At 32.2% G+C, this 41176-nt stretch carries 33 protein-coding genes and 1 tRNA gene; 13 read left to right on the forward strand and 21 right to left on the reverse strand.

The features are described 5' to 3' along the window. Positions 1-605: 605 nt before the first annotated feature. From GBO31_RS18810 to GBO31_RS18840, 7 genes are all read right to left on the reverse strand, one after another. On the reverse strand, positions 606-2624 hold the full coding sequence (locus GBO31_RS18810) for a gliding motility-associated C-terminal domain-containing protein (protein ID WP_219010013.1): 2019 nt from the start codon (positions 2622-2624) through the stop codon (positions 606-608). 141 nt (positions 2625-2765) lie between these two features. Beyond that, entirely contained in the window at positions 2766-3296 is a 531-nt protein-coding gene (locus GBO31_RS18815) for an OmpH family outer membrane protein (RefSeq protein WP_219010014.1), read from the reverse strand. A gap of 229 nt (positions 3297-3525) precedes the next feature. Further along, positions 3526-4371 carry a class I SAM-dependent methyltransferase gene (locus GBO31_RS18820; protein ID WP_219010015.1) on the reverse strand — a complete coding sequence of 282 codons (846 nt, stop codon included), beginning with the start codon at positions 4369-4371 and terminating at the stop codon, positions 3526-3528. Between the two features lie 72 nt (positions 4372-4443). Beyond that, positions 4444-4926: a hypothetical protein gene (locus tag GBO31_RS18825; protein ID WP_219010016.1), complete on the reverse strand. Its 483-nt coding sequence runs from the start codon at positions 4924-4926 to the stop codon at positions 4444-4446. After that, on the reverse strand, positions 4923-6794 hold the full coding sequence (gene mnmG / locus GBO31_RS18830; RefSeq protein WP_219010017.1) for a tRNA uridine-5-carboxymethylaminomethyl(34) synthesis enzyme MnmG: 1872 nt from the start codon (positions 6792-6794) through the stop codon (positions 4923-4925). Before mnmG ends, GBO31_RS18825 begins: the two co-directional genes overlap by 4 nt. Positions 6795-6872: 78 nt before the next feature. Next, on the reverse strand, positions 6873-7295 hold the full coding sequence (gene ybeY, locus GBO31_RS18835) for an rRNA maturation RNase YbeY (protein ID WP_219010018.1): 423 nt from the start codon (positions 7293-7295) through the stop codon (positions 6873-6875). Then, positions 7288-10671, reverse strand: a complete 3384-nt coding sequence (locus GBO31_RS18840) for a DUF4175 family protein (RefSeq protein ID WP_219010019.1) — start codon at positions 10669-10671, stop codon at positions 7288-7290. Before GBO31_RS18840 ends, ybeY begins: the two co-directional genes overlap by 8 nt. Positions 10672-10772: 101 nt before the next feature. Between GBO31_RS18840 and GBO31_RS18845 the strand changes: the two genes are divergently transcribed. The 5 genes from GBO31_RS18845 to GBO31_RS18865 all read left to right on the forward strand — a co-directional run bounded on the left by GBO31_RS18845 (position 10773) and on the right by GBO31_RS18865 (position 15536). Then, entirely contained in the window at positions 10773-11816 is a 1044-nt protein-coding gene (locus GBO31_RS18845; protein ID WP_219010020.1) for an alkane 1-monooxygenase, read from the forward strand. A gap of 96 nt (positions 11817-11912) precedes the next feature. Continuing rightward, positions 11913-13424 (forward strand): glutamate--tRNA ligase, encoded by a 1512-nt coding sequence (gltX, locus tag GBO31_RS18850; protein ID WP_219010021.1) that lies wholly within the window; start codon positions 11913-11915, stop codon positions 13422-13424. 129 nt (positions 13425-13553) lie between these two features. Further along, complete coding sequence (locus GBO31_RS18855) at positions 13554-13733, forward strand: DUF4177 domain-containing protein (RefSeq protein WP_219010022.1); 180 nt, start codon at positions 13554-13556, stop codon at positions 13731-13733. A gap of 64 nt (positions 13734-13797) precedes the next feature. Beyond that, positions 13798-14745 (forward strand): SPFH domain-containing protein, encoded by a 948-nt coding sequence (locus tag GBO31_RS18860; RefSeq protein WP_219010023.1) that lies wholly within the window; start codon positions 13798-13800, stop codon positions 14743-14745. Positions 14746-15026: 281 nt separating this feature from the next. Then, positions 15027-15536, forward strand: coding sequence for a hypothetical protein (locus GBO31_RS18865; protein WP_219010024.1), 510 nt, complete (start codon positions 15027-15029; stop codon positions 15534-15536). 9 nt (positions 15537-15545) lie between these two features. On the opposite strand, the gene GBO31_RS18870 is transcribed toward GBO31_RS18865, so the two are convergent. Together GBO31_RS18870 and GBO31_RS18875 are read right to left on the reverse strand one after the other, a co-directional pair. Continuing rightward, the gene (locus GBO31_RS18870; RefSeq protein ID WP_219010025.1) at positions 15546-17054 is read right to left on the reverse strand and encodes a phosphoethanolamine transferase; all 1509 of its coding nucleotides are present in this window, start codon (positions 17052-17054) and stop codon (positions 15546-15548) included. A gap of 9 nt (positions 17055-17063) precedes the next feature. Beyond that, positions 17064-19115, reverse strand: a complete 2052-nt coding sequence (locus GBO31_RS18875; RefSeq protein WP_219010026.1) for a glutamine--tRNA ligase/YqeY domain fusion protein — start codon at positions 19113-19115, stop codon at positions 17064-17066. A gap of 152 nt (positions 19116-19267) precedes the next feature. Between GBO31_RS18875 and folB the strand changes: the two genes are divergently transcribed. Beyond that, the gene (folB, locus tag GBO31_RS18880) at positions 19268-19624 is read left to right on the forward strand and encodes a dihydroneopterin aldolase (RefSeq protein WP_219010027.1); all 357 of its coding nucleotides are present in this window, start codon (positions 19268-19270) and stop codon (positions 19622-19624) included. A gap of 54 nt (positions 19625-19678) precedes the next feature. Beyond that, positions 19679-19749: transfer RNA gene (locus GBO31_RS18885), tRNA-Cys, on the forward strand. A 35-nt stretch (positions 19750-19784) separates the two neighbouring features. Here GBO31_RS18885 and GBO31_RS18890 read toward each other — a convergent pair. From GBO31_RS18890 to rnr, 3 genes are all read right to left on the reverse strand, one after another. Beyond that, positions 19785-20480, reverse strand: coding sequence for a LysE family translocator (locus GBO31_RS18890; protein ID WP_219010028.1), 696 nt, complete (start codon positions 20478-20480; stop codon positions 19785-19787). A 40-nt stretch (positions 20481-20520) separates the two neighbouring features. Next, the gene (locus tag GBO31_RS18895) at positions 20521-21195 is read right to left on the reverse strand and encodes a head GIN domain-containing protein (protein ID WP_219010029.1); all 675 of its coding nucleotides are present in this window, start codon (positions 21193-21195) and stop codon (positions 20521-20523) included. 67 nt (positions 21196-21262) lie between these two features. Beyond that, on the reverse strand, positions 21263-23467 hold the full coding sequence (rnr, locus tag GBO31_RS18900; protein ID WP_219010030.1) for a ribonuclease R: 2205 nt from the start codon (positions 23465-23467) through the stop codon (positions 21263-21265). Positions 23468-23703: 236 nt separating this feature from the next. Between rnr and GBO31_RS18905 the strand changes: the two genes are divergently transcribed. From GBO31_RS18905 to GBO31_RS18920, 4 genes are all read left to right on the forward strand, one after another. Beyond that, entirely contained in the window at positions 23704-23886 is a 183-nt protein-coding gene (locus GBO31_RS18905; RefSeq protein WP_219010031.1) for a hypothetical protein, read from the forward strand. A gap of 56 nt (positions 23887-23942) precedes the next feature. After that, complete coding sequence (locus GBO31_RS18910) at positions 23943-24182, forward strand: DUF2007 domain-containing protein (protein WP_219010032.1); 240 nt, start codon at positions 23943-23945, stop codon at positions 24180-24182. Positions 24183-24758: 576 nt separating this feature from the next. Further along, entirely contained in the window at positions 24759-25190 is a 432-nt protein-coding gene (rpiB, locus tag GBO31_RS18915; protein ID WP_219010033.1) for a ribose 5-phosphate isomerase B, read from the forward strand. Between the two features lie 10 nt (positions 25191-25200). Beyond that, the gene (locus GBO31_RS18920; protein ID WP_219010034.1) at positions 25201-25650 is read left to right on the forward strand and encodes a GNAT family N-acetyltransferase; all 450 of its coding nucleotides are present in this window, start codon (positions 25201-25203) and stop codon (positions 25648-25650) included. An 87-nt stretch (positions 25651-25737) separates the two neighbouring features. Here GBO31_RS18920 and GBO31_RS18925 read toward each other — a convergent pair whose 3' ends face one another. The 8 genes from GBO31_RS18925 to GBO31_RS18960 all read right to left on the reverse strand — a co-directional run bounded on the left by GBO31_RS18925 (position 25738) and on the right by GBO31_RS18960 (position 37635). Next, positions 25738-26481 (reverse strand): hypothetical protein, encoded by a 744-nt coding sequence (locus GBO31_RS18925; RefSeq protein ID WP_219010035.1) that lies wholly within the window; start codon positions 26479-26481, stop codon positions 25738-25740. A 10-nt stretch (positions 26482-26491) separates the two neighbouring features. Next, complete coding sequence (locus GBO31_RS18930) at positions 26492-27925, reverse strand: hypothetical protein (protein WP_219010036.1); 1434 nt, start codon at positions 27923-27925, stop codon at positions 26492-26494. Between the two features lie 231 nt (positions 27926-28156). After that, complete coding sequence (locus tag GBO31_RS18935; protein WP_219010037.1) at positions 28157-29779, reverse strand: S41 family peptidase; 1623 nt, start codon at positions 29777-29779, stop codon at positions 28157-28159. A gap of 41 nt (positions 29780-29820) precedes the next feature. Beyond that, a complete protein-coding gene (rnpA, locus tag GBO31_RS18940; RefSeq protein ID WP_219010038.1) occupies positions 29821-30201 on the reverse strand; it encodes a ribonuclease P protein component in 381 nt (126 codons plus the stop codon). A gap of 97 nt (positions 30202-30298) precedes the next feature. Next, positions 30299-32998 (reverse strand): T9SS type A sorting domain-containing protein, encoded by a 2700-nt coding sequence (locus tag GBO31_RS18945; protein ID WP_219010039.1) that lies wholly within the window; start codon positions 32996-32998, stop codon positions 30299-30301. Positions 32999-33242: 244 nt separating this feature from the next. Continuing rightward, a complete protein-coding gene (locus GBO31_RS18950; RefSeq protein ID WP_219010040.1) occupies positions 33243-35081 on the reverse strand; it encodes a M1 family metallopeptidase in 1839 nt (612 codons plus the stop codon). 6 nt (positions 35082-35087) lie between these two features. Further along, positions 35088-36791 carry a S8 family peptidase gene (locus GBO31_RS18955; RefSeq protein WP_246615919.1) on the reverse strand — a complete coding sequence of 568 codons (1704 nt, stop codon included), beginning with the start codon at positions 36789-36791 and terminating at the stop codon, positions 35088-35090. After that, positions 36775-37635, reverse strand: a complete 861-nt coding sequence (locus GBO31_RS18960) for an MBL fold metallo-hydrolase (RefSeq protein WP_219010041.1) — start codon at positions 37633-37635, stop codon at positions 36775-36777. The genes GBO31_RS18955 and GBO31_RS18960 overlap by 17 nt, the downstream gene beginning before the upstream one ends. A gap of 366 nt (positions 37636-38001) precedes the next feature. On the opposite strand from GBO31_RS18960, the gene GBO31_RS18965 reads away from it, so the two are divergent. Then, positions 38002-39837, forward strand: a complete 1836-nt coding sequence (locus GBO31_RS18965) for a cation:proton antiporter (protein ID WP_219010042.1) — start codon at positions 38002-38004, stop codon at positions 39835-39837. A gap of 116 nt (positions 39838-39953) precedes the next feature. Further along, positions 39954-40226, forward strand: coding sequence for a hypothetical protein (locus tag GBO31_RS18970; RefSeq protein WP_219010043.1), 273 nt, complete (start codon positions 39954-39956; stop codon positions 40224-40226). Between the two features lie 79 nt (positions 40227-40305). On the opposite strand, the gene GBO31_RS18975 is transcribed toward GBO31_RS18970, so the two are convergent. Next, positions 40306-41176, reverse strand: an 871-nt coding sequence (locus GBO31_RS18975) for an endonuclease/exonuclease/phosphatase family protein (protein ID WP_219010044.1), incomplete at its 5' end; no start/stop codon positions are given.

The raw sequence follows: 41176 nt of genomic DNA on the forward strand, positions 1-41176 counted from the left end.
GAGTTACTATCGTTGATGTAGAATTCAGGCATGGTAATTTCCTGTGCTATAGCCTGAAGTGAAGTAAATAGGCTAAGCGCTAAGGCCAGTAACGATAGGTCAAGTCTTTTTTTCATAGTCATCACACCTTATTATTATGTGAATATATGCACTATTAATCGAGCGATTTGGGGCGCTTGTTAATAATATTGTTAATATAAATATTGTAAAGTCATAAAATTATGAATTAAAAATTTATATCAAACCAAATTTTCATTTTTTTTTGTAATAATATTCTTACTCAAAATTGAAGACAATAATTACATATGTGAATGCAGGGCTTTAGTAGTAAACCAAACCTTCTTAAATAGCTAATATCCAAATAGTTAAATATAACGATTTTCTTCCAAAAATGATCAAAAAAACTTCAAAAATCAAAAGATTACGATGAGAAATTCAAAATTTTGCCACTAATAAATTGAAAATTTGATCAAATTTTCGATATTTTTAAACGTAAAAAAACATCTAAAAACGGCAATTTTTACCGATTAAGTGTACTTTTTTTGATCCAAATTGGTCAAAATTTAACAGTTTTTGTCTATAAATTTTAGTTAAAGAATTTACAATTATCTCATTACAGTAATTGTTCCTTTTCTGACTACTGCGCTATTTCTGGTAATTATATAATAATATATGAGCTCACTCGCGCCCGAAGCTGAATTTGCAGGCCAATCTTCATTATATCCTCCTGACTTCTCAAAATCCAACTTACCATCTGAATTATATATGGTTACCTGTACATTTGAAGCTTCAAATTCATCCGGTAATATCCAATTATCATTAAATCCAGGACTACCATTTGGTGTAATTACATTTGGAATCACTGCAGAAACACCTGGCTCATCACCAACTGTAATCTCACGTTCTATCTCACACTCCTGATAGGTAATAATTACTCTATATCTTCCCTCTTCAGAAACAGTAATCATATTGGTTGTTTCTCCATCTATCAATACAAAATCACCTCCTTCTTCTACAAACCATTCATAGGTATACAACAAGCTTAAAGGAACACTTAACGTAACCTCTCCGCCGAATGGTAAAAACGGTGGGTCTGAAACTATTTCAACATCGTCTGTTAAGAATTCTATCATCACTGGATCAGAAACCGCTACCGCAAAATCATTCGTAGGCCTAAAGGTAGCTTCAATCGTATAAGATGCATTCTCATCTGCACCATTTACTGTAATGCTTAAATCCGTTTCTCCTAAACTAGTACCATCTCGGAACCACTCGAAATCGAAAAAACTATATTGTCCTTCTGTCAAAGGAATCTCTAATCCTCCAGCAGTAATACCTAATAGCTCTTGTAAAGCCAAAGTTGCTGTGTTATCATCACAATCTATCACCTGAGAAACTGTAGGCAAAAAACTCTCTGCCACAAAAACCTCTGTCATTGCAACTAATAGGCTCCTACATACATCATTTGTTAAAACTTCTGCTCTGTACGCACCTACATTAGTCACATCAATGGATAAACCAGTTGCTCCTGGTATAAGAGTGTCATTCTCGAACCACCGAATGGTACTACCTGCTGGTGCATTAGTAGTAATTTCTAAGGTTATGGTCTCAGTAGGTAATAATATCATTTGTGGTGGTGACTGAGTTAAAATATCAGAACCTATATTAATTACTTCTACTGCATTCGTTAATATAGAACAGTTACTGTCTGCAGTCACTTCAACCGTATATGCTCCTCCAAAATTACTTTGCGGAAGTTCGTATGTAGGACTATTAGAATCTGCTATAGGTTCGCCATCCAAGAACCATTCATAGGTATATGCAGGATCGTTGATACTACATGTTAAAAAATTACCCGTTTCTGGGCAAAAACTAATCGGTTCTCCATTATCTTCATTAATAAAAACATTGGCGTTATTAAAGTCAAAAACAACTATGTTAATTCTATTTCTTCCACCATAAATCTCATTACAAGAATCTGATTCAAATATCACCGTATATCTTCCTGGTTGTGTCACATTTTGAAGAACATTTTCTGTCTCTCCAGGAATTATTTCGTCATCTAAAAGCCACGTATATAAAGGAAAATCATCCGGAAAAGCAGTAAGCGTAGTGGGTGTTCCTTGACATAAAGCAACATTATTTGCTCCTGAGTTTGGACCTTCAATAGAGATAGCATTATCTCCCATTGTATCTATAAAGTAAATGGGTATAGAATCATTCACTCTTTCTAATAAAGAGTTTTCATCTCTGATTCTTAAACTATATGCTTCTCCTCTTAAATCTGAAGGAATTTCAAAAGGTTCAAATATCAAATCCTGACTAGCCGCAATCGGTTCCAGTAATACTAACTCTTGCAATAATAATGGAGGGTCTTGAAAAACACCAGACTCATCAGAAAGTTCTAATAAAAACTTCGTTCCCGTACCGTAGAAACCTGATGGACCAGTATATTCGGAAATTGCTATTCGTTCAGGACTATTGGCAAGCGCACATACAATTTCCGTAGTAGAAACGCTTCCTGTTGCCGAAAACTTCGGTTCTGACAATGATTGTGAGTAAACCTGATCACCAAAAGTCAAAAATACAAGTAAAAAAAGGGGGATTATGTAAATATTTCTCATACGCCTATTATTTGTTTTAGCTAAGTTTAAAGGTACTCAAAAGAGAATATTTCTCAAAATAACAGGGAAAATTCCCCAAATACCTGAACAAAAAAGCCCTATAAACTAATTATAGGGCTATCATCTAGATATATTTTAAACTTATTCTTTACTTTCTTCAGTAGTTTTAGCACCATTTAATTCTGTAATAATTTTCTCTGTAAGATCCAATTCTTCTTTTGCATAAAAGATATTTTTAACTTCAGTTTCACCATAAATGTATGTATAACCATTCTTTTTACCATAATCTTTTATAAAACTCTCCACTTTAGAAATAATTGAGTCTATTTCCGCCTGACTACCTTGCTGAATTTCCTGCATTCTAGTTTGCTGTTCTCTTTGCAAAGTTTGTTGCTTCACCATCAATTCTTGCTCCTTTTTCTCCCTATTGGCTTGAGTCATGGATTTCATTATATTTTGATAACCCTGTACTTCAATCTGAAACTGTTTTGCTTTTTCCTCTAATTCAGCTCTTACTTCATTATTTTTCTTTGTCCACTTCTCCTTTGCAGTTTTCATCTCATTAAAATCAGACACTACTTTTGTATTATTTACAAAACCAGTTTTTTCAATTTGCTGATTACAAGATATCATTCCCAGTAATGCTATTGCAATCCATAAAAAATTTCTCATTATTCTAAATTTTAGTTCTGCGCAAAAATATCAAAGTTCAATTGATCATATCATTATTAAATGATCAAATTAATGAATCATAAGAAAAAACAATGACTATCTTTTCTATTATTATAAAAACTAATAGAAAACCGTCAAAAAAGACGCTTTTTGACGCCTTTTTAGAAAAAACAAGGGTGTTACACCCAAAACCGTATAAAAACCGCTTAAAATTGCCTTAAAAAAGAATTTACTTGTTTTTTAATATATAAATGTGTGAAGAATACTGTTTTGATCTTATTCCCTTTAGATTTGAAATAAGGCCTACCCAAAACGCTCTTAAAAAATTCATTTTTCCATTTTTATACTTTTCTGATAAAAGAGAAACATAAAAAGAATCAAAAATTAATGGTTTTGTTTTCTGAAGTTGAATTTTTTCTTTTTCAAAAAGGGACTTTATAGCTTCTCTTGAAAAATGCCATAAATGCCTTGGCACATCATAAGCGGCCCAATAGGATTTGTAATACTCCGCATCATATGATTTAAAATTTGGCACTGCTATTATGAGATATCCGTTAGGTTTCAAAAGTCTCTTTAATTCTTTAATTTGAAGATGAACATCAGGAACGTGTTCCAACACATGCCACATTGTAATAACATCAAAATTATTATCTGGAAGTGTCGACGTATCAGATTCTAATACAATCCCTTTATTCTTTGCTAATACTTTAGCTTGATCATTGGGTTCTACACCAACAACCTTCCAATTCTTTCTTTTTGCTTCTATTAAAAAATCTCCTGTTCCAGCACCAAGGTCTAATAAAGCACCTGAACTTTGATGTAAACCAGAAATTAATCTTACCTTTTTTCGTAATGAATATTTTTTTACAATATGATATAGATTTTCAAAAACCGTTCTTTTGGCATCTGTATGAGAGATATAGTCCTCACTCTCATAATACTTTCCTAAAGTATCACTTGAAGGTTTTGGTAAGGTCATCAACATATCATGTTCTTCGTCTTTATACAATTCAAATTTTTCTCTAGAAACCGTATGGTCCTTACAGATCAAATAAAATTCCAATTTATTATTCATTGATGTTCTTGATAAAAGTGTAATGAGTTAACAGAAAAATTAAACAACCTATTAAAAATGTTCCACGTGGAACTAAGATTTCGTTGCATTATAAATCTCTACATTCAAAAGCTTACTTAAGTCTTCGGCTTTTTTTAAAGCTATATCATACTTGTTTGTTTTAAACAAGGTTTCTCTTCTATTCTCTTTAAAAAAACGAACAACGTATCCTTCATGCCTTTCTTTAGTTCCAAGAGCACTAACAGTACTCCATTCATTATTTTGACTAAAAGATCCAGCAAACACAGAAATATAGTCTGGAAATTCTAAATCCAACTTCTGCTTATAAAAAACCAGACCAAAAACCGAAAAGACTTTATGATTTTCAAAAGTCTTATCTATTCTATAACTAATTGAAAATCCTAAAAAAAGAAAAGATACTACAAACAGTAAAATTCTTGAAAAAAGTTCTTCCTTACTAAAAACTAACATTGCTGCAGAAAAAACAAAAACAATTATCACTAATATTTTTCCCTTTAAAGCTCTTTCCTGTTTACATAAAACATACTTCATCATCGACCCATATAAACCAACAACACAGAAATGTCACTTGGAGAAACACCACTAATTCGTGAAGCTTGAGAAATTGTTGCTGGCTTAATTTTTGACATCTTCTCGCAAGCTTCATATGACAATGATTTCAACTTTGTATAATCAAAGTCTTTTGGGATTTTAATATTTTCCAAACGGTTTAGCTTATCTGCATTATTTTTCTCTTTTTCTATATAACCAGAATACTTTACCTGTATTTCAGTTTGCTCCAATACTTCTTTATCAAGATTGTTTTGTTCTATATACTCAGAAACCTTTTCCACTCGTGTCATATCATCTAGCGTAATTTGAGGACGAGCAAAAATCTTAAACATCTTGCCACTTTGATTAATAGGTGAAGATTTCTTTTCCTCTAAAACTGGATTTATCTCTTTCGGAGAAACACTTGTTTCTTTAAAAAATCGAACGAAACTTTCAGATTTCTTCTGTTTTTCCTCCATTCTCACCAAACGTTCATCAGACGCTAAACCTATTTTATGTGCAATAGGTGTCAATCTAAAATCTGCATTATCCTGTCTTAGCAATGTTCTATATTCCGCTCTAGATGTAAACATTCTATACGGCTCCTCTGTTCCTTTTGTAATTAAATCATCAATTAAGACCCCTATATAAGCTTCACTTCTTGTTAAAGTAAAAGGATCTCTTTCCTTTACTTTTAGAGCTGCATTTACACCTGCCATTAAGCCTTGAGAAGCTGCCTCCTCATATCCTGTAGTACCATTAATTTGACCGGCAAAAAACAAACCACTGATCAACTTAGTTTCTAATGTGTGTGTTAATTGTGTTGGTGGAAAATAATCATACTCTATCGCATAACCGGGTCTAAAAAACTTGACACTTTCAAAACCTACAACAGATCGTAAAGCTTTAAACTGAACATCCTCTGGTAATGATGTAGAAAAACCATTCACATACACCTCTACCGTATTCCATCCTTCGGGTTCAATAAACATTTGATGCCTTTCCTTATCCGCAAACCTATTAATCTTATCTTCTATAGAGGGGCAATATCGTGGACCTATACTTTTAATTCTCCCATTAAACATTGGTGATCTATCAAAACCTTCTCTAAGCAAATCATGTACTTCTGGCGAAGTATATGTCATATAACAAGATCTCTGTTGTGTTAATGGCTTGGATAAATTAGAATAACTAAACTTTTCTGGTTTTTCATCACCAGGTTGCTCTACCATTTTAGAATAATCCAACGACCTTCCATCCACTCTTGGTGGAGTTCCTGTTTTCATTCTTCCAGAATCAAAACCTAAATCTATTAATTGCTCTGTAATTCCTGTTGCAGCTCTTTCTCCTGCTCTACCTCCTCCGAATTGTTTTTCGCCGATATGAATCAAACCATTCAAAAAAGTACCATTGGTTAACACTACAGTTTTTGCTCTAACTTCTATCCCTAAAGAAGTCCTTACTCCTTTAATTTCTTCTCCCTCTATTATTAGACCACTCACCATTTCTTGGTAAAAATCCAAGTTAGGTGTTTGCTCCAACAACAACCTCCATTCTTCAGCAAAACGCATACGGTCGCTTTGTACCCTTGGACTCCACATAGCAGGTCCTTTTGACTTATTAAGCATCTTGAATTGAATAGCAGTTCTATCACTTACAATACCACTATAACCTCCAAGTGCATCAATTTCTCTAACAATCTGTCCTTTTGCTATACCACCCATCGCAGGGTTACAACTCATTTGCGCAATGTTTTGCAAATTCATAGTCATCAGCAAAGTACTACAACCTAAATTTGCGGCTGACGCCGCAGCTTCACTTCCAGCATGCCCTCCTCCAACTACGATAACATCATACTCTTTATCAAACATAATATTTCCTATTTGTTCCACGTGGAACACAATAATTAACTAAAAAATTTGTTCCACGTGGAACAAATTATATAAAAACTAACTATATTCCACGTGGAACATAGTTAGTTTTTCATCTTCCTTTTGTCTCATAAGAACGCTCTCTTCTTCAGATTTGTCTTTATAACCACAGAAGTGTAAAACCCCATGAACCAAGACTCTTCTAAGCTCTTCAAGAAAATTTACCGAATAAAGTTCTGCATTCTCCTTAACTCTGTCCAAAGAAACAAAAATGTCACCATTCAATTGATTGCCCATCGTACTGTCGAAACTTATGATGTCCGTATACGTATCGTGGTTCAAAAAATCTTGGTTGATCTTTAACAAATATTCATCCGTACAAAAAATATAATTTATCTCACCCAAGCTCTTTCCTTCAGAAACAGCCACCTTATTTAGCCATGAACTCAATGATTTCTCATCCTCTAAAACATTTACAGATTCATAAAAAAAATTAATCATTTCCTTTCTTAAAATATTCTTGTACTTTCCTCTTATGATTTTGCCGCAAAGGTAATACTTGTCGATTTAATATCTCAGTAGTATTAAAATATTGTTTAGCCTTAATAAGTTCGTCACTTTCATTGTTTTTATATCGAGTGTTATTCGTCTTGCTTTCTCTACGCTCTTCCTCTCCTTGCTCAAAAGTAGCATCATCTAGTTTTAAAAGCTCATGCTTAAGATTCAACATTTTTCTTAAGGTATTATTATTAAATCCTTTTTCCAATAACTCACCTTCCACCTGTTCCATCTTTCTTAGCAAAGCACTTCCTTTTCCACCTTTAATACCTTCCTTTCTTAGCTTATCCTCAAGAGCATTTCTTAGTTGCTGTTGCTGCTTGTAAATTTCATATAATTCTCCATTCAAATTCTCATTCTCAATTTCCGATTCTCCATCACCCTCAGAGTTCTTTCCATTCCTTCCGTTCTTATCACCTTCTCCATTTTTATCTCCACTCTTACCTTTTCCATTTTCACCTTTTTCACCAGAAGACCCACCATTCGAATCGCCTTGTTCTTCACCCTGTTTCTTGCCTTTACCTTTTTTCTGACCTTCTTCCATTTTTTGGTTAAGCTCCTCCTGTTTCTTTATAATGTCTGGTAATTGAAACCCTTTAGAATCACCACTTTTTCCCTTGCCCGACATTGACATACTATTCTGCATTTGGTCTAACGCCAAACTTAAAAAATAAGCTAAATCATTAGAACCAGTTACAGAATATTGTTGATTTGCTGTTCCCTGTATAACCTGATTCTCGGACAATCTTTCTAATGACTTGTCAATATTATATTCTATATCGGTTAACTTATCCGTAATCTTATCAGAAATTTTTGGCGTGCGCAATGCCAACGCGTATAAACTATCATCAATATGTATAAAATTCTCTCTAAGTACACTTTGCTTTTTTAACTTTGTAGAATACGTTGGATTATCATTATCGATTCCCTTGAAACCCTTCATTAACTCCTCTTGCTCTATCGAAAAATCAACCAAATTATCCAATATCTGTCTCAACATATCCATGTCTTCCTGCTGTTGTTGCTCACCACCCATTTGCATCTGCATTTGCATACCCTTACTCATTTGTTTCATTTTCTCGGCTGCACTCTTTTGATTTTTCTTAGCATCAGATTTTTTCTGTTTATCTAGGTTATCACTTGCCTTTTGTTGTTCATCATTAATCTCTTTTTCATCAGCTTCATTCTGATCCAAGTTCATCGGTTTTTTCAAATCTTTATTATCCTTTCTCAACTCCTCCATCTCCTTTTGAAACTCATTAAACTTTTCGTTTATCTTATCTTGCTCCTCTTTAGTATTCTCCTCTTCCTTCTCAGACAACTCCTCTTGTTCCTTTGCCAAATCCTTAAGCTTATCCGCTAACTCTTCATGCTTTTGAATCACATAATATCTTTTTGTTAGCTCCAACAACTGTTCTAAATTCTTCTTTAGATTTTTATTTTCTTTTGCTAATTCCTCTAACTTCTCAGTTAATTCTTCCTTTCGGATTTTCTCAGATAACTTATTAATCTCTTCGAGCAGTTTCTCATTCTTCTTGAGTTTTTGTTCATTTCTTTCTAACATTTCTTTCAAGGCATCCTTGAAAGGTTCTTCTTCATTCTTTTCCTCTAACTGATTCAAGTTATCCTTCAACTTCTTTGAAAAACTTTGCATCATTTTTTCTTGTTCCTTTTGTCTTTTCAAGTAATCTTCCAACTTCTTTCTATCATTAAAATCCAATTGTTTTTTCTCTTTTTGCAATTTGCTCAACTCTTTCAAATCCCCTTCTTGTTCCTTAAACTTTTTAAGTGATTTGTTTAAACCAGAGATGGCCTCATTCTGTTCATTTAATCTTTTTTTATTTTCTTCTGCATTGGTTAATTTTCTAAAATTAAAAACCTGGCTTTTCGAACTTTTACTACCATTAACCCCATCGTTATCAAAAATCTCAAAGTAAAAATCATAATCAACACCATCTTCCAATTCTATATTACCTGGAAACGTAAACACAAACTCATCAAAAACTGAGGTCGAAACGTCTATTTTTACCTTATTCTTAAGCTCATCATTTTCACTATTATGATACACCAATTGTAAATTTCTTAACCCATAGTCGTCGCTTACTCTTCCAAAAAAATACAAAGTACTATTATCAATAGTATCTTTTTCAGAGCTTATATTAATCTCTGGATATTGATCCCTTACCACCTTTATATTAAAAGATAAATTATCGTAATCCTTTACGTTTTTATTTGAAGTTGTTATTTGATAATCTAAATCATCCGCCAACTTATTCTTATAAACGAAATCATCCTTTTCCTTTTTAAAATCTATTATAGAATCCTTCACTATCATATTCACTATATCCGTATTTCGGGTCTCTACCTTCCATGAAATTTTTGTTCCTTCTGGAACAACAGCATTTCCAGAACTGCTTAATGATTCATCTATTTTCTGAGTATAGCTAGGATAATCCAACTCCATTGTAAAATCCAACAAACTAGGAACAGGAACTACATCTAAAACATACCTTTTTGAACTTACCTCATTAGAAGAGAGCACAAACTCTATAGGTTCATTAGGCTGAATAAATGTATACTCGAACTCTCCTACTCCAGAGCTTTTCAAGAAATATGTTTCACTGTTGTACGTAATCCTTACATCTTCAGGTATGACTTCACCCGAAGTTCTTACCTTCAATAAAAAGTCCTTACTCTCTAAAGCATTTAGCGTATTATTAACTACAAAAAACTGAAAAGGTGCTGGCGGTTCATACGCCGTTTCATAATTAACTACCCTTTTATAACTCTCTGAAAACCAGCTACTACTATTKAACAAACTTACAAGTAAAAAAACCGCAATTGGAATTATTGCATACTTTAAATGTTTTACATTTTTTTTAAAATTTATAGCTGTTTTAAAAGGAATAAGACGTAATTCCGATGACTTCTGTTCTATACTAGCCAATAATAAAGAAGATGACGTTTTATCTTCACTTAACTGTAAAAGATTCAACAATTTGTCATTTACATTAGGAAAATGATTGCCAATTATTTTAGATGCATTTTCATAATTAATTCCATTTGCTAGCTTAAATAATTTAGCTAACGGTATAATAATAAATTTAACAAACAATCCTATTTCCACTGCTATAAACAACCAAAACAACAAAGTTCTCCAACCACTACTTAACCAAAACATATACTCAATCAGAAGAGTAATCAAGAAATATAATATACCTATAGACAAAAAAAGTATGATCCCTTTTATTAATTCATTGGTATAATATTTCCTTATAAAACTTTCTAATTTTTGCTTGATGATTTCAAAACTATCCATAAAACATCCTATTCTTTAACAGTAATCTATAAAACTACAACATTATTTCTTATAGATTTGTTATATTTATTATAATTCAAACCCCTAGTATCTAACTTCTTATGAAAGATTTAAAATATATATCCGCCTATAGCATACCATTGATTGCAATTCTCAGTATTAACTTAGAAGGTATATACACCTATCTTACACCTATATATGTTTTTGGATTGATACCCATAATAGAACTATTCACACCTTCCTCTGAAGAAAATCTTGATGCTGATTCCAGACTTTCAAAATCCAAAAAGAAACTCTTTGATTGGTTGTTATATATAAATCTTCCTCTTATTTATATCATCTTATTTTACGCTTTATATACTGTCACATCCACCGAACTTTATACCTATGAAATTGTTGGAATTATAATTTCTACTGGTATTGTTTTAGGAGCGAATGGTATTAACGTAGGTCACGAATTAGGTCATCGTTTCTCTAATGAACGATTTATAGCCAAAGCTYTCCTACTTCCATCTTTATATATGCATTTTTATGTAGAACACAACTTTGGGCATCATCTAAAAGCCGCTACCAACGAAGATCCTGCAACTGCTAGATATAATCAACCTTTGTATATTTTCTGGATCACATCAGTACTAGGACAATATATCAGTGCATGGAAAATACAAACCAAATTACTTCAACAAAATAATAAACACTTCCTATCACTAAAGAATGATATGTTTTGGTACATCATCATTACAACATTTTTTCTTTCAATTATATTTTTCACCTTTGGTTTTACTGGTTTATGGGTTGCTATTTCATGTGGAACAGTTGGGTTTTTACTATTAGAAACTATCAACTATATCGAACATTATGGACTTATAAGGAAAAAGAACAAATCGGGTCGTTACGAACGTGTACGCGAAATTCATTCTTGGAATTCCAATCATTTACTTGGTAGAATTCTACTTTTTGAACTTACACGTCATAGTGATCACCATTATAAAGCATCTAAAAAATATCAAATTTTAGATCATCATAATGAAAGTCCTCAATTACCATTTGGATATCCAACCTCAATGGTGATTGCTTTGTTTCCACCTATATGGTTTATACTAATGAATAAAAGAGTACCTAGAGAAATGAAACCTACATCTTAAGTAATCTATTATTAAAACAAATCTTTTTTAAACACCTATTATACATCGTATCTTTGCCATTTCCTTTGCAACCAGTCAGGTTTAAAACATAAGATTATGACGAAAACACCGCGAGTAAGATTTGCTCCAAGTCCAACAGGTCCTTTACATATTGGAGGTGTAAGGACGGCTTTATTTAACTATTTATTCACAAAAAAGAAACAAGGAACTTTTGTTCTTAGAATTGAAGATACTGATCAAAACCGTTTTGTTCATGGCGCTGAAGACTATATTACTGATGCGCTAAATTGGTGTAATATTCCTTTTGATGAAGGCCCAGGAAAAGATGGTGGTTTCGGACCATACCGTCAAAGTGAACGCAAACACTTATACCGTCAATATGCAGATGAACTTATTGCAAAAGGTTACGCATATTATGCCTTCGATACCTCAGAAGAACTAGAGGCACATAGAAAAAATCATGAAGCCCAAGGAAAAACTTTTATATATAATTGGCACAACAGAGCAAAGCTTACAAATTCCTTATCTCTATCAGATTCTGAAACAGAAAGCAAGATTAATTCTGGTGAGCCTTATGTTATTCGCTTCAAATCTCCGCAAGATGAGATACTTGTGCTCACCGACGAAATTCGGGGCGAAATAACTATTGATACCAATGTCCTCGATGATAAAATACTTTTTAAAAGCGACGGAATGCCTACTTATCATTTAGCGAATATTGTTGACGATCATCTTATGGAAATCACACACGTTATTCGTGGAGAAGAATGGTTGCCTTCCCTACCCTTACACATTTTATTGTACAGAGCTTTCGATTGGGAATCTCCAAAATTTGCACACTTGCCCTTAATTCTAAAACCAACTGGTAAGGGTAAATTAGGAAAGCGTGACGGTATAAAAGGTGGATTTCCTGTATTCCCATTAGAATGGAAAGATCCTAAAACTGAAGAAATAGCTTCTGGATATCGAGAAGATGGTTACCTACCAGAAGCCGTTATTAATATGTTAGCCTTTCTAGGATGGAACCCTGGAACTGAACAAGAATTATTTTCTTTAGAAGAACTTGTTAAAGAATTTGATCTTACTAGAGTCAATAAAGCAGGCGCCAAATTTGATCCTGAAAAAACAAAATGGTTTCAACAACAGCATTTTCAAAATGCAGATATCAATTTACATGTGGAACAATTAAAAAATATTCTATCAAAAAAGAATATTTCCTACTCTTTTGATTTAGAAGAAGTAGTTTCTTTAATTCAAGAAAGAGCCATTTTTAGTAATGATCTTTGGGATCTCAGTTCATTCCTATTTATTGCACCATCAGAATATGATGAAAAAGCTGTAAAAAAAGCATGGAAAGAAGATACTCCTGATTTAATGCATGAATTAACTCGTATCCTAAGCGATATTAATAATTTTACTTCAGATACTATATCCAATATTGTGAAAAGCTGGATAAAATCTAAAGAAATAGGTTTTGGTAAAATTATGATGCCGCTAAGAATATCATTAGTTGGTTCTTTACAAGGACCAGATCTATTTGAAATCATGTCCATCATTGGAAAAAATGAAACTATTAAACGAATAGAATCTACTAAAGAAAAACTTTAGTAATTCGTTGTTTTAAGCTTATAAATAGCTCTTTGTTTACTGTTTAACAAAGGGCTATTTTCTTATTACAGTGTAACATTTTTATAGAAATTCCTACTGATAAAGAAATAAACTAAATGTTCGTCTACTATGGGAAAGCAATATAAAGTACTAAAAATTACCAATCTTTGGTCCACTGAAAAATTACGTAAAGAAGCAGAAGATACCTTAAACAAAGCATCAAAAGAAGGTTGGGAAATAATATCAGTAGCGTTTGGAACATCCAGTAGCTCAGGTATGTCTACTGCAATGATAACTATTGCAAAATAAAATATAAGTATTTACAATTAATTAGTAAATTCAAAATATCAAATAACATTTAATCTGAACACCAATGATAACATATTTAACACCAATTTTCGTAGTATTTGGATTTCTAATACTAATTACCGGAATCTTTACAGTAAAACAACAAACTTCTGCTGTTATAGAACGTTTTGGGAAATTCTTAAGCATTCGTAATTCTGGGCTACATTTCAAAATTCCAATTTTCGACAAAATAGCAGGAAGAATTAATTTAAAAATTCAGCAATTAGACGTTTTAGTAGAAACAAAAACAAAAGATGATGTTTTTGTTCGTCTTAAAATATCTGTTCAATTTCAAGTTATTAAGGACAAAGTATATGATGCCTTTTACAAATTAGAAAATCCACATGACCAAATTACTTCCTATGTATTCGATGTTGTTCGTGCAGAGGTTCCTAAAATGAAACTAGATGATGTTTTTGAAAGAAAAGATGATATCGCAATCGCTGTAAAACAAGAATTAAACGAAGCTATGGTTAACTATGGTTATGATATTATAAAAACCCTAGTTACAGATATTGATCCAGATCTTCAGGTAAAAGAAGCAATGAACAGGATTAATGCCGCTGAAAGAGAAAAAGTTGCAGCCGAATATGAAGCAGAAGCTGAGCGTATTAAAATCGTAGCAAAAGCACGTGCCGAAGCTGAAAGTAAACGATTACAAGGTCAAGGTATTGCAGATCAAAGAAGAGAAATCGCCAGAGGTTTAGAAGAAAGCGTTGACGTTCTAAACAATGTTGGTATTAATTCACAAGAAGCCTCTGCCCTAATCGTTGTTACACAACATTACGATACCTTACAATCTATAGGAGAAGAGACGAACAGTAATCTTATTTTATTACCTAACTCTCCCCAAGCAGGAAGCGACATGTTAAATAACATGATTGCATCATTTACTGCTTCTAATCAAATTGGAGAAGAGTTAAAAAGACAAAATGCAAAAAAAGGTCTTGGTAGAAAAAAATCTGAAGAATAAGAAATTTCTATAAAAGAACTAAATCCGATCATAAATTATGATCGGATTTTATTTTTTAGGCAATTTTTGAATTTTCTATTCAATTAAATTACTAATTTTGTATAAAAATCGAAATAAACGGTTTTAAGCGCATTTTAATTATAAAGACGTAAAATCACATTATGCAACTTTTATGTTCGCTTACAGTCTTTTATATACATCCGTTTACAATAGATAAAAATAATTACAAAAACTAATTGATAAGTATTATTTATACCTATCTCATTTACAAAAACACAGTCATGAAAAATTACTTACTCATTTTCCTTTTAATTTCTGGAAGTGTTTTTTCGCAAAACATTTCGAAATTAAAAAAACAAGCTCTTCGCGATGCAAAGATTGTTTCTGAAGCTTCTGTTCAAAAAGATGTTAATACACTTTTAGAACATACGCATCCAAAAATATCTAAAAAGGTGGGAGACGATCAATTAAGAAAAGAACTAGAAGATACTTTTAGAACCATGAGTGCTCAAAAAATCAAAATCATTAGTTCTGAAGTTGATGAAGTTGTTGATATAAGAAAAGAAAAAAAAGAATATCGTTGTCTTGTAAAAAATACCATTCTAATGGATTACAATGGGCGTAATGTGAAATTTAAATCTTCTCTTTTTGGTTTTTACAATAAGAAAAAAGAAAAATGGTATTTTGTAGATGCAAATAAATTATTAGATGATGAAGACACAAAGAAAGTTTTCAGAAATTTTAATACAGATATCGAAATCCCTCAGGATGAACAGATAGCTGATTTCTAATTGTTTAAACTAATTTTCACAGAAAAAAATAGATTTTTCACTCTCATGATCCTCTATATTGAATAAATCCAATATAGAGTGATACATGATATCTGTAGTGATACTTTCACCGCTTCTTTCGATCATACTATTGATTTTTTCTTCATATCTATTTCTAAATTCATCAGAGTACCAAACTAACATTGCTGGATTGGTAAGACTTTTATAATGCGAGTGTAACCATTTTCCGTCCTCACCCATTGCTTCTCCATGATCAGAAATATATACCATAACCGTTGGAGTATTTCTACTATCTAAAAAACTAATAATACTATCCAAAAAATTATCCAAGTAAAGGATTGTATTGTCGTATGAATTAATCATTTGTTCCTTTGTTAATGAGGGAATATATTTACTATCCACAACCGGAATAAACTCTCTAAATTCATCGGTATATCGATCTTCATACCACCAATGACTACCAATCATATGTAATGAAAATAAGCCGTTATTTTGCTTATTAATTTGTTTCTTAAGCTCTGGTATCAAACAGAGATCTTCTTTCTTATGAAAGCTCCAAAATGATCTTAATTCATCTATTATTTGTACTTCATTATTTGTGTTTACAATTGTTTTATAAGAACTTTCTAACAATTGATTTCCTATCCAACTTGTGTGAATATTTCTAGAGTTTACCATATCAAATAATGATATAATTGAATCCTGAGATACTCCAGAAATACTTTGATTTGTCAAAATTCTTGGTAAACTAAGTGCAGTGTTTGTCTTGTTTGTAAAAACATTTTTAAAACTAACAATATTCTTCCTTTTAGCTAATTTTGGAGTTGTATTTCGTTTATATCCATTTAATGAAAGATGATCAGCTCTTACTGATTCACCCAAAATAAAAACTACTGTAATATCATTTTCTAAGAATAAAGAACTACTTTTTTCAATCTTTTTCAACGGAATATCCTCTTCACCCATATAAGCAATTGTACTATAGAACAGCGAATAAGGAAGTTTAGTACTAAAGCTTTTTAATCTCAATTTGTCTGCCACAAAAAACAAACATATTAATCCAATACTTAGCGGTAAAAAAAACTGAAATCCTTTCCTTTTTTCAATCTTATTGTAAAACTTAAATACTAAAAAAAGAACTACTGCTAAAAGGAATAAAAAAAGAATAAACTCTACGCTAATAAGATCTCTTACAATGTATGATTTTGTCGTTAAAATGGCATGGATTAACGCTGTAGACACAGAAATATCAATACTATATATCCAAAAAGAAATACCTCCTAAAACTAAAAACAGCAAAGAAAACAGAAGCTTAAAGACTATTTTAGATAAAGATAAAATATACAATACACCAGCAAAAGTTGATTGAATAATGCATAAATGAATCAAATATGCAACAACATCCTTTCCCCCTTTTAGTGGTGTATTATAATAAGACGAACAGGTAATGAAAAGAGCAAAAACTATATTAAGAATGAGATGAAAAAATATCACTTTCTTATACTGCTTCCACTTCATTTCTAGGAGTTAAATGGAATATTTATTAGCTAATAACTGTGCTTCTTTACTCAATAATTCGTTTGCATCTTCCTTTCCTTTCAGAATAAAATCTATTGCTTTTTGATCAGGTTTCATTCCTTTTTCTTCTAAAACAACACCTACTGCCAAGGTAACCACTATTCGAGTTCCGATCTTTTTTGCAGCAGTATCATATAAAGGTTCCAATTCATCAATAGTTACTCCTTTTGCAGCCTCCAAAATCTTACTTTTAAGTGCTTCTCTCTTCTCTTCTGGTAAGTTGGTATACTTCTTCCCTGCTCTTTTTATTTCATTGATTGGTGCTACTTCTATTTTGGTATTAGTAGCAGGTTTTTTAGAATTATTAGCATTCTGATTCGTATTTGGCTTTACTTTAGCCCAAGTATCTCTTAAACCAACAGTTTTGTTGAAAACTAATTTCCCTGATGCACTATCTGGATCGACATTGAAGTAACCTAATCTTTGAAATTGAAATCTTTCCAAATGCTTAACTTCTGCCAAACTAGGTTCTATATATCCTGTAATAGTCTCTAATGAATTTGGATTTAAAAATTCCATAAAATCCTTTTCCTTATGACTATCTGGAGCTTCATCATTAAACAAGCGATCATATAATCGCACTTCAGTAGGTATAGCGTGCTGTATGGATACCCAATGTAATGTCCCTTTTACGTTACGTTTTGATTCTTCAGTACCACTACCTGATTTACTTTGTGGATCATAGGTACAATGAATTTCAGTAATGGTACCATTAGCATCTTTCACTACGCTCTCACCTTTAATGATATATGCATTTTTTAGTCGTACTTCTTTACCTAATGTAAGTCTGAAATATTTTCTACCTGCTTCTTCTTTGAAGTCTTCTCTTTCTATATATAATTCTTTAGAAAAAGGAACTTTTCTCAATCCTGCCGCTTCATCTTCAGGATTATTTTCAGCTTCTAACCATTCCTCTTTAGAATCTGGATAATTTGTAATTACTAGTTTAACTGGATCCAATACTGCCATTACTCTTGGTGCAGTTTTATTTAGATCCTCACGAACGCAGAATTCTAATAAGGATACATCAATTACATTTTCTCTTTTAGCTACACCAACGGTATCCACAAATTTTCTGATAGATGTTGGTGTATATCCTCTTCTTCGTAGACCAGAAATTGTGGGCATTCTGGGATCATCCCATCCTTCTACAATTCCTTCATTTACCAATCTTAACAGTTTACGTTTACTCATTATCGTATAACTAAGATTCAATCTTGCAAACTCTCTTTGTTTTGGTCTAATACTTTCATTATTATATACTTGATCCAAAAACCAATCATATAATTTTCTATGTGGTTTAAACTCTAAAGAACATAATGAATGTGAAATGTTTTCGATATAATCGCTTTCCCCGTGAGTCCAATCATACATTGGATAAATACACCAGTCATCACCAGTCCTATGATGTGATTTTTTAAGAATCCTGTACATTAAAGGATCACGCATAAGCATATTAGGATCCGCCATATCAATCTTCGCTCTTACTACATGTGCTCCCTCATCAAACTCACCCTTTTTCATCCTTTCGAATAGCTCTAAATTCTCTTCTACAGATCTATCTCGAAATGGGCTATTGATACCAGGTTCTGTAGTAGTACCTTTCTGCTCAGCAATAGCTTCAGAAGATTGACTATCTACATAAGCCTTTCCTTCTTTTATCAATTGGATTGTCCAATCATATAATTGTTGAAAATAATCAGAAGAATAGCATTCCTTATCCCATTGATATCCTAACCAACTAATATCTTCTTTGATAGCATCTACATATTCTTGCTCTTCTTTAGCTGGATTTGTATCATCAAAACGTAAATTTACAGGAGCATCATATTTTAATCCCATTCCAAAACTAATTCCAATAGCTTTTGTATGTCCGATATGTAAATACCCATTAGGTTCTGGAGGAAAACGAAAACGCAAATCTTTTTGATTCATTCCATTTGCAAGATCTTCCTCAACAATATGCTCTAAAAAATTAAGTGATTTTTTTTCTTCTGTCATTTGATAAAAATAAAGTACAAAACTACCTAATATTTCTAATGATACACAACAATTGTATAATATCTATCTAATTGCTAAGATACCCTATTATAAAAGGGGTGTTTTCTTGTAAAATCTTTTAGAAGATTCTATTACCTTTGTAAAAAAAATTTGTGGGGTTAATCAAGCTTAAAAACATCAAGATATACGCCTATCATGGTTGCCTTGTTGAAGAGAAAAAAATTGGTTCTGATTACAGAGTAGATTTAAAAGTTAAAGCAAATTTGAATAAATCAGCTCAGTCTGATCATCTTTCGGATACTGTTGATTATGTACATCTTAATCATATTGTAAAGGAAGAAATGGCGATACGTTCTAAACTATTAGAACATGCTGCGGAACGAATTTTAAATCGTATATTAGAAGAGTTACCTTTAGTGGAAAAAGCGACAGTTGATGTCTCTAAAATTAATCCACCAATTGGCGGAAATGTGCAGATGGTTACAATTACCAGAAGTAAAAAAAGATAAATACGTCTGAAGTATTCATAAATTTTTTTACATTTGCCGTCTAAGTTTAAAAAGGGTGTCGTGGCCGAGTGGCTAGGCAGTGGTCTGCAACACCATCTACAGCGGTTCGAATCCGCTCGACACCTCAAAAAAAAGTCCTGTAATTTTTACAGGACTTTTTTTATTTAAAACTAGATTCTGGTTTTATTTTCTCTATTCTATCTTGAATTTTCTGTTCCATAGTATCCGGTAATACTCCTTTTACAATTAGAAAAATACCAAACACCACCATGATCATACTAATACTACGCTTGATCAAATATGTACGTTTTGGAGTTAATTTTCGTTTTAAACGTTTTGCTAACAACATCTTCATTATATCTATTAGCAAATAGGTTATTAAAACCATAGCAAAAAACACAACTATCCTGTTTGTGTTCATATCCATTTGTGGTCCAGCCACTACGATAATACCAATCCAAAAACCTAATACTCCAATATTAATAAAGTTGAGTAAAAACCCTTTAAAAAAAAGTACTAAATAGTTATTCTTATTTATAATTTCTACTGAAGTATCTCTTAGTTTATTATAATTCTTTCGTTCTTTAATAAAAGAAATTGCTCCATACGTTGCGAGTAGCATACCACCAAATACGAATAGTGCAGGATCATCTTTTATCTTTTCAAGAATTTGATTTGTACTGAAATAAGCAATTAAAATAAAGACGATATCCGCAAAAATAACTCCAAGATCTACTGCTAATGCAGCTCTAAATCCTTTGATAGCTGCAGTTTCTAATAAAACAAAAAATACAGGTCCAATTAAAAAGGCTAGTACAAACCCCAGAAGTATTGCTGCTTGAGCGTCTTGAAACATAAAAAGAGAGTATATTTCTTACAAAGTTAGAAAATACAACTTAGTTTACCTCTATAATTTTACCTCCAAAGACTTTTTTTCCATCGACTTCTTTTGGATTTCCATAAATTCTTATAGTACCACCAGCAGCAGTATTTGCTTTTACATAATCACTAGCATTTACATTTGCTCTTCCTCCAGCACTAATTTTTACTTTCGTACTCTTTGTTTTTAGATCTTCAGCCATGTACTGACCACCAGCTTTTACAGTAACTTCTTGCTCATCAGCAATTCCTTCTAAATGTAATCCACCACCACTTACAGCTCTAGCGAGTAGTCTTTCGGTTTCAATTTCTGCATAAATATCTCCACCTTCTTGCGCTCGTAGATCCAATAAATCCGAAGAGATGATCTCTTTCACCATAATCTTTGCTCCTTCATTTACATCAAGTTTAGAAATATTAGTATAGTATACAACTACTTTGGTATCATTGTTATCCCAAGTATTACTCAATGACATTTTAATTTTTAAAACATTATTTTTCAATACTACATCAACTTCTCGCCTGCTGATTCCAGAAATTTCCACCTTATTTTCTGATCCTTTCACTAATTTTACTTCTACTTTGTCAAAAACTTTAAGTTCATTAAAATCTCCAACATTTTTAGTGATTACCTTTTGAGCTTGTAGTGTAGATACTACTAATAATAACAAAAGAACTATTACTTTTTTCATTTCCTTACTAAATTTAAATTTGATAATTGTGTGATTTATATCTTGATTAACGATTCTAATACATACTTTATTCTATATCCTCTTTGCTACCTAATAATCTAAAATCTAAGTGTCTTTTAACAAGGTCTGCATTTTTTACTTTTACATATACTTCATCTCCTAATTGATACATTTTTTTAGTATTCTGACCAATAATAGCGTATTCATCTTGGTCAAATATATAATGATCATCAGTCATATCTTTTAGTCGAATCATCCCTTCACATTTGTTACTTATAATTTCTACATAAATACCCCATTCTGTAACTCCAGAAATTACACCTAAAAACTCTTCATCTTCATGATCTTTCATGAATTTAATCTGCATATATTTTATAGAATCTCTTTCGGCACTAGCTGCTAAATTTTCCATTGAGCTACTATGATTACATTTTTCTTCGTACTCTTCCTCTGCAACAGATTTTCTATTATCCAAATAATGTTGTAACAAACGATGTGCCATAACATCAGGATATCTTCGAATTGGAGAAGTAAAATGAGAATAGTAATCGAACGCTAATCCATAATGACCAATATTATGTGTAGTATACTCTGCTTTACTCATACTTCGTATCGCCAATGTATCTACTAAGTTTTGTTCTTTTTTTCCTTGAACATCTTTTAATAGTCCATTTAGCGATTGTGTGGTTGTTTTTCGATCTCTTAAGTCTAATTTATAACCAAACCTACCAATTACATTTTGTAAAGCAGCAAGTTTTTCATCATTAGGCTCGTCGTGCACACGATATACAAATGTTTTCTTTGGATTTTGTTTTCCGATGAATTCTGCGACTTTCTTATTAGCAAGCAACATGAACTCCTCAATAAGCTTATTAGCGTCCTTAGACGTCTTAAAAAACACTCCTACTGGGTTGCTTTCTTCGTTTAAACTAAACTTTACTTCTACTTTATCAAAAGAAATAGCTCCTTTACCCATTCTTTGAGTACGCATTTTTTTAGCCAATTCATCTAACTTTACCACTGCATCGGCAACCTTTTGATCTGCGTTATACGCTTTTCCTGTTAATGAAATTTCTTCTGGAATACTGTTTTTACCAGTTTCAATGATATGTTGTGCTTCTTCATACGCAAAACGTGCATCAGAATACGTTACTGTTCTTCCAAACCATTGTTTTTTAATTTCCGCTTTATCATTTAATTCAAAAACAGCAGAAAATGTATACTTTTCTTCATGAGGTCTTAGTGAACAAGCATTGTTCGATAAAACTTCGGGAAGCATAGGTACTACTCTATCTACCAAATACACAGAAGTTGCTCTTTCATAAGCTTCATCATCTAAAATGGTTCCTGGTTTTACGTAATGAGAAACATCTGCAATGTGAATTCCTATCTCGTAATTTCCATTCTCCAGTACTTCAAATGAAAGTGCATCATCGAAATCTTTGGCATCTTTAGGATCAATCGTAAACGTGAGCGTTTTACGCATATCTCTACGTTTTTTGATCTCTGATTCTTGAATAGAAGTATCCAATTCATTCGCAAAATTTTCTACTTCAGATGGAAACTCATACGGTAAGCCATATTGCGCAAGAATAGCGTGAATTTCGGTATGATGTTCACCAGGTTTCCCAAGTACTTTTACCACTTTTCCAAAAGGCGAATCTGCCTTTTCTGGCCAGTCTTCTAATTTGACTAATACTTTATCACCATCTTCAGCACTTTTGATTTTGTTTTTCGGTATAAAAATATCTGTATACATTCTTGAATCTTGCATATTCACAAATGCATAATTTTTCTGTATTTCAATAACACCTACAAATTCATTTTTGCTTCTTTTAATGATTCTAGAAATTTCTCCTTCACTCTTACCTCTCCGTTTTCTTTTGTAAATATATACCTCTACTTCATCGCCGTTAAGTGCTTTATTAAGGTTATTATTAGGGATAAAAATATCATCTTCTAATTCTTCTACAATCACATATCCTGTGCCTTTGGATGTAATTTCTAAAATTCCAGTATAGGTATTGATATTGGGTACGATTTTAAATTTACCTCTATCAACTTCTTCAATTTCTTTTTTTGCAGCTAACTGAGTTAATTTCTTAATTATCTGGTTTCTACTACTTGGATCATCCACACCAAACTTAGCAGCAATCTGTTTATAGTTAAAAGTTTTATTAGGTTCTGATTTGAGTATTTTGAGTATTCCTTGCGTAATATTTTCAATTTTGGGAGACTTTTTCCTTCTTCCTCTTCTTCTTTTTCTTTTCATTAATGTCTTTTAAATTATATAATATAAAATTACAGCTTATCTTTTAAGGTTAATTGTTTTCTGTATAAACTTTTATTAAATATTAAATTTTGTTATTGTTTAAAGTTAAAAAAATGTATTATCTGTAAATCAATTGTTTACATAAAAATAATTTAAACAAATCTTTATATATTTCTTAAAATTTACTTAATTTTAAAATACGAAGATTGTTATTTATTCGTTTGGTACTAATACATATGATACCTAAAGTCAAAAAAATTCATAAGATCGTATTTCTCTTTGCTCTAATATTTCTATTAGGTCTATACTACGCTACAATTTATATAGGAAATACAATGGACGAACGTACAGACATCAATGAAAAATCAGAAATAAACGGTGCAATACAATCTGATAAGGAAGCCACACAAATCAACTAAGGCTATTTTTAGATAATTTGTATATTGTAAATCATCAATTATCTGGAGTACTTTTCATGAAAGATTTTATTACAATAGCAACCTTTACATATCCAAACGATTATGCAATATTACGACTTCTTTTGGAAAGAGAAGGAATTTCTCATTTTTTTGAGAACGAAACAATGATTGGTGTTTTTCCATTTTACTCTAACGCACTCGGCGGAATTCATCTAAAAATCCATCCCAAAGATAGAACAAGAGTTCAAGAAATCATAGATGATCTTAACACTAATTCTCATCTAAGAATCATCTAATTTTTATAATTCCTATTTCATTTAGTTTTCAACACTTATTATATATATTCTTTTTTTCTTTTTTAAAATTTAAAATAAAACTGATTATTATTATGTAGTGTTGATAGCGGTATAACTTTTTTAAATTTTTGTTGCTTTTTAAGTTAGTTTGATTTTTCAGAAATATATTAACAACATATAACAAGGTTAAATGGTTGAGAATCTTATCAAAGTTAATTTTAATTAACAGATGTTCATAGGTTATAAACACATATTTTTATTAATATTTTTACGGGAAAACCATAGTTGATAACAATAAATTAATGTTTAAAAACTCCACAAGAAAAACTCACTAATAAATTTTGATTTGTGCTTAAGACCCTTGTATTCTAATTTAAATTCACAACTCCAAATAAAGTTTCTCAATTTTAGGAACTATTTATTCACATCCAATGTTAACACAAGGTAAGGAGTTATTAACATTGGGGTAACATTAAGGTAATTTATTGATTTTTTGGAGTTTACTTTTTTGGTTTGAAGTATCTTTGTTTCATCAACAAATCTAGAATCTAAAAAATAAATTAAAATTTAAAAGTTGTGAAAATAGCTATAGGAAATGATCACGCAGGTACTGAGTATAAATTTGGTATAATCACATATTTAAAATCTCAGGGAATTGAAGTTGTTAATTACGGAACAGATGAAAATAGTAGCGTAGATTATCCAGATTTTGTACATCCAGTGGCAAAAGATGTAGATACCAATGTTGTCGATTATGGGATACTTATTTGTGGAAGTGGAAATGGAGTTTCGATGACTGCTAATAAATATCAAAATGTAAGAGCTGGTTTATGTTGGACCAAAGAAATAACAGAATTAACACGTTTACACAACAATGCGAATATCATTAGCATTCCTGCTAGGTTTACCTCATTACCACAAGCTATTGAAATGGTAAAAACGTTTTTGGCAACAGAATTTGAAGGAGGTAGACATGAAAATAGAGTGAATAAAATTTCTATGTGTTAATAACTCCTATATGGATACCATTTCTTTTGAAGTTAAAGAGTTTACTGAGCTCTCTAGTGATGAATTATATAAAATTTTGCGCTTACGCGCAGAAGTATTCGTAGTAGAGCAAGATTGTGTATATCAGGATATAGATAATAAAGACCAAAAGGCACTACATATACTAGGTTTTAAAAATGATCAAATAATCGCATATACTCGATTATTTGACGCTGGGGCTTATTTTGAAGAGTCAAGTATTGGTAGAGTAGTAGTGGCCGAAAACGAACGAAAATACGGTTACGGACATGATCTTATAAAGCAGAGTATAGAAGCAATAAAGGAACGCTATGATACAGAAGAAATAAAAATTTCTGCGCAGTGTTATCTAAAAAAGTTTTACGAAAAACATGGTTTTACTCAAATAGGAGAGGAGTATCTGGAAGATGGTATCCCTCATATTGCGATGATAAGAACCTAAAAAGAAAAAACCCAGCAAAATTTCTGGGTTTTATTTTTTTCTATGGGAAACATGGTTTATTCTAAAATGTACTAAAATATAGATGCATTATCTATCATTACTTTTTGATATGTTTTTTATGCTGTCCTCCGCATATGTAATTGTTTTTACTTTTTTGTTTTTATCAAAATATATACAATGATAATCTTTATAGTCTAAAGACCTATATTTTAAGACAAGTAATGTATCTTGTATGGTTTGACCGATATAGTTTTCATGCCAAGAAACTCCGTTTCCAAATGAAGGTATTATCGAGTTCACTTCTTCTAATTTCATCCCTGATTTTATTTTCTTTATAAGAGAATCGGCTAACATTCGTTGTTTAGAACTAACTTTTTTACTTAATATAACAGCCGGAGTATCTTTAAGCTGTAGCAGCTTTCTATGTGTAGAATCAACTAAAGCCCATTTATTATTTTCAAATTTCCGAAAATATAGAAATATTCCATGATGTGTATTGAAGGTTATAATGACTTGAGCAAGTGATTTATTTTTAACAATATCTTCAATAGCAAAAATATTTGTGTTGTAATTATCAATGAAATATTCTGTGTTCTTTACCGCAACTTCATCTGTAAAGGAATGAYTTTCGTTTAAAAATTTATTGGATAAAAAATATACTTTTTCTTCTTTAGGAATGTTACATTTCTTTTTCAAAAAGGAAATTGCACCACCAGGCTTTTTGAATATTAAGGATATAATATCATCAAAATCGATATTTGATTTTTGTCCGAAAGACATATTTATTGAAAGAATAAATATGTACAAAAACAATTTTTTTTCCTTATTCATTTTAAAAAATTTAGTTGCAATCATTATTAAGAGAATCTATATTATCTTCCACATATAATCGTAATCCAGTCATAAATATTGATTGATCTTCTACTCTGTAATCATTTACATATGCGTCTTCAAACAAATCACCCGTTTCACTACCACTATTTGCACCTTGACTACTATTTATATGGAAATCTCCATGGTGAGTAGTTTCATGTGCAATTATCAAAACCATTCTAATTAAGTTTAACATTCCATCCACGGTATTGTAATTATGATTGCCATTTTCAAAATCATTTACAGCAGCAGTATTTAATAAAATAACATTATCACCATATTCTCCTGATCCTAATCCTGTCATTGCTGGAAACTCTCCATCTCCAAGTATTCCACTTTCAATTTGTAATGAAGGACCTTTACCAAATTCAAATATATCAGTAAGTTGTTGAGGGCTATAGTAAGAGTGTTCAGACAATGCATTCATAAATCTATAATCTTTTAAAAAACAACTGATTTTACCATCTACTAAGTCAACTAATTTAGGATAATTAGCTCTATAAATTGAATCTAAATTAGCTGGAAATTGATAAGGAGGGGTAAAAGACTCAGGTAATTCAAAACCTTCAGGAGTTACAGGTTTGTTAGTTCTATCAATATTATTTCCTGGGCCATTACCTCCTGTAGATCCACAAGATAAATAGGTTTCTTGTGAGGTTCCGGTACGCTCGCGATATTTAAAACGTGAACTTGTAATCGCACCGGTATGATTATTAAATTCTACTTCATACCAATAGGTCCAATGAATAATTTCACGGGTTTGATACGAACACCCACTGCCAGTGCTTCCTCCTCCAGTACCTTCGCATTTTACTGCAATTTCTCGATCTGGCGTCAACTCAGAAAAACGCAAAGCGTCATTAAAGCAGGTGCGATTTCTGATCGTATGAATCTCCAATAATCCTTCTTCTTTTAATTGAGAGATCAAAGCTCCTTGTTGATAATTTTCGATACTTATTTTCTGACCGGTTATAGTATATAAATACGCCATTCCGGTAAAAGAAGTTGTTTTGAGATAAGAATCCACTTGCGTTTGTGAAGTCTCTGGTAACTGAGAGCTTATAAAATAGGTAATGGTGTTATCATCGTCAAAGCGAGCAATCAAATGAAACTTTTTTTGAGAGGTATAACCTGCTATATTTAAATTTGATTGATATTGGGTATGGATGTCGTATTCATAATACAGATGATCTTCAATTTTCTGAGAAATCTCGGAATTCCAATCAATTTCAAAATTACTTTTTTCCATTCCAGGACTATCTTTCCACTGATCAAATGAAAAGTTGTTTTTAATCATTTGTTGTCTGGATTGAGTAGGATTGTCGATGTTTTCTGTTTCACAACCTACTAAGATAATGCTGATGATCACCAGTGCGATACTACTAAATTTCCCCAAATTCATATGTGTTTGTTTAATTTTATACATATAACTAACCCTCAGACAATCTGCTATCTGGGTTAGCTTCCCCTTATAGCATTAGTAACAAAAATAAAATTATATTATTGTTTGCCGCACTAATATTTGGGGAATTTTTATTGAATAATCAAAGGGATATTACCCTTAGAGTCGTTTGATATAAAATAGGATCAAACCATACAAACTATATAATGGACATGGTATATAAGAAAACCTCTATTTCAAAATACTTTGATACTTTGATGTGTTACCAAGTATTTCTTTACTTTTTTTGATTTCTGGGTTATTAGCTATGTAATAGTTATACAAACCTTCTCTGTATGAATAGCGTTTTACAATCTCATCGGTAAGCAAGTTCGCTATTTCGGTTTTATAGGTATCTAAGCCTTTTTCTTTGGATTTTTTAATCGTAGCAAGCAAGGCATTGTAACTTTCGTTAATATCAGTGTCTAATTTCTCTCTTTTAGCTATTTCTAAGGATTTTTGTAAAGATCTTTCTGTTGCGGTTTCATAATCAAAACCGCTTTGTTTTACGAAGTTTTTAAAGTCTTCATAATCCTTATCAGTAAATTCAAATTTGCTGATATCCATATTTTGATGCGAGTAGTAATATTTTGTTCCATAATCAAAGATGGCATCAGACTGTAGCAGAGAAGTGGTGATATTACTAAATTTAGAGGTTTCCATTTCAATATCTGGTTGGATTCCACCTCCATCATAGACAGTTCTTCCGTTTTTCGTTTTAAAGGCTTTAAAATCCTTTTCACTGATACGAACTGCTCTATTATTTTCATCGCGATTCCAATAATCCAATGCTTGGATGCATCTACCACTAGGTGTATAGTAGCGTGAAATTGTTATTTTCAATTGAGTTCCGTAGGTCAATTTTTTTGGACGTTGTACCAAACCTTTTCCAAAACTTCTGGCTCCAATTACGACTCCTCTATCTAAATCTTGTATGCTTCCGGCAACAATTTCACTTGCAGAAGCACTTCTTCCATTTACCAAAACTACCAATGGGATTTCTGTATCAATAGGCGTTTTTTTGGTAAAATATTCTTTGTTGTATTTTTTTACTACTGATTTTGTGGTTGTAATTAATTCTCCTTTAGGAACAAATATATTAGTAACATTAATAGCTTCGCTTAATAAACCACCAGGATTTCCTCTAAGATCTAAGATAATCTTATCAGCTCCTTTTGCTTTTAGATCTTTTAATGCGGCCACAGTTTCTGAAGAAGCTTTATTATTAAATTTAGATAATACGATATATCCAGTATTGTCATCCAGTAAAGCCGAAAAAGGAACTGCTTTTACTTCGATTTCTTCTCTTTTTAGGGTAGTGGTTTTAATTTGATTTTGTCGTCTATAGCTAATGTCCACCGTGGTGCCACTAGCGCCTTTAAGAAGTTCTCCGGCATCTTCTTCAAAATCTGACACCATTACATCACCAATTTTAATAATCTCATCTCCCGCTTTGAGACCTGCTTTGTCTGCTGGATAATCTTTATGAGGTTCTACAATGATTATTTTGTCTTTTACTGTTTTTACCGAAGCACCAATACCTGTATACTCTCCAGCATTTCTAATTTTAGAAGCTTCTACATCTTGTTCATTCCAATATTTGGTATATGGATCCAAATCATCCAGCATTGCTTTAATTGCTGTATCCATAAGTTCGGCAGGATTGGTTTCATCTACATAGTTCATATTTAATTCTTTGAACATGGTAGTGAAAATTTCAATCTGTTTTGCTATTTCAAAAAAATCAGATTTGAAACTTACTGTAGAAAATAGAATAATAACAGCGATTGCAGGATAAAGGATTTTCTTTTTCATACGCTTTTCTTTTGTTTAATAAGTAAAAGACATCGAAAAAATTAAGATGTTTCGATTTCCTTTACAATGAACTTTTGTAATATTTCTTTTATTTTAGATTCTATCAACTTATAGTCAGGCATTTCTTTTCCTGTATATAAGAACATAAAAGTGTAGTGATGAGAAGTGTTAGTGTGTACAAGATACTTATTTTTCCGATAACTTTCGCGTAATAGCCGTTTTATACGATTTCTTTCTACAGCTTTTTTAAAATTCCGTTTGCTTACAGAAACAGTAGCTTGAATAGAAGATTCTGTTTCTATAGTAGTTTTTCTATAAATAAGGCGTACAGGATGTTTAGCAATCGATTTTCCTTCAGAAAAAATTAACTCTATTTCCTTTTTACTTTTTAACCGTTCTTTAACGCCAAAACTTGCTCTCATAGTCTCGGTAAATGTACTGATAAGAATTGAGATATATTCATAAAAAAACCTTGGCTCTAATCAGTGCCAAGGTTTTTAAACAAATTGTTTTTAAAACTTAGTTTTTATTAAAAACTATCGCTTTAGTTCTTTGATCAGAGCTTATCTGTAATATATAATTACCTTGAGGTATATTACTAACATTTATTTGTTTGTCGCTATTTAAAACGCCTGTTTTTATTTGCTTACCATCGAAACTGTAAACGTGGAAATCTAAATCACCTTCTACAAAAGCACTTTCTACTTCAACATTTATTACATCCTTCGCTGGAATTGGCCAAGCAATAAGTTTAGAATCTGCAGTAGCATTAAATTCTTCAACAGATAATGTAGCCTCTATAGTTGCTTCATACATACCATTACCATGAGTTCCGATTAAAAGTTTATTATCGGCAGGTCTGTATACCAATCCACTCACTAAAGCAAAACCTATTTGGTTAGGAGCTTCTATTTCCCAATCTTCATTAACAGGATCAATAGAACTATAAAGACCTCTTGCAGTACCAACAAAATATCTAGTTTGATTATTAATTTCTGTAATTGCTGCAGATCTTATAGAAAAAGCATCTAGATTTCTTTCTATTACAGTCCAAGTAGGGGTATCATCTGTTGCATTATTGGTAAGATAGATATTGGTAACTCCATAGTTAGAATACGTTAACAATACCGTATCATTATCACTTGGGTGCACTGCAATACCACTAACCGCTCCAGTTGCTCCAGGAGGTGTAATGTTAACAGTTGTGGTTGAAGTTGTATTTTGAGGATCATCTAATCTAAGTAAAGTACCAGTGCTACTACCGATAAGTAGATAACTATTAACCCCATCATAAGCACCCCAACTATTAGCCATTTGTCTAATATTCTGTCCAGGTAAAAAAGGAGTTAAACTATTCCATGTATTGGAGGTAACTGTACTAGACGCATCAGTTCTATATAAAACATTTTGTCCTGCATAATATAAAGCATTGTTATTACTTGGATCTAAATGGAAATACGTTACAAATTGACTACTGGATAAAGCAGGTGTAATTTCAGGGAAACCGTTTGATGATCTAAAAATTCGACCATTTTGAACACTAACAAAAAACTGTAAGTTCGGAGCATCTTCGCTTGATATTGCCACGGCAGCTCCATCACCTCCAGCTACACTTGACATAGTAGTAGCATCAGGTTGACCAACAGAAAGTCCTCCAGCTGTTGTTCCATTATCTTGAGCTCCACCAATAACAAAATCAGAGCCCGCTTGAGGATCCATTGCTACATGATAATATTGATAGGTTTGATAGTTGTTATTTAAGTTCGTCCAACCAACCTGAAGACCGGTAACATCTGCATTGTGAATACCACCATCTGTTCCGCTAAATAAAACATCTGGATTATTAGGGTCGAATTCTAAAGCGTGAATATCTGGGTGGTGTTCATCTCCTCCACCTAAATCATATAGACCATAGCTTTGATTGCTTATGTATCCACCTATCCTTGTAAAAGTAGGATTATTATTAATATCTAAAATTCTATACGCGTTTGTTCCTCCAATAACTACAAAATTTTCGTCATCTGGTTTTACACTTACAACAAGATCATAACCTCCTTGTACAGCAATAGGATCGTTTCCTGCTAAATCTCCACCTGGTTCATCTGGCATTCTATCAGAAAAATCAGTCCAAGAATCATCGCTATCATCCCATCTCCATAAACCTGCTTCGATTGGTGATCCTGAAACGGTATGAAATGCATATACGATATTTTCATTTGAAGGAGCAACTGCTAATACCATTCTACCACTAGATCCAAATCCTGGAGTAGTGTTAGATCCAATTCTTGTATAAGATCCAATTCCAGTTGGCGATGTCCATACTCCATTACTAGTAGCCGATGAACCAGAAAAAGCAGCATAAACGATTCCTGTACTAGTGATTGTAAGATCAGAAAAGAAATTACCACCAGCATCTAATTCAAGCGTCCAAACCGAACCATCAAAACGTCTGATAGCTCCAAGAGTTGCGGCATATAAATCACCTGTGATAGGGTGAACGGCTATTTTAAATATAAGATCGAAAGGAGAATCAAATTGTTCTTGAGTAGAAGCTGTGCTAGGTATCTGAGTCCAATTTAATCCGCTATCTGTTGATTGCCAAATTCCTTGACCAAGAAACTGAGCACCTGTTGCATTTGCACTATTACCAATAGCTTCACCAGTACCATAATACCAAATATTTTCAGAACCAGCTCTTGGATCTTGAGCAATGGTAGTCACATTGTGAATTTGATTATTAGGAGAAACTTTTGTCCAATTAGCTCCTCTGTTTGTAGTTCTAAAAACCCCACTACTTACACCTCCTGCGATGATAGTATTACTAGTAGCATCTGTTCTATCTATAACCAAAGAGCGCGTTCTACCACCTAAGTTGGATGGTCCTCTGGATATATAGCTGGCGTTTTGTGCTTGTTTTGAATTATTAGAAAGTGATTTAACCATCATTTCCTTAGCTACCGCAGCTTCTCTTTGCTTTTCCTGTAAAGGAATTTTACCTGTTTCAGGATTTACTTGTCTTTCAAATTCATCTTTGAAACGTTCTTCTACTGATCTTCTATGTTCTTCAATAGTTTTCTTTTTCTTTTTTTCTTTTTTCAATGATGAGATTTCATTTCCCACAAGATCTTTTGAGTCATTTTCCCCATAAAGCGATGTCAAAATTACTCCAACAACTAATGAAAGAGCAGATAAGAATAGTAGTAATTTTTTTGTTTTCATTGAGAATAGTTTAATTTAAAGTATATTAATTGAGTTTTGTATCCAATTTTCGCAATGTACGACATATAAAAGTTTGAGTACCTTTATATAACAACTTAGTTCACATTAATCCTACATTATTTAACAAATATTAAGATATAGACGAAAGAAGTTTGGCTTACTTACATAAACTGATAAAAAAAACACCTTGTCAAACTAATTGAATTTGACAAGGTGTTTAAAAGCTATTTTTATTTTAATCTAACTATTGAGAATAGTGATTGTTCTTTTTATCAATATCCGCCATTTGTTCTGTTATATCAATCTTAACTGATTTTATATCAGATTTAGCTTTAGAAATATTAAAGGTAAAAGTAGGATTGGTCCAAGCCCAATCTGATAAGGTAGTTCTATTCATTTTCGGGAAAGGATTTTCTTTTTCTTTTCTCATCATTCTTAAAGGAACATAAAAAGATTCTTTTGTTCCATCAGTATATTCTATGTAAACATCAATAGGCATTGGCATTAATCCAATACGTTCTAAAATTATATTGGTAGTATTTTCTTTTTCTGAAACTTCCTTAATACTATAATCTATAGTATTTGTGGTTTGTGTCCAGTCCGTTAAATACCAATCCAATTGAATTCCCGAAACTTTTTCTGCTACTCTTTTAAAATCGTTTGGAGTAGGATGTTTAAATTTCCATTGATCATAGAATTTTCGGATTGTTTTTGCAAGATTATCTTGTCCGATTACATATCCAAGCTGTGCCATAAAAACGGCTCCTTTTGCATAAGCTGAAGCACCGTATGCTCCATTTCTTGTAAAACGATCTGCATGTGTAGATTGTGGTTGCTCAATTCCTGAAGTAGCCAATTGCAGATAACCTCTATACATTCCATTCATAGGATTAGGTTTGTTTTGTCCCATTACCTTATCCATAGCTAATGTGGAAATGTAACTTGTAAAACCTTCATCCATCCACTCATGTTTTGCTTCGTTTGTTGCTAGAACGTGCTGAAACCAAGCATGCGCCATTTCATGAGCAGTTACCCCAACTAAACTTCCAAAACTTCTTTTACCGGTTATCAAGGTACACATAGCATATTCCATTCCTCCATCTCCTCCTTGTATGATAGAGTATTGATTATATGGGTATTTTCCTATTTTATCACTAAAATAGTTCATTAGATCAACGGATTTAGGTTGTAGTTTTTTCCAGTTTTCTAGAAATTCTTTATCCTCACTTTTCTTATATAAGAAATGAAGAATAGGACCATCAGGAACTTGTACTACATCATGAATATATTCAGGATCTGCTGCCCAAGTAAAATCATGAACGTTTGGCGCAATAAAACGCCAGGCAAGTTTTTTTCCTTTGCGTTTTACTTTGGTACCTGGTTTTTCGTATCCGTATCCTATTTCTTGCGAGTTTTGAAGGTATCCAGACCCTCCTAAAATATAGTTTTTATCAATATTTATAGTTACATCAAAATTACCCCAAACACCATGAAACTCTCTACCAATGTATGGATCTGCGTGCCATCCTTCAAAATCATATTCAGCCATTTTAGGATACCATTGTGTCATCGATAAGGCAACTCCTTCTTTGTTATTGCGTCCAGAACGACGAATTTGTTGAGGAACCTGACCCTTAAATTCCATGGAGAAAGTTACTTTTTCTCCAGGTGCAATAGGTTTGTTAAGTTGCACTTCCATAATTGTACCAGCAACCTCATATTTTATTTTTTTCCCATTTTGTTTTAGGGAAGATACTTTTATGTATCCAATTTCTTCAGGAGTAAGTTTACTAATTCTATCCATTACTCTAGGATCAGGATCAGCTATGGTTCTGGAACGAACATCCATTTCACTTCCTGGTTGAAATGCATTAAAATATAAGTGATAAAAAACTTGGTGTAATGAGTCAGGAGAGTTGTTTGTATAAACGAGTTCTTGCGTACCTGTATATTGAAAGTTTTCTACATTCATATCCACGTTCATTTTATAATCAACGTGTTGTTGCCAATAGCCTGTATTATTTTGTGCCGAAACACTTAAAATGGATAGTAAAAATCCAAAGGAAATTAGTTTAGAGATCATTTTGTTTTATTTTGATAGTTTTTCAGCCAAAATAAGGGCGTTATATAAATTTACCATTTTACCGGATTTAGATAATTCTGTAAACTTATCAGATTTGATACCGTCTTCTCCAACAATTACTGTTGCAGTAGTACTTAAACCACTATTCATAAGTATTTGTTTTACTTGAGAAGCTTTTAATTTAGGATAATAGGATCTGATAAGTGCCGCAACACCAGAAACAGCTGGTGCTGCCATTGATGTACCTTGAAGATATTCGTAAGAGTTTGAAGGTGTGGTAGCCCATATTTTTACGCCAGGAGCAAAGGCATCGACATTATTTTTTCCGTAGTTAGAAAAATTGGCTACTAAATTAGAGCCATACTCATAGTTCAAAGCACCAATAGTTATAAAATTATCAGAAATTTCAGTAGAATTATCCGTTTGGTCATTAGGATAGACTTCTTTTTGATCTAAATCTAACCCTTCATTACCTGCAGCATTTACTATTAAGACATCTTTTTCACTGGCGTATTTAATAGCATCTCTAACCCATTCTGGATGCGTAGAATAGTATTTACCAAAACTTGTGTTGATTACTTTAGCTCCATTATCTACTGCGTATCTTATGGCAAGAGCAATATCTTTATCATATTCATCTCCGTTAGGAACCGCTCTAATTGCCATTATTTGTACGTTTTTAGCAACTCCATTAACACCTTTTCCATTATTGCGTTCTGCTGCGATAATTCCAGATACGTGTGTTCCATGCTTTATTCCTTCTTTATCAGTATTAGGACCCATTACATTATTATTTCCATAATTTACATCCGTAATGTCGTCAACATTATCATTCACGATAGTTCTTCCATCAAAATCTACATTTAGATGATAGTTCAATTGTTCCGTAAAGTATTCTATACCTCCTTCGAGATTATGAATAAAATCCGGAATTGTTTCGCCTTTTTCTAAAAACCCAAACATATGAGACAATAAAGCTATGTATTGTTGCATTTGCGGAGTTTCAGCTTTTACACCTAACAACTCTTGTTGGTTATAATCTTCTTTTCCAAGAACCTCGGTTATTTTTTTGTGAGAAGGCTTTACTTGTTGTACAATCTGCTCATATTGGGTTTTAGTTCCAATTGCGTTTTGATATTCTTCTTCAAGTTCTGCTTTGGCAGTTATATATGTTTGATACTCATTTCTATCAGCAGCACTGACAGAAGCAAGGTTTTTACCTTCATATTTAGACTTTAGTTTTTTTACGATTCTAGTATATTCAAGGTTTTCGTTTTCAGAATCCCCGAGAAAATTCCAACCATGAATATCATCTATATATCCGTTTTTGTCATCATCCTTACCGTTATTTTTTATTTCTTTAGGATTCGTCCAGATAACACCATCTAAATCTTCATGTTCTATATCAACTCCACTATCGATTACACCAACAATAACAGTTTCTCCTTTTTTGTTTTTTAGTAACTCGTCATACGCCCTGTTTACACTCATTCCCGGAATAGTATCAGTTTTTAGATCTGCAGAGTTCCAATTTTTCAATTGTGCTTCTGTTAAAACTATATTTTTAAGTGGGATAGTATCAATGTTTTCTATGGGAGTAGATACAATTGTAGGTGCTCCACAACTCACCATCAACATTGATGAGGTAATAGAAGCAATGATTAATTTATTAGACTTGGGGTTCATAGTATTTTTAATTAAATATTTCATTACAAGTAAATGTTTCTTTGTATCGCACACCTTTTTCAGTCTGCTGTACGGTAATTATTTCATTATGGGCATCATGTTCCATAAATAAGCACCAATTATTTTTAGCTGCATTTTCCAAAAATAATTTTTTCTCGGGTAATGTTAATAAGGGTCTTGTATCATACCCCATAACATATGGTAATGGAATATGGCCAGCTGTTGGCAATAGATCCGCCATAAAAACAATAGTATGTTCTTTATAAGTTATATGTGGAATCATTTGTTTTTCTGTATGACCGTCAGCAAATAGTACGCCAAAACCTAATTCTGTTTCTTTTTGAAAAGTTTCTCCTGTTCTGGAAATGAAGTTTAGATGCCCACTTTCTTGAATTGGTAGTATGTTTTCCGATAAAAAAGAAGCTTTTTCTCTAGCGTTTGGTTCGGTGGCCCATTTCCAGTGATTTTCATTACTCCAAACTTTTGCATTTTTAAACGCGAGTTCATAACCTGTTCTGTCCTTATTCCAAGCGACTACACCTCCACAATGATCAAAATGCAAATGCGTAATAAATACGTCAGTTATATCGTCTCTATGAAACCCTTTTTCCTTTAAAGAGGTATCTAAATTATCATCACCCCACAATGAATAATAACCGAAGAACTTGTCGGATTGTTTATTCCCCATTCCGGAATCTATAAGAATTAATCGATCTCCTTCTTCAATTAAAAGACATCTAGCTGCAATATCTATTAGATTATTAGAATCAGCTGGATTTGTTTTGTTCCATAAAACTTTTGGAACAACACCGAACATTGCTCCACCATCTAACTTAAAGTTTCCTGCTTTTACAGCATGTAATTTCATGTATGTATATTATTGATTTTAGAAATCAGTTAACGCACTGCAAAATTATTTTTTGAATAGATTAAAGCTTTTCAACAAAACTGATTCTAAGATAAACACCAAAATTTTTGCAAAATAGAAAAAATGTGAAGTATGATTATTTAATTTTTAGACTTTTTAACAATCTTTCGTTGATTTGTTTCAATAGTTTATAAAGTTACTTGTTTTTCGACGCAACTTTTTAGTTAATAATTAACTCTTCTATTCTCCTTAGTTCTTTTTTAGTAAAAAATGTATGGTCATCTTTCTTTACCATAAAATTGATTTGTACTATGTATTTCTAAAAAAATCTCATATTTTGCTAATCCTAATACTTAGAACTAAAGCATGGTTGAATTAGCGGGCATTATAATTTTAGGAATATTAGCACAATGGGTTGCTTGGAAGTTTAAAATCCCTGCCATACTTCCTCTTATATTGATAGGTCTTTTAGTTGGACCAATTGCAACTTTATATACTGAGGATGGCACTAAGTTAATACAACCGATTTATAATGGTGTCGAAGGACTCTTTCCTGGAGAAAGTTTGTTTTATTTTGTTTCTTTAGCGATCAGTATCATTCTTTTTGAAGGAGGACTTACTTTGCGAAGAGATGAAATTTTAAATGTAGGTCCCGTAATTCTAAAGTTAATTACGGTGGCTGTTGTTGTCACATTTTTTGGAGCTGGGTTTGCTGCTCATTTTATCTTTGATCTTAGCTGGCCAATTTCTTTTTTATTTTCATCACTTATTATTGTAACGGGTCCTACTGTAATTACTCCTATTTTAAGAAATATACCTTTGAAAAAAGATATTTCTGCAGTATTAAAATGGGAAGGAATTCTGATTGATCCTATAGGCGCTTTAGTGGCAGTTTTGGTTTTTGAATTTATTAGTGTAGGAGAAGGAGAGGCGTTTACAAAAAAAGCTTTTATTGAGTTTGGAAAAATAGTTTTGTTCGGTTTCACATTCGGTTTCACCTTTGCATATGCCTTGGCATTTGCAATCAAAAGAAAAATAATTCCGCACTATTTATTAAATGTTTTCACACTGGCGGTTGTGCTAGGAGTATTTGTTTTATCAGATGTTTTTGCGCATGAATCGGGGCTATTATCTGTTGTAGTTATGGGTATGGTTCTAGGGAATATAAATTTACCCAACTTTGATGAACTATTGTATTTTAAAGAATCTTTAAGTGTATTATTAATTTCTATTTTATTTATTCTTCTTTCTGCAAACATAAATATAGAGGAGTTGCGATTAATATTTAACTGGGATGCTATTATACTTTTCGCTTCTGTTGTTTTTATTGTTAGACCTTTGGGAGTGTTTCTGAGTTCAATGAATTCAGGCCTACGAATAAATGAAAAGTTATTTATTAGTTGGGTTGGGCCGAGAGGAATTGTAGCTGCAGGAATCGCTTCGTTATTTGGTTTAAAACTAGCCAAAATAGGTGTTCCAGAGGCGGAATATATTACACCTTTGGTGTTCATGATTGTACTAGGAACAGTTCTATTAAACGCTACTACTGCTAGATTATTCGCGAAAGTAGTAGGTGTTTTTTTAACAAAGTCAGAAGGTATATTGATAATCGGGGCATCCAAAGTTTCTCGTTTAATTGCTTCATATTTAAAAAGCAACCAACGTCATGTAGTGTTGGTGGATAGTAATAGAGAAAATGTTAAAAAGGCCAAGAACCTTGGATTAGAAGCTATAGAAGGAAGTATTTATAGCGATCAGTTAAAAAATAACATTGAATTAAATGACATTGGATTTTTAATGGCACTCACAGGAAATAGTGACATCAACAAATTTGCTATTAATCAATTCAAGGATCAATTTGGAGAAAATGGATCTTTTAGACTTGTAAGTTCTGAAGAAATGAATGATCCAAATAATAATCCGGATGAAGGTTTGTTTTCTCACACAGATGATTATAATACTTTAATGACTTTGGCAGAAAAATATCCAAGTATTCAAGAGATTAAGGTTAATGATGAATCACAGTATAATTCTTTGATCAATAAGACAAAAAAAGGAGAAGAAATTATTCCATTATTCATAAAAGAACCGAATAATAATATTAGAATTATTTCTGCTTACACTGAAAAGATGGAAGAAATTAATGAGGATAGCTACTTAGTTTATATAGGAAAGCCTATAGATGTTGAAGAATTAAAATAGACGACAAAAAGACTTGTTTTTTCGTTAAACCGCACAATTTTAACAAAAAATTTTGTTAATTATAAATTAAACCAATATATTCGCCTTCCTAAAAATTAATTTTTAAAACCCAAATTATGAAAAAACTTATGTGTATTGCCGTTTTCGGTATGGCTTTAGGATTTACTTCTTGTAGTGAAGATGATGTGGTAGATTTTGCTTGTGATACAGTTAGAGACGGCCTTAGAGCTCCTGTTCAAGCAGCTATAGACGCATATAACGAAGACACTTCTTCTAGTACGTTATGTGATGCGGCTAGAGACGCAATCGAGACTTATAAAAGTAATGAATGTGGAGATGCACATTTTGATCAAGTTTTAGCAGGTCTACCTGATTGCTCTACGTTATAGATTATCAATACCATACGTATTTAAATTATAAATTAAAAAGGAGGCAATTTGCCTCCTTTTTTAATATTAATTTTTATCATTAGTTTTCTTTAATAAGATATACATAAACCGGAAAATGATCACTATATCCTCCTGTATACGCTCCATTTGCAAAACTTCTATAAGGGTATCCCTTGTATCTTCCTCGTGGGTTGGCAAGATAATTCTTGTTATAAACGCCTGCTTTATAATATCTATATGAGCTATAATCTTTGTCAAGTAATCCTTTAGAAACTATAATCTGATCAAAAAGATTCCAGCTGTCTCTCCAAGCAAGAGATCCAATACCTTTTTTAGACATATTATACATAGGGTTATATAAGCCTTTTAACTTTACATCTTTTTTTTCGGATTTAGCACCTAATACTTTTTTTACACTATCATTATCTGGGTCATCATTAAGATCTCCCATTGTAATTACTTTTGCGTAGGGATCGATATCAAACAATGAATCAATGATCTTTTTATTTAAAGCGGCAGCTTTTTCTCTTTTATAACGACTACGGGCTTCTCCACCACTTCTTGAAGGCCAATGGTTTACTATAACATGTATTAAATCTCCATCAAGATAACCACTAACCAACAACTGGTCTCTGGTGTATACTCGTTTTTTGGTGTCACCATTATTATAAATTAATAATTCGTGTACACTTGTGTTTACAGGACGAAACAATGATTTTTGATATAGTAAAGCAACATCGATTCCTCTACGGTCTGGAGAATCAAACTGTACGATACCATAATCTTTGGGTAATAAAACGGGTTCGTTAGCCAAATCTTCTAATACTTTTCTGTTTTCGATTTCTGCAACTCCAACAAGAGCAGGGGCATTTTTTGTAACATCAGCACCAATTTCCGATATAACCTTAGCCATATTCTTAAGCTTGTCTTTATAGATTTCTGCAGTCCAG

The organism is Aquimarina litoralis, assembly GCF_019295435.1.
GTDB classification, from domain to species: domain Bacteria; phylum Bacteroidota; class Bacteroidia; order Flavobacteriales; family Flavobacteriaceae; genus Aquimarina; species Aquimarina litoralis_A.

Excerpts from the sequence above, each read along its gene's own strand:
- GBO31_RS18810 (WP_219010013.1), bottom strand. The coding sequence starts at position 2,624 with ATGAGAAATATTTACATAATCCCCCTTTTTTTACTTGTATTTTTGACT.
- GBO31_RS18815 (WP_219010014.1), bottom strand. The coding sequence starts at position 3,296 with ATGAGAAATTTTTTATGGATTGCAATAGCATTACTGGGAATGATATCT.
- GBO31_RS18820 (WP_219010015.1), bottom strand. The coding sequence starts at position 4,371 with ATGAATAATAAATTGGAATTTTATTTGATCTGTAAGGACCATACGGTT.
- GBO31_RS18825 (WP_219010016.1), bottom strand. The coding sequence starts at position 4,926 with ATGATGAAGTATGTTTTATGTAAACAGGAAAGAGCTTTAAAGGGAAAA.
- mnmG (WP_219010017.1), bottom strand. The coding sequence starts at position 6,794 with ATGTTTGATAAAGAGTATGATGTTATCGTAGTTGGAGGAGGGCATGCT.
- ybeY (WP_219010018.1), bottom strand. The coding sequence starts at position 7,295 with ATGATTAATTTTTTTTATGAATCTGTAAATGTTTTAGAGGATGAGAAA.
- gltX (WP_219010021.1), top strand. The coding sequence starts at position 11,913 with ATGACGAAAACACCGCGAGTAAGATTTGCTCCAAGTCCAACAGGTCCT.
- GBO31_RS18855 (WP_219010022.1), top strand. The coding sequence starts at position 13,554 with ATGGGAAAGCAATATAAAGTACTAAAAATTACCAATCTTTGGTCCACT.
- GBO31_RS18860 (WP_219010023.1), top strand. The coding sequence starts at position 13,798 with ATGATAACATATTTAACACCAATTTTCGTAGTATTTGGATTTCTAATA.
- GBO31_RS18865 (WP_219010024.1), top strand. The coding sequence starts at position 15,027 with ATGAAAAATTACTTACTCATTTTCCTTTTAATTTCTGGAAGTGTTTTT.
- GBO31_RS18870 (WP_219010025.1), bottom strand. The coding sequence starts at position 17,054 with ATGAAGTGGAAGCAGTATAAGAAAGTGATATTTTTTCATCTCATTCTT.
- GBO31_RS18875 (WP_219010026.1), bottom strand. The coding sequence starts at position 19,115 with ATGACAGAAGAAAAAAAATCACTTAATTTTTTAGAGCATATTGTTGAG.
- GBO31_RS18890 (WP_219010028.1), bottom strand. The coding sequence starts at position 20,480 with ATGTTTCAAGACGCTCAAGCAGCAATACTTCTGGGGTTTGTACTAGCC.
- GBO31_RS18895 (WP_219010029.1), bottom strand. The coding sequence starts at position 21,195 with ATGAAAAAAGTAATAGTTCTTTTGTTATTATTAGTAGTATCTACACTA.
- rnr (WP_219010030.1), bottom strand. The coding sequence starts at position 23,467 with ATGAAAAGAAAAAGAAGAAGAGGAAGAAGGAAAAAGTCTCCCAAAATT.
- GBO31_RS18905 (WP_219010031.1), top strand. The coding sequence starts at position 23,704 with ATGATACCTAAAGTCAAAAAAATTCATAAGATCGTATTTCTCTTTGCT.
- GBO31_RS18910 (WP_219010032.1), top strand. The coding sequence starts at position 23,943 with ATGAAAGATTTTATTACAATAGCAACCTTTACATATCCAAACGATTAT.
- GBO31_RS18920 (WP_219010034.1), top strand. The coding sequence starts at position 25,201 with ATGGATACCATTTCTTTTGAAGTTAAAGAGTTTACTGAGCTCTCTAGT.
- GBO31_RS18930 (WP_219010036.1), bottom strand. The coding sequence starts at position 27,925 with ATGAATTTGGGGAAATTTAGTAGTATCGCACTGGTGATCATCAGCATT.
- GBO31_RS18935 (WP_219010037.1), bottom strand. The coding sequence starts at position 29,779 with ATGAAAAAGAAAATCCTTTATCCTGCAATCGCTGTTATTATTCTATTT.
- rnpA (WP_219010038.1), bottom strand. The coding sequence starts at position 30,201 with ATGAGAGCAAGTTTTGGCGTTAAAGAACGGTTAAAAAGTAAAAAGGAA.
- GBO31_RS18945 (WP_219010039.1), bottom strand. The coding sequence starts at position 32,998 with ATGAAAACAAAAAAATTACTACTATTCTTATCTGCTCTTTCATTAGTT.
- GBO31_RS18950 (WP_219010040.1), bottom strand. The coding sequence starts at position 35,081 with ATGATCTCTAAACTAATTTCCTTTGGATTTTTACTATCCATTTTAAGT.
- GBO31_RS18955 (WP_246615919.1), bottom strand. The coding sequence starts at position 36,791 with ATGAAATATTTAATTAAAAATACTATGAACCCCAAGTCTAATAAATTA.
- GBO31_RS18960 (WP_219010041.1), bottom strand. The coding sequence starts at position 37,635 with ATGAAATTACATGCTGTAAAAGCAGGAAACTTTAAGTTAGATGGTGGA.
- GBO31_RS18965 (WP_219010042.1), top strand. The coding sequence starts at position 38,002 with ATGGTTGAATTAGCGGGCATTATAATTTTAGGAATATTAGCACAATGG.
- GBO31_RS18970 (WP_219010043.1), top strand. The coding sequence starts at position 39,954 with ATGAAAAAACTTATGTGTATTGCCGTTTTCGGTATGGCTTTAGGATTT.